The sequence below is a fragment of the Phaeodactylibacter sp. genome, assembly GCF_040219495.1.
In the GTDB taxonomy this organism is placed as follows: domain Bacteria; phylum Bacteroidota; class Bacteroidia; order Chitinophagales; family Saprospiraceae; genus Phaeodactylibacter.
In genome coordinates this window covers 1-57,671 of the sequence record NZ_JAVJSK010000010.1, presented here as the reverse complement: position 1 = coordinate 57,671, position 57,671 = coordinate 1, and the positions used below count along the sequence as shown (strand labels likewise).

General features: G+C 51.5%; 40 protein-coding genes (1 of these 40 running past the window's edge). 20 read left to right on the top strand and 20 right to left on the bottom strand.

The annotated features are described in order from the left end of the window. Window positions 1–1,938: part of a GEVED domain-containing protein coding region (locus tag RIC19_RS25740; protein ID WP_502930815.1), annotated on the bottom strand (this coding region is incomplete at its 3' end). 8,986 nt of the annotated region lie to the left of the window's left edge; the window shows 1,938 of its 10,924 annotated nt. A gap of 1,246 nt (window positions 1,939–3,184) precedes the next feature. Then, window positions 3,185–4,681: a hypothetical protein gene (locus RIC19_RS02000; RefSeq protein ID WP_350176303.1), complete on the bottom strand. Its 1,497-nt coding sequence runs from the start codon at window positions 4,679–4,681 to the stop codon at window positions 3,185–3,187. A 1,139-nt stretch (window positions 4,682–5,820) separates the two neighbouring features. Here RIC19_RS02000 and RIC19_RS01995 point away from each other — a divergent pair. Then, window positions 5,821–6,435, top strand: coding sequence for a response regulator (locus tag RIC19_RS01995; RefSeq protein WP_350176301.1), 615 nt, complete (start codon window positions 5,821–5,823; stop codon window positions 6,433–6,435). Next, a complete protein-coding gene (locus RIC19_RS01990; protein ID WP_350176299.1) occupies window positions 6,435–8,822 on the top strand; it encodes an ATP-binding protein in 2,388 nt (795 codons plus the stop codon). The genes RIC19_RS01995 and RIC19_RS01990 overlap by 1 nt, the downstream gene beginning before the upstream one ends. 197 nt (window positions 8,823–9,019) lie before the next feature. Here the strand turns inward: RIC19_RS01990 and RIC19_RS01985 are convergent, their stop codons facing one another. Next, a complete protein-coding gene (locus RIC19_RS01985) occupies window positions 9,020–9,832 on the bottom strand; it encodes a DUF4349 domain-containing protein (RefSeq protein WP_350176297.1) in 813 nt (270 codons plus the stop codon). A 173-nt stretch (window positions 9,833–10,005) separates the two neighbouring features. Between RIC19_RS01985 and miaB the strand changes: the two genes are divergently transcribed. The 3 genes from miaB (at window position 10,006) to RIC19_RS01970 (ending at window position 13,733) form a co-directional block, all read left to right on the top strand. After that, a complete protein-coding gene (miaB, locus tag RIC19_RS01980; protein WP_350176295.1) occupies window positions 10,006–11,448 on the top strand; it encodes a tRNA (N6-isopentenyl adenosine(37)-C2)-methylthiotransferase MiaB in 1,443 nt (480 codons plus the stop codon). A 34-nt stretch (window positions 11,449–11,482) separates the two neighbouring features. Further along, window positions 11,483–12,790 (top strand): sigma-54 interaction domain-containing protein, encoded by a 1,308-nt coding sequence (locus RIC19_RS01975; protein ID WP_350176293.1) that lies wholly within the window; start codon window positions 11,483–11,485, stop codon window positions 12,788–12,790. 163 nt (window positions 12,791–12,953) lie between these two features. Next, complete coding sequence (locus RIC19_RS01970; RefSeq protein WP_350176291.1) at window positions 12,954–13,733, top strand: ComEA family DNA-binding protein; 780 nt, start codon at window positions 12,954–12,956, stop codon at window positions 13,731–13,733. Window positions 13,734–14,347: 614 nt separating this feature from the next. Here RIC19_RS01970 and RIC19_RS01965 read toward each other — a convergent pair. Beyond that, window positions 14,348–14,545, bottom strand: a complete 198-nt coding sequence (locus RIC19_RS01965; protein WP_350176289.1) for a hypothetical protein — start codon at window positions 14,543–14,545, stop codon at window positions 14,348–14,350. Between the two features lie 136 nt (window positions 14,546–14,681). Here RIC19_RS01965 and RIC19_RS01960 point away from each other — a divergent pair, with 136 nt between their 5' ends. Then, window positions 14,682–16,127, top strand: coding sequence for a pyridoxal phosphate-dependent decarboxylase family protein (locus RIC19_RS01960; RefSeq protein WP_350176287.1), 1,446 nt, complete (start codon window positions 14,682–14,684; stop codon window positions 16,125–16,127). Here the strand turns inward: RIC19_RS01960 and RIC19_RS01955 are convergent. After that, on the bottom strand, window positions 16,111–18,519 hold the full coding sequence (locus RIC19_RS01955; RefSeq protein ID WP_350176285.1) for a DUF3536 domain-containing protein: 2,409 nt from the start codon (window positions 18,517–18,519) through the stop codon (window positions 16,111–16,113). The genes RIC19_RS01960 and RIC19_RS01955 overlap by 17 nt on opposite strands. A 282-nt stretch (window positions 18,520–18,801) precedes the next feature. Between RIC19_RS01955 and RIC19_RS01950 the strand changes: the two genes are divergently transcribed. After that, window positions 18,802–19,263 carry a hypothetical protein gene (locus tag RIC19_RS01950; RefSeq protein WP_350176283.1) on the top strand — a complete coding sequence of 154 codons (462 nt, stop codon included), beginning with the start codon at window positions 18,802–18,804 and terminating at the stop codon, window positions 19,261–19,263. Window positions 19,264–19,533: 270 nt separating this feature from the next. Here RIC19_RS01950 and RIC19_RS01945 read toward each other — a convergent pair whose 3' ends face one another. The 4 genes from RIC19_RS01945 to hpf form a co-directional block, all read right to left on the bottom strand. Further along, window positions 19,534–20,484: an aldo/keto reductase gene (locus tag RIC19_RS01945; protein ID WP_350176281.1), complete on the bottom strand. Its 951-nt coding sequence runs from the start codon at window positions 20,482–20,484 to the stop codon at window positions 19,534–19,536. Window positions 20,485–20,606: 122 nt separating this feature from the next. Next, window positions 20,607–21,425, bottom strand: coding sequence for a sterol desaturase family protein (locus RIC19_RS01940; protein ID WP_350176279.1), 819 nt, complete (start codon window positions 21,423–21,425; stop codon window positions 20,607–20,609). A gap of 137 nt (window positions 21,426–21,562) precedes the next feature. Continuing rightward, window positions 21,563–22,969: an MBL fold metallo-hydrolase gene (locus RIC19_RS01935; RefSeq protein ID WP_350176277.1), complete on the bottom strand. Its 1,407-nt coding sequence runs from the start codon at window positions 22,967–22,969 to the stop codon at window positions 21,563–21,565. Between the two features lie 534 nt (window positions 22,970–23,503). Beyond that, window positions 23,504–23,809 carry a ribosome hibernation-promoting factor, HPF/YfiA family gene (hpf, locus tag RIC19_RS01930; RefSeq protein ID WP_350176275.1) on the bottom strand — a complete coding sequence of 102 codons (306 nt, stop codon included), beginning with the start codon at window positions 23,807–23,809 and terminating at the stop codon, window positions 23,504–23,506. Between the two features lie 224 nt (window positions 23,810–24,033). On the opposite strand from hpf, the gene RIC19_RS01925 reads away from it, so the two are divergent. Next, window positions 24,034–25,239 (top strand): hypothetical protein, encoded by a 1,206-nt coding sequence (locus RIC19_RS01925; protein WP_350176273.1) that lies wholly within the window; start codon window positions 24,034–24,036, stop codon window positions 25,237–25,239. A gap of 394 nt (window positions 25,240–25,633) precedes the next feature. Here the strand turns inward: RIC19_RS01925 and RIC19_RS01920 are convergent, their stop codons facing one another. Next, the gene (locus RIC19_RS01920; RefSeq protein ID WP_350176272.1) at window positions 25,634–27,430 is read right to left on the bottom strand and encodes a serine hydrolase; all 1,797 of its coding nucleotides are present in this window, start codon (window positions 27,428–27,430) and stop codon (window positions 25,634–25,636) included. A 170-nt stretch (window positions 27,431–27,600) separates the two neighbouring features. Continuing rightward, complete coding sequence (gene rplS / locus RIC19_RS01915) at window positions 27,601–27,954, bottom strand: 50S ribosomal protein L19 (RefSeq protein WP_282774071.1); 354 nt, start codon at window positions 27,952–27,954, stop codon at window positions 27,601–27,603. A 224-nt stretch (window positions 27,955–28,178) separates the two neighbouring features. On the opposite strand from rplS, the gene RIC19_RS01910 reads away from it, so the two are divergent. Together RIC19_RS01910 and RIC19_RS01905 are read left to right on the top strand one after the other, a co-directional pair. Next, complete coding sequence (locus RIC19_RS01910; protein WP_350176270.1) at window positions 28,179–28,505, top strand: 2Fe-2S iron-sulfur cluster-binding protein; 327 nt, start codon at window positions 28,179–28,181, stop codon at window positions 28,503–28,505. A 56-nt stretch (window positions 28,506–28,561) separates the two neighbouring features. After that, window positions 28,562–31,126 (top strand): PKD domain-containing protein, encoded by a 2,565-nt coding sequence (locus tag RIC19_RS01905; RefSeq protein ID WP_350176268.1) that lies wholly within the window; start codon window positions 28,562–28,564, stop codon window positions 31,124–31,126. A 439-nt stretch (window positions 31,127–31,565) separates the two neighbouring features. Here RIC19_RS01905 and RIC19_RS01900 read toward each other — a convergent pair whose 3' ends face one another. Together RIC19_RS01900 and RIC19_RS01895 are read right to left on the bottom strand one after the other, a co-directional pair. Continuing rightward, window positions 31,566–32,699, bottom strand: coding sequence for a glycerate kinase (locus tag RIC19_RS01900; protein WP_350176266.1), 1,134 nt, complete (start codon window positions 32,697–32,699; stop codon window positions 31,566–31,568). Window positions 32,700–33,085: 386 nt separating this feature from the next. Further along, on the bottom strand, window positions 33,086–33,703 hold the full coding sequence (locus RIC19_RS01895) for a MarR family winged helix-turn-helix transcriptional regulator (RefSeq protein ID WP_350176264.1): 618 nt from the start codon (window positions 33,701–33,703) through the stop codon (window positions 33,086–33,088). Between the two features lie 102 nt (window positions 33,704–33,805). On the opposite strand from RIC19_RS01895, the gene RIC19_RS01890 reads away from it, so the two are divergent. The 3 genes from RIC19_RS01890 (at window position 33,806) to RIC19_RS01880 (ending at window position 37,372) form a co-directional block, all read left to right on the top strand. Beyond that, window positions 33,806–36,220: a TonB-dependent receptor gene (locus RIC19_RS01890; protein ID WP_350176262.1), complete on the top strand. Its 2,415-nt coding sequence runs from the start codon at window positions 33,806–33,808 to the stop codon at window positions 36,218–36,220. A 61-nt stretch (window positions 36,221–36,281) separates the two neighbouring features. Then, window positions 36,282–36,917, top strand: a complete 636-nt coding sequence (locus tag RIC19_RS01885) for a Crp/Fnr family transcriptional regulator (protein WP_350176260.1) — start codon at window positions 36,282–36,284, stop codon at window positions 36,915–36,917. A 251-nt stretch (window positions 36,918–37,168) separates the two neighbouring features. Next, window positions 37,169–37,372, top strand: coding sequence for a YgaP family membrane protein (locus tag RIC19_RS01880; protein ID WP_350176258.1), 204 nt, complete (start codon window positions 37,169–37,171; stop codon window positions 37,370–37,372). A gap of 104 nt (window positions 37,373–37,476) precedes the next feature. Here RIC19_RS01880 and RIC19_RS01875 read toward each other — a convergent pair whose 3' ends face one another. The 3 genes from RIC19_RS01875 to RIC19_RS01865 all read right to left on the bottom strand — a co-directional run bounded on the left by RIC19_RS01875 (window position 37,477) and on the right by RIC19_RS01865 (window position 40,715). After that, complete coding sequence (locus RIC19_RS01875) at window positions 37,477–37,944, bottom strand: DUF4199 domain-containing protein (RefSeq protein WP_350176256.1); 468 nt, start codon at window positions 37,942–37,944, stop codon at window positions 37,477–37,479. A 68-nt stretch (window positions 37,945–38,012) separates the two neighbouring features. Further along, window positions 38,013–38,609 carry a DUF6992 family protein gene (locus tag RIC19_RS01870; RefSeq protein ID WP_350176254.1) on the bottom strand — a complete coding sequence of 199 codons (597 nt, stop codon included), beginning with the start codon at window positions 38,607–38,609 and terminating at the stop codon, window positions 38,013–38,015. A 99-nt stretch (window positions 38,610–38,708) separates the two neighbouring features. After that, window positions 38,709–40,715 carry a beta-galactosidase gene (locus RIC19_RS01865; RefSeq protein WP_502930816.1) on the bottom strand — a complete coding sequence of 669 codons (2,007 nt, stop codon included), beginning with the start codon at window positions 40,713–40,715 and terminating at the stop codon, window positions 38,709–38,711. 274 nt (window positions 40,716–40,989) lie between these two features. Between RIC19_RS01865 and glgP the strand changes: the two genes are divergently transcribed. The 6 genes from glgP to RIC19_RS01835 all read left to right on the top strand — a co-directional run bounded on the left by glgP (window position 40,990) and on the right by RIC19_RS01835 (window position 48,183). After that, window positions 40,990–43,554 carry an alpha-glucan family phosphorylase gene (gene glgP, locus RIC19_RS01860; protein ID WP_350176250.1) on the top strand — a complete coding sequence of 855 codons (2,565 nt, stop codon included), beginning with the start codon at window positions 40,990–40,992 and terminating at the stop codon, window positions 43,552–43,554. Window positions 43,555–43,797: 243 nt separating this feature from the next. After that, window positions 43,798–44,184: a T9SS type A sorting domain-containing protein gene (locus RIC19_RS01855; protein WP_350176248.1), complete on the top strand. Its 387-nt coding sequence runs from the start codon at window positions 43,798–43,800 to the stop codon at window positions 44,182–44,184. A 192-nt stretch (window positions 44,185–44,376) separates the two neighbouring features. Continuing rightward, window positions 44,377–45,780, top strand: coding sequence for a T9SS type A sorting domain-containing protein (locus RIC19_RS01850; protein ID WP_350176246.1), 1,404 nt, complete (start codon window positions 44,377–44,379; stop codon window positions 45,778–45,780). Window positions 45,781–45,828: 48 nt separating this feature from the next. Then, window positions 45,829–46,071: a hypothetical protein gene (locus RIC19_RS01845; RefSeq protein ID WP_350176244.1), complete on the top strand. Its 243-nt coding sequence runs from the start codon at window positions 45,829–45,831 to the stop codon at window positions 46,069–46,071. A gap of 609 nt (window positions 46,072–46,680) precedes the next feature. Then, window positions 46,681–47,226 (top strand): RNA polymerase sigma factor, encoded by a 546-nt coding sequence (locus tag RIC19_RS01840; protein WP_282775299.1) that lies wholly within the window; start codon window positions 46,681–46,683, stop codon window positions 47,224–47,226. Between the two features lie 21 nt (window positions 47,227–47,247). Next, the gene (locus RIC19_RS01835; protein WP_350176242.1) at window positions 47,248–48,183 is read left to right on the top strand and encodes a hypothetical protein; all 936 of its coding nucleotides are present in this window, start codon (window positions 47,248–47,250) and stop codon (window positions 48,181–48,183) included. 3 nt (window positions 48,184–48,186) lie between these two features. Here RIC19_RS01835 and RIC19_RS01830 read toward each other — a convergent pair whose 3' ends face one another. Then, a complete protein-coding gene (locus RIC19_RS01830) occupies window positions 48,187–51,060 on the bottom strand; it encodes a CHAT domain-containing protein (RefSeq protein ID WP_350176240.1) in 2,874 nt (957 codons plus the stop codon). Between the two features lie 26 nt (window positions 51,061–51,086). Then, a complete protein-coding gene (locus tag RIC19_RS01825) occupies window positions 51,087–52,811 on the bottom strand; it encodes a hypothetical protein (protein WP_350176238.1) in 1,725 nt (574 codons plus the stop codon). Between the two features lie 939 nt (window positions 52,812–53,750). On the opposite strand from RIC19_RS01825, the gene RIC19_RS01820 reads away from it, so the two are divergent. Beyond that, on the top strand, window positions 53,751–55,256 hold the full coding sequence (locus tag RIC19_RS01820; protein ID WP_350176236.1) for a hypothetical protein: 1,506 nt from the start codon (window positions 53,751–53,753) through the stop codon (window positions 55,254–55,256). Here RIC19_RS01820 and RIC19_RS01815 read toward each other — a convergent pair. Continuing rightward, on the bottom strand, window positions 55,253–55,708 hold the full coding sequence (locus RIC19_RS01815; protein WP_350176234.1) for a hypothetical protein: 456 nt from the start codon (window positions 55,706–55,708) through the stop codon (window positions 55,253–55,255). The genes RIC19_RS01820 and RIC19_RS01815 overlap by 4 nt on opposite strands. A 200-nt stretch (window positions 55,709–55,908) precedes the next feature. After that, window positions 55,909–57,303 (bottom strand): hypothetical protein, encoded by a 1,395-nt coding sequence (locus RIC19_RS01810; protein ID WP_350176232.1) that lies wholly within the window; start codon window positions 57,301–57,303, stop codon window positions 55,909–55,911. Window positions 57,304–57,671: the final 368 nt, after the last annotated feature.

The window sequence follows — 57,671 nt, the reverse complement described above, 5'->3', positions numbered from 1 at the left end:
CGTAGCGGTGAAGTTCATATCACTGCCGTCTATGCAGACGTCCGCAGGGTCGTTCAGCGTTACCGTGGGCAGGGCGTTAATAGTCACGCTTACAGTTTCAATTGCTGAACAGGTAACAGCAGAGGCATCAGTCACAGTAACCGAGTAACTACCTGCTGCCGCAACAGTAGCCATATTAATTATTGGATTTTCATCAGTAGAAGTGAAACCATTTGGCCCGCTCCAATTAAAGGTATAACTGGCAGCTCCGGAAGGGTTAGCCATCAAATTCAGGGCATCGCCTACACATGGTGTGTTTGCAGAAGGAGCCGCAGCCACAGCGCAGGAACAATCAATAGTAGCGGTAGTGACCGTCACATCCTCCCGGCAACCATTCCCCATATTGAAAAGGCGAATGACATAAGTCTGATTATGCTGCAGCCCGGTGATGGTCACACTACCGCCGGATACTGCAAACAGCTGTGGATTACTGGTGGCATCCGAATTGTAATTAGGCCCGTCATAGCCGCCGGTAGCACCGGGATTACTGACCCCGACAATATCGGAGTTCACGATCATAGGTATGGTGACGGTTGCGTCGTTATTAGGCACATTTACGGCCTGACAGGTTCCTGCGCTTGTAGTCGGGGTGCCGCTCTGAGGCGGGTCCGTGGTACAAATTTCCACAGTTACATTAAATGCGCCGCACTGATTATTTGTCCCTGTACCGTTTGATGTCAGGGTGTAGGTGGCACAGCCTGTACCGGTAACCGTGATCGAATTATCACAGCTTTCGTAATCAAATACACCATTGGCATCCGCAGTTTCCGCCCAGGTTCCCTCGGCGATGATGCCCTCACAATCGAGGACTTCCTGCAGGAAGATCGTTTCATTGTTTACGCCATCGTAGCAAATGGTATTGTTGATATTTTGAGTGGCCGGAGTGGCACAGCATTCTGTGACTACCCCAATGGCTTTAGGCCTGCCATTCATGGGGTTACCGTAATTGAGGGCGGAAAGCTCCGTAAGGTCTGTTTCGAATACGGAAATACAGTTCACTTTCGAGCTCACATACACCCGGTCTGAAGCCGCACTGTAGGTTACTCCCCGTGCACCACTGAAGCCAGGAACACCATTATTTACATTTCCGACCAGTGGATCAGCCGGGGCGGTCACAGAGCCCAGTACAGCACCCGTAGGGCTATACTTCACCAACACCGGCTGATCATGGGTACCGGAGATGGTCTGCCGCTCAATTACATAAAAATTACCCGCAGCATCCCGAGTGATGCCCATGCCATTTTCATCGCCATCACCGCTGCCGGTGGCTGGCTCCGAGAGGTTGAAAAGCAGGGTGCCGCTGTGGGCCGGCGTACCAAATCCGGTGGTGTAAAAGCTCAGGTCCAGCGGACCTGTGTAAACACTGCCTGGATTACTCCGCTGTACGGCGTACCAGTTGTTATTGTCCACATAAAAGCCCCAGACCACCGGGCCGCTGCCGCTCACTGCATCCGAGCCCGGATACAATTCCATGCGCCCAAGGCTACTGCCGGTGCAAAGGTCAATAGCATATACGTAACGATGCTGATTGTTATGGATATACAACACATTATCTTTGAAACCATAATTGACCGTCCGCAGGGCCGTACCGGCATCGAAGCCTCCCGGCCCTCCGTTGCTCAGCCATGGGCTCAGGGTAATATTGCCAAATGGGTCAAACTGGTAGATGTCTCCCTGGGATGAGGTAGCGATGTACAGGTTACCATTCAAATCCTGCGCAATACCGTGCGGATCGGTAAACTGAGGGGACTGAGCCAGCCCCTCAAACCAGGGGGCACCGATTTCAGTAACAGAGCCACTAGTCTCGTCCACGGCAAATTTATGGATGAACTCAAGATCTGTATCGTTGAGGTAGAGGTAGTCGGTGCAGTTGCAGCTTTGTCCATAGAGCGTAGACAAAGTTTGTCCCAAAAAAAACAGGACAAAGAATAATTTCAGGAGCGGTTTTGCAAATGCAGCCCGATAGTAAAAGCAGGAGTTGAGACTGGGAGCTAATCCCTTTGAAGAATTTGTGCGTGCTACTTTCATGAGTTCCAAGTTCAAGTGTTGTTATCCCTTATGATTTGCTGGTATGCAATAAAACCATCGGCAAGACCGAATTGCTCCGAGGTAGAGAATAGACTCAACTTTGATACGGAAAATGGTATTTTACACATACACATAGCAAAAGTGCGTTATGTTTCCCGAATCAACCGGGACACTTTTGCCCATCTACCCACCCCCTGAGCGGAGGACCACTAAATACAGGGCAGTTGTACGGTTATAAATATGATTTATAAGCCATTCCTGGCCATGCTATTGTTGCTTTTCAACCTGACCTCAACAGGGACTGTGAAGAAGGCATTCTGATGGACTATACGATAGAGACCTTTTTGCAATGTCATCAAAATCCCTAAAGGGCCCACTTTGTAATCAACGGGTTCGGGCAGGGAAAAATGTGAATTGCAGAAATATCTGGCCTGTGCACATGGTGAGAGGCTACCGATCAAAAAATGAAGATTCAATACAAGTCCGCTGTCGTAATGCAACAGGGCAATACCAGGTTGGCACCCAGATTTCCCAGGTGAAGGCGATCTGTGATTCAAATCTTCAAACCTACAAATTCCCTGCCCTGAGCAGTTAGCACTGGGGGCACCAAAGACCACTTTGCTCATTGTTGTGAAAGAGGCAACCTGAGGGGGGCCGGAGCCAACTTGGCGCAAGGCAGCCTGATGGCTAAGCGTGCCCAATTTATTTGTTAGGAGCATTGATATTTATTTAAGACCCAGCACCGCCTGGCACCGGGCCTCTGTCCATAAAATCTCTTCAGGCTTTTGGCGAAATGATATCCACGTTGATCACGCCATCATTCTGAAGGAATAGAAACTGTCCGTAGAGGGTAAAACTGGAAACGTTCATAGTTGACTCAATTGAATGGATTAAATATTTAGACTGTTCTGATATCGAAAGAAATTTGCCTTGGAGGGATACAGGCTGTATATTCGGATCTTGAAAAGACCAGATTTCGCATTAAACAACTCTTCATATATCAATATTACAAACATATAAAAGACAGTCTGGCAACACACAGACAGTTTTCGGGATTTACCCACCCCCGTTTTTTACACCATCAGGAAAAGCGGAGGGCAGCAGCCGGCCGGCCGGTTTACAAATGACCGATCAATAATTCCCAAAGGGTTTCATAGGGGACTATTTCGATTTCAAAAGGCTGACTGGCCAGCGGTATAGGCATTTGCTGAAGGCACTGCCAGTCTTTAGCGGCCTTTTCGAGTACGATAGCTTTGTCAAAAGCATTCTTCGGTAGGTATAGCAGCAACTTCATAAACAGGTTGCTTCGCTGTAGGTCCTCCGCCTGATTCAGGTAGCGGGTACGGTACTTGTGCAAAGCGTCCACCCGGTCAATCAACTCATCCCGGCCTCCGTCTATAGTTTTAAGCAAAATCTCAAGTAGCAGAATAGGAATGTTCATCCCTTTTTTATCCTTGGAGAACACCTCTATGCCGTTGAGAAAGCGGGCAGGCCGAAAATCAGTGACCCACTTTTCTGACAAGGCACCTACACTTTGTAAAAAGTACAGGTAAGCCTCTGCTATACGCCAGGACTCCTGAATATTTTGGGGCATGCTTTCAAAATTGCGGTGCCCGACTGCGCTTGTGATGACAACTGCTGCCTCTTCATAATGCTGATTGTGCATGTGGAGCAGTGTCAGGACTTCCTGTATTTTGAACCAGTTAAAATCGCCCTCCGTGACGTATTTCCCGCAGTAGGCAGCGGCCTCAAAAGCTGGCTCAGGCTGCTGCAACTGCAGAAAACAGATCAGCTTTTGGTACGAAAAAACCTGAAGGGGGACAGTTGCACTAAAAGGCTTCGCTTCAAAAAACTGAATGGCCCGCTCGCAGACTTCAAGCGCCTGCTTATAATCATTCACTACTGTAAATTGGCTAACCTCCAGCAACCGGCCGCACAAGTGAAGCTGATAGGTATCATATTTTTCGAGTGCAGGCTTCACGGTAAGGTAGCTTTCAACAGCCTGCTCCTGCAACTCCCGCTTCGTGGCTTTCTCGTTGACAAATTCAACAGACAGCGATAAATACAGCTCCTCCGCAAGGCTTTCCTCCATCCATTTCTGCTGTACCAGTTTGTATTCCTGATTGTAGGCTTTGTACTTCCTGGCATCGCCTTCTATTGTGCTGTAGTAGACCCTCAGGGTATGCAGCAGATCTAGCTGAAGTTCTGTGAATTCAAATTTCCGGCTGATTTTCGCCAGTTTCAGCATTATGGAAAGCGCTGCTGTACGTGCCTGTTTCCCCAGTAGAATCTTAGCAGCTGCCCACTCCCTGTAAGCTTCGAAATATGCATTTTTCCGGTCTTTATAACCCGAGCGCTTAAGGTCAATCAAGAACAGAGCATTGATCAACCTGCTTTTAAGGCTGCCCCTCAGCTTTTGATAGCCGGAGTAGCTTTTTTCCTTACCGTACAGTTGTTCGGCGGCAGCATCGTCATCTTCCACAGATTTCTCCTGCAGCATATCATACAGCTGCTGAATCATAGAGTCTGACTTGCCTTCGGAAGCATTGAAGAGCTCAACCGACCGTAGCTTATGAGGTGTTACGATTTGTGCAATTTCAAAAAGGTCTTTCATGAGTTATTTTGTGCAATCATTCCGAACTAAACCCCCTTGTTCCCAGACATATCATACAACTTTGAGAGTTGTTGTCTGTACAACACCGAGACCAAGCAACATCCAGGTAGCTGAATGCCTTGAGAAAATGGTTTTCCGGTAAATAATGACACCACGGATTGATCACAGGCACAGCCTGAGCATCCGGTCATCATCTTCCGAAGTCCTCTTTAAGGTTGGGAGCTTGCATTTTACCCATACTTGTGCAGAGTAAAAATGTGTTGATTAAATGTGCGGTAAATGTGCAGTTATCAAACAAGGCATATGGGGAAATGCCTGTAACCTAATTAATAATAGAATGCCTGCCATTGTCAAGCTTGAAATATAATCGGAGCGTTTTGGGCTATTGTTTTTCAAGTATAAAAATAGGTATTCTTTTTCATTGTCCTTAATTTTCAATAGTTAAAATACGCCTTAATTCTTTATAACAGCACGCCACAAAGCAAAACCAGATTCTTCGTAACTCACTGACATTCTGCAACAAGCCTTGTACGGCATACCCCGTGTTCAACTGAAAACAATCTGCAATTCACTACACTTTAGGGTAGTTGCTTTAGTGCGACGCCCACAGGGCTCAATACAAAAAAGCTACTAACAGCCAGTAAATCAGGCTATTCCCATAGGAAATAAGTTCTGTCATCCAGTCCACCGTACTCAACTCCTAAACAATGTATCCGGTATTCTGTGTAATAGTACAACCTGGCCGAAATATTTGATTAGGTTTTTCACACCTAACCCCTCAGCCATGCCCGGCTATCAGCTATCAGATAGTTGCAGCTCAAATCATTTAGAGCGTGTTGGGACTTTAGTAATCGGTCTTCAAACTACACTTTTTTGCTTACACTTCGTCCCGAAAATCCTCATTTAGCTAAAGCTAAACTCCGGTTTTCGTGCCTCGTCTAACCAAAAAATTGTTAGTTTTCGACTAGAAGACAAAAGTCCCAACACGCTCTTAGAACCATATTGAAGTACTCAATTTTCAACCAAAAGTAGTGGACTATACAATATCTCATTCGGTTTTGTTAAGAAAATCTGTTTTCTTGCAGGAGAGAAAGTCATACGGGTCTCCATATGTGGCTCCACTCTAATGAACAAAAATAATGATTAAGATAGCCCTTATAGAAGATGATGCTGCCTACCTCTACAGCCTTAGGCACAGGATACAGCTACAACCAGATATCCGTTGCCTGATAACGGCATCCTCAGTCAAATCCTTTTGGGAAAAGCTGCCCCGTTTGGCATCTATTGATATTGTTTTTATTGATATAGACATGCCCGAAATGAGTGGCATAGAAGCGTTACCTGGCCTTCGGAAACGATTCCCGGAAGCAAAATTAGTCATGCTCACACAGTGTGAAGACCGGCAAGCCTTATTCCAGGCTTTCTCCAACGGTGCCGATGGTTATATTCTGAAGGATTTTCCGGTACGGGAATTCCCGGATTTAATAGAGGTCATCCGGGACGGGGGCGCCCTGATTTCGCCCAAAATGGCCAGATGGCTGATCGCCTACTTCCAGCCCGCTCCCAGGCCTGAATCTCCGCTCACGCCGAGGGAAGAGCAGCTGCTGCAATTCTTTGCAGACGGGCACAGCTACGAGGAGACGGCTTCCCTGATGGGCATTACCGTAAACGGGGTCAAGTATCATGTCAAAAAGGTATATGCCAAACTGAATGTGGATAACAGGATTGACGCGATCAAGAAAATGCAGGGATAATGTGTGCACCCAAAGGCAATGAATATGACAGGTTTGGTAGTATCTTCCGATTACTACTGCTGCCTGCCTGCTTCAGCCTGTTGTGCCGGGGAGTCTCCGCCCAAACTGCCACAGATACGCCGCGCTGGGAAGAAACATCGTTTGAAGCATTGCTGGATTCGCTTAATACTGCAGACGGGCCCGAAGGCCGGCAACGCATTATACAGGCAGGCCTCACCAAAGCTAAAGCAACCGCAAACGTGCTGTGGGAGGCAGAATTCTCCTACCGGCTGGCTGGGCTGTATGGGCAGCAGGGGCAATACCAAGCTGTAAAGAAAATGGGGGAGCGCCCCATTAAGCTCGCCAAACAAGAAGGCGCCCATCATCTGGCGCTTCAGCTCTACAACCTCTATGCAGGATATGGCTTTTATTCTCTGCAGACCTTCGAACCTGCAATCGGGCTCTACACGGAGGCGCTGCAATACGCCATGGAGCACCGGCAGGTTTTGGGCGACAGCCTTTATATCAGAATGGCGATACAGATTTACCCGCCACTTTCAGAGTGCTATTTTAGAACTGGCCAGTACAACAGGCACCTCGAAACCCTTAAAGCTTTCCAAAAACTGGCCCTTGAGTCTGAAAACCCCATTGCCATGGCTACAGCAGCTATTGCCGTTGGGGCTTCTGCACTAAAGTTCAACAACTACTCCCGAGCCAAAGAGGTCCTGCTGGAAGGATATGAGTCTATCAAAACCACTAACTATACCACCCTTAAATTCAATTTTTACATTACCCTTTTTGACATCTACCGGACAGAAGAACAATTAGATTCTGCCCTGCTCTATGCACAATTGCACCACGACCTGGCGATTCAAAAAGACTTTCCATTTGATCAGTTCACTTCTCTTTACCGGTTGGCGGAAATTGACATCAACCGGCAGGATTACAAACTGGCCCTCGAAAAGTTGGAACAGTGCCTCGCTTTTTTTAGCAACGAAAAAGCTCCCATCTATATCGGCAATATTCATTTGCTGAAGTCTAAGGTACTAAGCCAGCTTGGGCGTGGCAACGAAGCCCTTTCTGAAATCAAGCTGGCCAAAGGTTATACTAATACGATTGGAGATCTCTATTTCCTCAAAGACTTGCTCCAACAGGAAGCGAAGCTGTACTATCAAACCGGTGACATCACTATGGCTTATGAGGCTTTACGGCTCTACAACGAGGCTACCGACAGCCTCCGGCAAAAGGAGCTCTCCAAAGAAATAGAGGGTATGCAGGTAAGCTTGCAGCTTCAGGCTCAGCGGCTCAAAACTCAGGAACAACAAACTGAGCTGCTGCAAAAGGAGAACCAGCTCTTGCTCTCAGAGCAGAAAAGCCGCCAGCTGACCTGGATTTTGTTGGCCTTGTTCCTGTTTTTTGTTACCCTCCTGATTGGGCTGCTGCTGGAACGCAGGAAGTCCCTGAAGGCAGCCCGGCGCCTAAGCGAACAGACCAATCAGCAGCTTGATGAACTGCTGGCCGCCATGCGCAACCATGCCAGCCTGCTTTCCCGGGAACTCCCCGGCCACCCTGATGCAGTTATCATACCCAGCCGCTCTGAACACAATACACCAGAGCCGGAAGAGGCACCACAAAACCCCGGAAGCAAACTGCTACAGCTTAAGTCTTTTGTCAACCGGGAGCAGGAACTACTTACCAGAATCCGCAACCTTGCTCAGGAGAAAGAAGAAACCCTGAAGTCCTTCAACTATATCGTAGGGCATGATCTGAAAATCCCTCTAAGGGCTGCCCTCAATATTGTCTCTATCCTGGAAGAGGAGAGGACCGTTGCAGAGCAGGAAGAACTCCGCCCCCACTTCCACTATCTCCAGAGCAGCCTTGAGCAACTCGCCAAAATGCTGGATGATATGATTCAATATGCTCAGGCCGACCGCCTGGCCCTCCAACCCAAACCCATACCGCCTGCAGGCGTCATTCGAGCCATCTGGCACCAACTTGAGCACGCTGTGCCGGATTTGCCGGAGGGCATCAGATTGCAGCTCCCTGATCACTTACCGGAGGTGTATGCCGACCCACCACTTTTCCGCCTGGTGATCACCAACTTGCTTACCAACGCAATCAAGGCCACTGCACGTACGCCCGATCCTGTCATCCGGGTCACTGCACAACCCAAGGGGCGTTTTCTAAAGCTTGAGGTATCGGATAATGGCATGGGTATCGCTTTGCCTAATCAGCAGCGGATGTTCTCTCTTTTCAAGTCTGTTCACAACCGGCAGGAGTTTCCCGGGACGGGTGCCGGACTGGCTATTGTGAAACGTATTATGGAACGGCATGAAGGCAGTGTTTCAGTAGAAAGCATGGGCGAAGGGCGTGGTACCACTTTCACCCTCCGCTTTCCTTTACCATAAACCACACCCTATCAAAAATCAGCCCCGCCGCTGACCCCTGTCAACGCTCCCGGCCGCTATTCCGCTTACCTTGAAGTTAATTCATCACCAAAATCGACAATCATGACAGGCGGAACTTTTTCTTTGATGCTACTCTTCGCGGTTATCTTGTTCATCATCCCAGTCATGATGGGATTCTCAGGCCACAACCGCCTGGGTTAACGCTTAGCCCGGCGGCGGCGCCACCACCAAATGCCCAGGCCCAATACGATGACAATTGGCCAGGCCGTAACCGTGCCCAGTACCAGGTTTTTCAGCAGCCCCCAGCCATCTGCAAAAGCCGATGCGATTTTGCTACCGAAACTGCGGTGGGCGATGCCCTCTGAGCGGGTTTCGTAAAGCGTCAGGTATAAGGTGCTGCGGTCAACCTGCTGGCTGAGGTACCTGAACTGTGCCTCCATGGATTCCACCTCTTCGATCACTTGCCGGAGGTTATTCTCCACGGCCAGCACCTCGTTTACATTCTTAGCCTGAGCCAGCAACTCCTGGTAACGGGCTATTACCGCACGCTTGGAGGACAGGCGGGTTTCCAGGTCTACATATCTCCGGGTTACGTCCTCCGAATTGACAGAACGGGAGCTGACCTGCAAAGCCAGCCCTTCCAGGGCATTGAGCATGGAGTCCAAACGAGCGGGCGCTAACCGGATCACCAGCCGGTTCTCCAACCGCTGCCCGTACTGCTGTTCTTCCTCAGCCGTAATCTCTGCCTCATATGCTTCCACAATAGCTTTCGTCTCCTTTAGTGCAGCCTCGTAGCTGGCCACCTCCATCTGAAGGTGCGCGGTACGGATGACTTTCTTTTCCGGTACGGATTCGCCGGGCTCACCACTTGCTTTCGCCTCAGTGGTTTGGTCGGGCATGGCTTCCTCACTGGCGTAGGAATAATCAGACGAACCAGATTTTCCGTCACAGGCCATAGCCGAAAAAGCCAGGATCAATAGCGGGATGAGTATGCGAATATTCATTTTCATAGGTATTTCGGGTTTGATTGCCAAGCGTAAGGATGCCATTCCGGACGAACTTGGTGCGCACAGGGTTGTTAAGGCTTTCCCGGCGGGACAAATTACAAAATCTACCTGCCAAATTGTCACATAGCCGGTGAATTTGTTTTACCTTTGCCGACTACTTTGAAAACGGGACAATAATGTACGATGATAATCCAACCTTGGCCGGCCTGACCAAGACCATAGACGAACAGCGACAGGGCGAAGCTTTTTTCCAGGAGCAGGCAGCAACTGCCAATCCGGAGGAAGCCCGGCATTTCTACATTGAGAGCTACGGCTGCCAGATGAACTTTAGCGACAGCGAAATCGTTGCTTCCATCCTGGCGCAGGAAGGCTATCAGGCTACCCGGAATATGGAGATTGCCGACCTCATTCTCATCAATACCTGCTCTATCCGCGAGAAGGCAGAGGATACGGTGCGCAAGCGCCTCCGGATATTCGACAAAGTCAAGAAGAAACGCCGTGGCACACTCGTGGGCGTACTGGGCTGTATGGCCGAGCGCCTGAAAGCTCAACTGCTGGATGAAGAAAAACTGGTGGACCTCGTCATTGGCCCTGATGCTTACCGCGACCTGCCGAAGCTTATCGCCACAGCTGAAGATGGGGACAAAGGCATCAACGTTTTCCTCTCCCGTGAGGAAACCTACGCGGACATCAACCCTATGCGCCTCGACTCCAATGGCGTATCGGCTTTCATTTCTATCATGCGGGGGTGCGACAATATGTGCTCTTTCTGCGTGGTGCCTTTTACACGGGGCAGGGAGCGGAGCCGCAATGCCTTCAGCATCGTAGCCGAAGCTACCGATTTGTACGAACAAGGCTATCGGGAAGTAACCCTGCTCGGTCAAAACGTGGATTCTTATAAATGGGAAAACCCTGAAACCGGCAAGGCGCTGACCTTTGCCCAGCTTTTAGAATTGACGGCACAGGTGCACCCGGACCTCCGCATCCGTTTCAGCACTTCCCACCCCAAAGACATTACGGACGAGGTGCTGTACACCATGAAGCAGTATGAGAACATCTGCAATTATATCCACCTGCCTGTGCAGTCCGGTAATAGCCGTATCCTTGACCTGATGAACCGGACCTACGACCGGGAGTGGTACACTAACAAAGTGCGCCGCATCTACGAAATCATGCCCGACTGTGCTATCTCTTCGGATATCATTACCGGGTTCTGCAGCGAAACTGAAGCGGAACATCAGGATACACTCAGCATGATTGAGTTGGCCAATTACAGCATGTCCTACATGTTTTATTACTCTGAACGCCCGGGCACACTCGCTGCGCGGAAGTACGAGGACGATGTCCCGCTTGAAGTAAAAAAACGCCGCCTGCAGGAAATCATCCATTTGCAGGCTCAGGTATCCTTTGCGCACAACAAACAAGACATTGGGAAAACCTTCAAAGTGTTGATTGAAGGCGATTCCAAGCGCTCAGACCAGCAATTCAAAGGGCGGAACTCGCAGAATAAAATGATTGTGTTCGATAAGCGCGAAGGCCTGGCACCCGGCGACTATTGCTATGTGAAAGTCTCGGATGCCACTAGTGCCACGCTTATCGGCGAAATCGCTGACGCTTAGACCTATTTTACATACCGAAAACCAACTACCCCAAATGGACGTCAACCTCCAATCCATCAAACGACGCTTTGGCATCATTGGGCGGTCTCCCCTACTCGACCGTGCACTGAGCACCGCTATCCGTGTATCCGGTACCGACCTTTCGGTACTGATTACCGGAGAGAGCGGTGTGGGTAAGGAGGTGTTTTCCAAAATCATACACGCGCTCAGCACACACAAACACAACAATTTTATTGCCATCAACTGCGGGGCCATCCCCGAGGGTACTATCAACTCAGAGCTCTTCGGGCACGAGAAGGGTTCTTTTACCGGGGCTACAAGTGAGCGCAAGGGCTACTTCGAAACCTACGATGGGGGCACTATCTTCCTGGACGAGATTGGGGAAATGCCCATGGACACGCAGTCTTTTCTGCTCCGCGTCCTGGAAACCGGCGAATTCATCCGTGTGGGAGCCTCCAAAGTCCAAAAGACCGATGTGCGCATCATCGCCGCCACGAACGTCTCCTTGCTCGAAGCTGTCAAGAAGGGCAAATTCCGGGAAGACCTCTACTACCGCCTCAACACAGTGCCCATCAGTGTGCCGCCTTTGCGGGAGCGCCGGGAGGATATCTACATGCTCTTCCGGAAATTCGCTACTGACTTTGCCGAAAAATACCGGACTGCTTCTATTCAGCTCGACGACAAAGCCCGCCTGATGCTGGAAAACTACAGCTGGCCCGGCAATATCCGGGAGCTGAAGAATGTGGCGGAGCAAGCCTCGGTTATGGCAGAAGAAAAACTCCTGGATGCGGAGCATTTGCTGCAGTACGCCCCCCAAATCAACCGCCGCAATCTTCCTATGATTGCCGATCAGAAAAGTACCGGCGGAGATGGGGTCAGTATGCAGGAGCGGGAAATTTTTTACAAACTCATGCTCGACATGAAAAATGACCTCAATGACCTGAAAACCCTGGTCTTTGAGCTCATCCGCAATAACGACCTGCGCGTACCTGATGCCAGTGATATCCGGGGGCTGCAAGCGCCTTCTTCCAGTTTCCCCGGGCATAGCTCCTCCGAAAAGCAGGATGTCAAAGATTTTTTGCACGACTACCACGACGAGGATTACCAGCACGAGGACCTGCCCGATAGTGTTAAGCCCATCATTCTCAACCACGACGATCCGGATCAGCAGCCTTATGCTCAAACAGAAGAACTGGAAGAAAACCTGTCCCTGGAAGACAATGAAAAAGAGCTGATCTACAAAGCCCTGCGCAAGCACAATGGCCGGCGCAAAGAGGCCGCTACAGATCTGGGCATTTCCGAACGTACGCTCTACCGTAAGATCAAGCAATACGGGCTATAGCCGCCTGAACAGCGCAACAGTATACCCTGGGAGTGCTACTTATCACCTCCCGTTTGCATGCCCTTTTCCACGTGCCCCCTGCTTTAATTTTATGTAAAGTTTTCCGAAAAAGCCGTTCATTTCCTGCAGACCTGCTATCTTTTGCATTCAAAAGGGTATAGTTATGGATATCAGAAATGACCTACTCCCAGCCATGGAGCGCCGACTGCTCGGTTTCCTCAATCGTATCGATAATGCCACTGCGCTATCAGAGGCTATTCGTGACCGCAATCAGAACAGCGGTACCGGTATTGGCGAAAAGGTGGCGGAGCGCATCCTCAAAGCACGAAATGACCTGCCTGGGCGTCATTTTCAGAACCTCAAACAAGTAGAAGCGGTACCCGGACTAGGCAAAGACAAAATACTGGACCTTATGCACGCTTTCAAAAAGCCTGCCGCACAGGCCTTCCGCAGCAGCATGTACAACGGTGTCATTCTCAACAACTGGGAGCTGGAGTATTTCACCTCTATTTTTGAAAACGAGGCAGCTTTCCAGGAAATCATCGATTCTAAATCCAGTCTGGCCGAATTCGTTGGTGATCAGGTAGAGCAGATTTCTCTGGAACGGTACAGTAACAGCAAAGCGGCAGAGCTGGCCGGCGAACTGGTGGAGCGCTGCTACGATGAGTACTTTCCCGATTCACACTTTGGTGCCTACGCTTTGGCGCTTTGGTTCTATCAGTTTGATGCTGATAACTGGTTCTCCTTCGAGCGCGTCTTGAAGGAAACAGAGAAATACCTGAACTTCTACCCGGAATGGGAGGACCGGCTGGAGCTTCATTTGTACAAAGGCTTCGATAACACCGGAGTACTTGTTGATCCGGTGACTCAGGTGGATTTGCCAGTTGTAATTAACCGGGGGGAGCGGGCTATTACGATATGGACTTGCCAGTTGAATGATTAAGCATAGCTTTGGTAAGGTACGCTGATGACGCTGATCTTGGCAATCCGGTGCCGCCATACAAGCATGCCCCCCTCGCAATCAGCGAAAATCCGCGCAATCAGTCTAATCAGTGTTCCCTACCGCCACACACGAAAAAGGTACGCTGATGACGCTGATCTTGGCAATCCGGTGCCGCCATACAAGCATGCCCCCCTCGCAATCTGCGAAAATCCGTGCAATCAGTCCAATCCGTGTTCCCTACCGCCACACACGAAAAAGGTACGCTGATGACGCTGATCTTGGCAATCCGGTGCCGCCATGCAAGCATACCCCCCTCGCAATCAGCGAAAATCCGCGCAATCAGTCCAATCCGTGTTCCCTACCGCCACACACGAAAAAGGTACGCTGATGACGCTGATCTTGGCAATCCGGTGCCGCCATACAAGCATACCCCTGCTCGCAATCAGCGAAAATCCGTGCAATCAGTCTAATCCGTGTTCCCTACCGCCACACACGAAAAAGGTACGCTGATGACGCTGATCTTGGCAATCCGGTGCCGCCATACAAGCATGCCCCTGCTCGCAATCAGTGAAAATCCGTGCAATCAGTCTAGTCCGTATTCCTACCCAATAAAACTAAGGCCGGCTAACCACCTCCCCAAACTCCCGGTCCAATACCCTCACTCCCCCTCCAGCGGTAGTCACCACCAGTTGCTGCCCGTTAGGGCTCCACACGGCAATCCAGATGATGGTTTCAAAAGTGTACTCCGGCAAGGGCGTTTTGCAAGTAAAAAGGCTGGCGGATAAGATGGCTAAGGTAAGGTAGTTTTTCATGTCGGATGATTTTAGGTAAAAATAGCCTACTGCCCCCTGTCAGGCGGATAAAAAATTACGATTATCCTACCATTAACACTGCCGCGTAGCGCGCTTTTCCGTATACTAGTGCTTTCTAAAATCGGCTTTTAAAAACATGATCGACCGCAAAGACTTCCACCGCCATGCACCTGATATTACCAACTGGATACAGCAGTACTTCGACCAATTGGAACAATTGCCCGTAAAGTCGCAGGTAGCACCAGGTGCTATTTATAAGCAAATCCCGGAACAAATGCCTGAATCCGGGGAGCCGTTGGAGAGTATCCTGCAAGATATGGACCGCATCATCCTGCCCGGTATGACCCACTGGCAACACCCCAATTTCCACGCCTACTTCCCCGCCAACAGCTCAGTGGAGTCGGTATACGCCGAAATGATGACCGCTGCCATGGGCGCACAGTGTATGATTTGGGAAACTTCCCCGGCTGCCGCGGAACTGGAAGAGCGTATGATGGAATGGCTGCAGCAAGCGATGGGCATCCCACAAGATTGGGAAGGGGTCATTCAGGATACGGCTTCTTCCGCGACCCTGGTGGCTATTCTGACGGCCCGGGAAAAGGTGACCAACTTCGAAGCCAATGAAAATGGTGTGCCGCCCAATCTGCGCGTTTATTGCTCCACACAAACCCACTCCTCGATTGAAAAGGCAGTAAAAATAGCTGGTATCGGTCGTAAAAACCTGGTCAAAATTCCTGTGGACGAGCAAATGCGGATGCGGGCGGATGCGCTTGAGGCACAGATTCAGCAAGATGTGGAATCAGGCTACCTGCCTTGCTGTGTCGTCACTGCGGTAGGCACTACCGGCACCGTTGCCGTAGACCCCATCCCGGAGATCAGCGCTATCTGCGCCCGGCATAACGTATGGCACCACATTGATGCGGCCTATGCTGGTTCTGCCCTCATCCTGCCTGAGTATCAATGGATGATTGAGGGGATGGAACAGGCCGACAGTTTTGTTTTCAATCCACACAAATGGCTGTTTACCAATTTCGACTGCACAGCTTATTATGTAAAAGATGCCGATATGCTGGTGCATACCTTTGATATCCTGCCGGAGTACCTCAAGACCCGCACCCGAGGGCAAGTCAACGACTACCGGGACTGGGGTATTCCACTCGGTCGGCGATTCCGGGCACTAAAACTATGGTTTGTCCTGCGTAGTTTTGGGCTGAAGGGTATGCAGGAGCGCCTACGGAAACATATTGCACTCAATACCCAGTTTGCAGAATGGGTCGAACAGTCCGAGGACTTCGAGTTACTTCTTCCTCCCTTTCTCAACTTCACCTGCTTCCGCTTCCGGCCGGATGACCGCCCGGAAGAAACCCTCAACGCCCTTAACCAGGCATTGGTGGAAAAGGTGAATCAGCGGGGCAAACTATTCCTAACGCACACCAAAATTGAGGACCAGTACGTTTTGCGCATGGTCATCGGGCAAACCTACGTTGAAGAACGGCATGTGGAAGCCGCCCAGGCGGAGCTGCAAACCGTAGCCCGTTTGAGCGGCGTTCAGTTTCAACCGCCGCTCAAACCACCATACTAAACAGCTCTCCTAATGCCATAAAAGCACCACGCCATTCTTCGTCCTTGAAAGTCCGGACACCGGATTCATACTCCTTGAGCAGGGAAAAGTACAGGTTTTGGCTCTGCCAATATTCCATAGAGATCTCGAGCTGACTGATGGTTTGCAGTACGGCCACCAAGGTTTTCAGCTGCTCCAGGCTCCATTCGCCGGTTTGCATTTGCTGCAATTCGCGGAAAACCCGTTCCTCAACAACAAGCTTAAAGGCTTGCTCATTAGTAAGGGGTACATCCCAGCGGCGGAATTCTGCATAAATTCGGCGCAACTCCCGGCGGTTAAGAGTGCCATTCTCGAAAATCTCCAACAGATCGTGATTCAACACAAAGGCTACTGCGCTGCGGTAATACTCCGGCACCGGGATATCACTCACCGACATGCCCATCATCAGCTGATAGTTGTCTTCGTAAATGTCGCGCAGGGCCTTTTCCACCTGCTCTTGGCTATCCTCAGTGATTTGCCTCAGGATTTTCCGTTTCTCATCGGTGAAAAGTTCCCAGATAGAAAATTTCTCCTGCCCAAAGTAAGTTTGCATCTGCCCGATCACCTCGCCCAGGTTAGTACTCCGGAATGCTTCCTTGGCAGCCTCTGCCATCTGATCAAAATCCGCCCGGCTCATGTCCAAAGAGATATTTCCGATGATATTCTGCTGCCCCAGATAAAGCACGGCAAAGCTGAAGTGCTTGCGGGACAAGGTAGTTTTGGACTGCACCGTAGTCCGGCCCAGCGCAAGGCGGTATTTACCTGCCGATAGGCGGTAGAACACCTCACTGTCTGCCATGTAGTTGAAAAACTCCAGGTGTTCCGGGTACTCCTCGAAGATCGAAGAAGCGGCGTAGTGCATGCCTACCCTTATCAGGTCTACCCGCGCTGGTGCTACGTATTTGCGGTAGCTCTCCGCCGCGTTTTCATACACATTGCTGGGAATCTGCTCCAGGCGGGCAACGAATGCATCGTGCAGATCTGTATCGGACACCTGAAATGCATAGTGGATCGCCCGGTTGGCATACTGCAGGATTTGGTTAGTCTCGATACCCGAAACCTCATCAAAAAACCAGCCGCAACTCGTAAACATAAGCATAGCATGGCGTTGCAGCTCCATGAGGCGGAGTAATTGGATAAGCTCAGCTTCATCCAGGTCTTTTTTGGCATGCGTACGCACGAAAACATCTACCGTCGCCGGATTGCGGTCAAGAAGGACCTGAATGTAATCACTGCGTGCCGCCCAGGCATCCTTCATCAACTTCCCGGCTGCTTTTTCATAGATCGGGACCAGCTGATCGCGTAGCCAATCGAGGGCTTCCCGCAGGGGCGCGCGCCAGTCCTGTGTCCAGGTCGGCCGGCCGCCGGTGTTACAACCGCAGTTCGACCGCCAGCGTTCCACGCCGTGCACACAGCTCCAAGAGCTATTTTCGTGGATCTGCACCTCGTAGGTGGGTGCGTGGAGCTCCAGGTATTGCCCGTAATTGATGACCGTGGCGATGCCTTGTTCTTCAATGGAGCGCAGGCAGGCTGCCAGGGCCATCTCCCCATGCAGGTGGTGGTGGCCATAGCTTTCCCCGTCGGTGGCGATGTGCGCCAGTTGGGGCTCCTCACTATCAGTGAAGGCTTCCTGAAAACGGTTGGCGAAAGCCATGCCGTTGTTGAGCAGCCCCTCAAATGCTACGCCCTGCGCAATGCCGCCATGGTAGAAAAACAGCGTGATGGTTTTACCGGAAGGCAACTGACAAAGGTAAGGTCGGCGGGTGTCCACCGCTGCGTGCCCCTGCTCCTCCCAGTCTGTTGCGCCTATTTTCCGAATGGCTTTGGCCTGACGGGGGGCCAGCACGGTAAACGTGATGCCTTGTTCAGCCAAAACTTCCAGGGTCTCCGTGTCTACGGCTGTTTCCGCCAGCCACATCCCTTCCGGCATACGATTAAAGCGGTGCTTAAAATCAGCGATGCCCCAGGCGATTTGAGTCTCCTTATCGCGGCGGTTGCAAAGTGGCAAAATGAGATGGCTATGTGCCTGTGCCATCGCAGAGCCATGCCCACCGAAGAGCTCCTGACTCTGCCGGTCGGCCATCAGTATCCGGGCGTAGGTCTTGGGGTCTGCTTTTTCCATCCAGGACAGCAGCGTAGGCCCAAAGTTGAAGCTGATCCGGGCGTAGTTGTTGACGATGTCGATGATACGCTGTTGCCCGTTGAGTACCCGGGCAGTCGCATTCGGCGCATAACACTCAAAGTTAATGCGCTCGTTCCAGTCGTGAAAGGGGGCTGCAGAGTCCTGCACTTCTACTGTCTCCAGCCAGGGATTTTCCCGGGGTGGCTGATAAAAGTGGCCGTGAATGCAAGCGTATCGTTTGGGTGCGGTCATTGTAATTCTTTGGATTGATCCTGACGAAGGTAACAACTTAGTGTAACACCTACAATAAAGAAATCAGTATGGTGTTTATGTACCCATCAGGCTTGATGCGTTGGATCAGTGTAGTGGGAGAAATGAGCTATTTTCAACCCCTGGCTCCCGGTAGTTATCAGGAATGAAAGGGCCGCCTCAGACTTCCAAGACCGGCAGGCAAGCGCCTTTTTAACCCCGCAATGATTCCCGGCGCATCAAGTCTATTGCCTATATTTGACCCTAAAATTACCTATGCGCTATATGACCTCTTGTCTTGTCTTGATTTTGAGTGCCTGCTCAAACGACCCACCCCCACAAAAAGCGCCGCTGACCGATTTTACAGTAAGCTGGGACAGCACAACTGCAGTTGTAACCGATCAGGTCACAGGGATCATAAAAGCCCAGCAAGAAGCGCAACTCCTGCTGAACGTCCTTGATACCATTCAGGAAGCGCCCTACCCGGAACTCAAGGCCCGGATCGAACAGGAATTGAAGGGCCTGGGGGCGGCTTCTGAAGCTTCTTTTGCTTTTGTCAACCGCTGGCAGGAAGGCGCTACCCGGCTCAATCAGTTAAAAGAAGAGCAGGTGGGTACTGTTTCCGAACAGGATTTAATGCCATTACGGGAACTGGAACAGGAAGGGCAACAACAAGCCAAAGCCTGGGCTGCTCAGCTTGATACTGTACAAGTCCTTTTTCGGGAAGCCAAAATACTGTTGGACTAGCCTAAAAACGTAGCCTATTTCAAGCTTCGAAGCCTCAGAGCATGTTGGCTTAGAGCGTGTTGGGACTTTTGCCTTCTAGTCGAAAACTAATTTTTTTTGGTTAGACGAGGTACGAAAACCGGAGTTTAGCCTGAGTTAGATAGCCCGTCCCGCAGTTTGCAGGAAGGATTTTCGGGGCAAAGCATAAGCAAAAAAGTATCCCGGTGCACCGCATAGGCTGATTACTAAAGTCCCAACACGCTCCTAATCTTTTCGCTCCGGTAAGCTGTGCTAGCCCCAAAGCCCGGCCATAGTGTACGGGCTGCCTTCCATCGCCCAAAAGCTCCCGTCTACAAATCGGTATTCGGGCCCAATCTGGGCGATAAACTGCATATCTTCCACACTTAGCTCTACCCCGGAGGATTCCAGGTTTTCCTTTATTCTGCCCGCATTGGTGGATTTAGGAATCACCGCAGTGCCCCGGTGCAACGCCCAGCTGATCAATACCTGCCCGGGTGTGCAATCCCGCTTATCAGCAACCCGCTTTACGGCAGGGTGCTCAAGCAGCAAAGGCTCATCGTCTTTTTTGATGGCAGAAGACCGGTCTTTGGAGCCCAGGGGAGAATAGGCAGTCAGGTGCACGCCCAACTCCTTGCAGCCTTTCCGCAGGTCTTCCTGTGGCAGGAAGGGGTGCAGCTCCACCTGATTCATTTCAGGCTTTATCCGGCTGTTGCCTACCAGATGCCGGACCCGTTCCAGATTAAAGTTAGACACCCCGATATGACGAGCAAGACCTTCGTCCACAGCGGCTTCCATGCCCTGCCAGGTCTCCGTTAGCGGCACTTCGTCCAGGCTTAGAAAATCGTCACTGCCTTTGGGGAACATAACGCCCGGGCTGAGCGCAACCGGCCAGTGGATCAGGAAAAGATCAAGGTACTCGAGTTTGAGGTCACTGAGTGTCTTTTTCAAGGCAGGGATGACATCGGCTTTGCGGTGGGCATCATTCCACAGCTTGGAGGTCACCCAAAGTTCGGACCGTTTCAGTACGCCTTGCTGAATAGCCTCCTGTATGGCATTCCCAACCTCAGCTTCATTGCCATAGATCGGGGCGCAATCAATGTGCCGGTAGCCGGTTTTCAGGGCTGTCAGTACCGCATCGTAAACCTCGCCGGGCTTAGATTTCCAGGTGCCCAGTCCAATCATGGGCATTTTGTCGTTGTGGGAAAAGTTAAGTGTCTTCATACTATCCCGAACTGCAAATACACGGTAAATGTTTGGCTACACCTCCCGGCATTTGATCAATGAAGACCAGCAGTTTGCAGACCGATTACAAAAGCCCTCCACACGCCCTTATCAAGCGTGCGCTAATAATCCGTCTTTATCGTCTTATCGAAGGGCACTCTAAACTGATAACCCACGTTTTCGTCCAGGTCATCGCTTAGTACATCTACACCGTAGCGCACCTTGCGGGGGTCATCATAAACCAGCGTTCCGAACAGGCGGTCCCAAAGCGAAAAGATATTGCCATAGTTGGAGTCCGTCCACGGCCGCTCAAAGTGGTGGTGGAACTTATGCATATTGGGCGTAATGAAAACCAGGCTGAGCGGCTTGTCCAGCCAGACAGGCACCGTGATATTAGCGTGGGTGAGGTAAGTGAACAGGATCGTCGCAATCCGGTAAAACAGGTAATACGCCAGAGGGATACCAAAAACGACAACGCCAAACAGCGCAAAAACCTCCCGGATCACATAATCACCGGGATGATGCCGGGTGCCCGTGGTGGCATCCACTTTGGTATCGCTGTGGTGGACCAGGTGGAACTTCCACATCCACTTCACTTTGTGCAAAAGGTAATGCGCCAGGTACTGAGCGACCAGGTCCAGGAGCATCACAGCCAGGAGGAGCTCTGCCCAGGCCGGCAGATCGAGCCAGTACAACAAGCCGAACTCATACTGCGCACCCCAGATAAATACGCCTGCTGTGGCTATGGTAAACAACAGGTTAATTACCAATGACGTACTCAGGAAGATGAGGTTAACGCCAGCGTGTTTCCATTTTTTATAGTTAAGGGTCACTAAGGGCACTGCCCCTTCCAGTACCCAACTGACAGACAAACAGGCAAAAACCCAGGCCAGCTTTTGCCAGGCGGGCATCGTTTCAAAAAATGTAAGAAAGGCTTCCATAGTTTACCAGTTTTAATTAGGAACAAAAATAATAAAACCGACAATTATATGGATAATAAAAATGTCAAAGGCCCGGCACAAAAGAATTGTACCGGGCCGCAGCTAATTCACAATAAAACAATCTTAAAAAGCTTGTCTTACAGTTCTGTTATTTGCTCTTCAAACTCTGTCATCGGCAGATCTGTCTCCACCAGCGCCTTAAAACCGCCCTTGATGTTGACCATATCGTTGTAGCCGCGAGACTTGAGTATGGAAATGGTGATCATGGAGCGGTAACCGCCTGCACAATGCAGGAAGTAACGCTTGTCACGGTTCACTTCGCTCATATTGCTATTGATGAAATCGAGCGGGAAGTTCTGCGCGCCAATCACGTGCTGTGCATTATACTCGCTCGCTTTGCGTACATCCAGTACATTCACACCTTCCTGGCCGAAGTGCGCTGCAAAGTCCTCAGCGGTCACCTCTTCAATGGCGTCTACCTCTTCTCCTGCTTTGACCCAGGCTTCAAAGCCTCCCTTGAGGTACCCGATTGGATTGTCGTAGCCAACCCGGGCCAGGCGGGTCACCACCTCTTTCTCCCGGCCTTCGTCGGCAACAAAAAGGATAGGAATCTTCAGGTCTGTAATCAATGCACCTACCCACATCGCGAAGTTGTCGTCGATACCGATAAAGATCGCGCCCGGAATAAAGCCATTGGCAAACTCGTCCTGATGACGGGCATCAATGAGCAGTGCTTCTTCCTCTGCCCAGGCCGCTTTGAAAGCACGTACGCTCAGTGCGGCAAGGCCTTTTTCGAGCACCTCATCGATAGAGTCGTAGCCCATCTTGTTCATGACCGCATTCTTGGGGAAGTACTGCGGAGGAGCCACCAAACCATCGGTCACTTCCTTCACAAACGCCTCGCGGGTCATGGGCTGCAGGGCATAGTTGGTCTTCTTCTGATCGCCGAGGTAGCCCCAGGTCTCTGAGCTCATCTTCTTACCACAGGCAGAACCTGCACCGTGGCCAGGGTACACAATGACTTCATCAGAGAGTGGAAGAATTTTGTGGTGCAAGCTATCGAAAAGATGCCCGGCCAGGTCTTCGCGGGTCAGGTCGGTCTTGACCGCCAGGTCAGGACGGCCGACATCGCCCAGGAAGAGGGTATCCCCTGTGAAAATTGCGTGCTCCTTGCCTTCCTCATCGTATAGCAGGAAGGTGGATGATTCCATCGTATGGCCAGGAGTATGCAGGACTTTAATGATAACATCACCAACTTTCAGTTCTTCGCCATCAGTAGCGATATGGGCTTCAAAATTGGGTTGGGCAGTAGGGCCAAATACGATCGTTGCGCCGGTTTTATTGGCCAGATCAAGGTGGCCGGAAACAAAATCCGCATGGAAGTGCGTCTCCAGAACGTACTTAATGCGTGCACCATCAGCTTCTGCGCGCTCAATATAAGGATCCGTTTCGCGCAAAGGGTCGATAATTACGGCTTCGCCATTGCTCTCAATGTAGTAAGCTGCTTCGGCCAGGCATCCGGTATATATTTGTTCTACTTTCATGGATAAAAAATTTATAAGGTTTGGACTGAAGTAAAAGACTATTTTGTTAAAACATGAAGATTGTTTCATGATTCAGGGCAAACAAAAGCGGCCCTTGTCAACTGCTCAGGGGCAGCGGTTGTGGTGCTTGCAAATCATCTTCAAAGGAGTTGTTTCGTGATTACAAGGGCAAATATAAAGGGGATTGGCAGGCTGAATTTGTGATCTAGGTCAAATAACGGGGTGACTTTTGTCACAATAGCGGTGATAAATGTCACCTCTTTTCGGGGCGGGCAAAAAAATCGCCGTGCAGCGGAGGTAAGATGGTGACAATAGAATGCTGCTGCCCGGCGTAGACGGCAGAGGCTTGGAGTTATATAGAAGAGCTCCTTAGGCGGAACTCGAAAGTATGGCAGCCTCTGCACCAGTGCTATCCACAAAAAAGAGGAATAGCGACTCAATAGACTTGATACGTTACGTCTGTGTAATGGGAAGAAGAGAGCCCTTTTGACCCTGCAATGATTCCCGGTGCATCAAGTCTGATAAATCAATAAATCAATGATGATTAGTTGTTTGTTCTTTATGCCTCAACAGTTGCCGCTTCACTTTATCGGCGGCACTGGCTACGGCCTTCTCGAACAAATCGCTGTGCTCTTCGGCAAAAAAAGTATGCCCGGGCACCGTTAAACGTAATTCTACAATCTGTTCTTCAGCGTGGCGGTGGCGCTTTTCCCCAATTTTGAGGTACACCTCCGCTTCGATAATCTGATCTGAATAATTGGCTAATTTGCTGACTTTCTCCTCAATGACGCCGTCCAGGTATTCGTTTACCTGAAAGGTGGAATGCACTTGTACTTTCATAAGTTCAATTTTCTAGTTCGGTTAGGTTGGTTGCTTCGGGCAGCGTTCAGAGCTGCGCGTCTTCCGTTTTTTGAGTTTCTGGTGGATTCCGTTTTAATGAATGAATACCTCCAAGTTAGCGCTGGGGCAAAAGAACCGCATTGACAAAGATCAGTTGCAGTAGTTGATCCTTATCACTACCTTTATAGCGAGCTGATAGTCAGGTTCTACAGAATAATATAACTATGAGATGGCTAATAATTGCCGGCTGGCTCCTCGCCTCAGGGGCGGCTTTTGCACAAAATCTGGGCGGCCAATGGGACGGATACCTTTCTCAGGATGGTAAAACCGACACCTTTGTCTACCGGATCCAACTCCAGCAATCCGGCAGCTCCCTGAATGGCGAGGCGTACTCTGCTACTGGAAATGGCAGGCATTCCGCCCGCTTCCTCCTCACGGGCTACTGGAATGGTCAACAGCTTATTCTGCAGGAAGTCGAGCAGACCGAACCGGCCTCCCCAAAATGGTGCACCAAATACGCCACGCTAAACCTGGAAGAACAGGGTGGCATCCCTACCCTTTCGGGCCCCTGGCGCGCTGATGGCTGCACGCCCGGACAGATGTTCCTCAAACGGCCGGTCAAATCCGTTACGGATACGGTGGCCCAGGAAATAGAGCCCACCATTGCCGGTAAGTGGTCCGGTACCCTTTCACAGTCCGACCGGGACTACGGGTTTTATTTTGAAATCGATCTGGGGCCCCGCGGATTGGGAGGGTCTTACATTGTCTCAGAAGGTAACGGGGGCAGTGCTCACATGGACTTGGAATACCGCTACGATGCCCCAAACAACCAACTGCATTTTCAGGAAGGCGCCGTGGTGAAAAAAGAGGACCCGGCCTGGCCCTGGTGCATCAAATCTGGCGACCTCGCCTACCGGCGCGAAGGTAGCCGGCTCGTTCTCGAAGGTACCTGGGCTGGCTATATCGAAGGGTATGATATGGAATCGGGGCCCTGTGCCAGCGGTGCCCTCTACCTCGAAAAACCGGTGCTTACCGAGGAGATTGTGCAAACCCGGCAGGCCATTGCCGAACCCTATCAGATGGAAAACCAGCGACAGATCAAAGTGCAGCGGGTGCTCGAAGTCAGCAGCCCGAATATCCGAATCAAAATCTGGGACAACGGTACCGTGGATGGCGACGTCGCCACCCTCTTCCTCAACGGTGAGCGCATTCTCAATAAGTACAGGGTGTCCAAACGCCGTATCGGCATTCCGGTCACCTTATCCCAAACCGACAACTTCCTGGTACTCCATGCTGACGACCTGGGCGATATCCGCCCCAACACCGTAGCCGTCTCCGTAGACGATGGCGAGCGGGAACAAGTCATTATCGTCAGCTCCAACCTTGAAGAAAGCGGTGCCGTCATGATCAAGCAGTTCAGGGTTGATTAGACCGTGTTGGGATTTTGGTCTTCCAGTCGAAAACTAGCGCTCTGTCAAGTATGCAATAAAAAGTGGAGCCAAACCAGTAAGCACGGTGCGACTTCGGAGAAGCTACACCTTTTTAACCTTCGCCACACCACAGGAGGTCGACTTCGTAGAAGTCGCATGTCATCTCCAGCCAGAGGAGATGCCCTTTCTGCTCATCTCCGGCCACTCAGCTTTTCATACTTGACAAAGCATTAGCGCATTTTTTTTGATTAGACAAGGCACAGAAACTCGAGTTCAGCCAAGGTTAAATAGCCTGTCCCGCAGTTTGCGGGAAGGATTTCCGTAACAAAGTACAACCCAAAATGGTCCCGCCCCTTTGCAGGACAGACCGATTACTGAAACTCCAACAATCCCCTTAGTCCTCTTTTTGCTTCTCCCCGCTGAACTGCCCGTTGGGCTGTATCAGGGTGACCTGGTAAACCGCTCCTGCCGAGTTTTGCTGAAAAAGCGCCGTATATCCCTCCAGCCCTTTGAGCCCAAACTTGTATCCGCTTTCGTAGACCAGCGTGTAGACAGGCTGGCCGGGCACCTCCATTTTCAGGGTTTCTCCTTCCAGTTTCACTGTAATCGGCTGAACGCCCATTATTAAATAAGTGCCGGTGTAAGACCTGAGTTCTTCAACTGAAAAGGTCTTTGGTTCGGGCTTCCGCTCCAGGGTGAGCGCAGGGAGCGTAGGTTCCAGCTTCACTTTAGCCTGGTGAACGGCCCCTTCCATATCTGTCAGGAATTGCACCTTCGTTTCGCCAAACAGGGGGTCTTTATTGTAGAATACATCATAGTGGTAATGGCCCAGCGGTAGCGCTTCCGGTACCGCTACCATCTTCAGGTACAAACTATCGCCCTGAAGGCTTATCTTGATCTCGTCGTACCCGGGATGGCTAAAGGTCCCCGTGTAGGCTTGCAGATCATGAGATGGTGTGGTCCCTTCCTGCCGCACGACATCCTCTTCTACTGTCATTTCTGCCTCTTCCTGCTTTTCCCGCAACTTCAGGGCTTCGCCATTCCAGTCGCGGATTTCAGTACCGGTCAGGAGGTCTAACACGTAGTTGCGCAGGATACCGGGTACGGGGTTGCCGTTCAGGTTGGTCAGGATCACCAGTCCGATGGAATCTGCCGGCAGCAGGGCGACATCTGCGGAGAAGCCATCAATATTGCCGCCGTGAGCAACGAGCTGATGCCCCTTGTGGTTACTCAGGAACCAACCCAGGCCGTAGGCAACCGGTGCATTGCCGTTGTCAAAACGCAGGGCACCCACCCATCCGTTCGGTACGGTCACCGCAGGTGCCATGGCTTCCGCAATGGAGCTGCCCTCAGCGATTTGTTCGCCCATATAATGGCCACCATTGAGCAGGGCAAGCACCCAGGCGGCCATTTCCTTCGGTGAGGCATTGATCGACCCCGCAGGACCTATGGCATTGATATTCCGGTAGGGCATCAGCTCCACCTTGCCTTCTGCGGTTTTCTGATAAGGCAGGGCGGCATCCTTGTCATTAGCCATTTGGTCCACCTCAAAGTTGGCCCGGTCCATGCCCAGCGGCTTGAAAATCCGCTTTTGGACTTCCTCTTCCCAGGTGGAATTGGCGACTTCACCGACCAGGTGCCCTGCTGTCATGAACATCAGGTTTTGATATTGGAAAACTTCCCGGAACCCCGCACTCGGCTCCAGGTACCTCAGGCGCTCCATAAGCTCAGAACGGCTAGCAGCAGAGCCATACCACGACAGGTCATGCCGGGGTAGCCCGGAACGGTGGCAGAGCAGGTCACGGACGGTGAGGTGTTGTGTCACATAATCATCATACATCCGGAATTCCGGGAGATAGTCGAGGACCGGAGCATCGAGGTCGATTAACCCTTCCTCCGCTTGCTGCAGAACAGAGAGCCCCGTAAAAGCCTTGGAGGAAGAGCCGATGGCAAAGAGGGTATTGGGTGTCACCGGTGACGCACTCTCGAGGTCCCGCTGCCCGTAGCCCTGCACGTAGACGATCTTATCATTTTGTACGATACCGAGCCCGATACCCGGCACTTTCCAGTCTTCCAGTAGTTGATTGGCAAAGGCGTCGATCTGCCCGATCTGCTGCTCGGGCAACTGCCCCCATACACTATGCCCGGCGATGAACGCCAGTAAGAGTAGAAATCCCTGCTTGATACGCATGCTTTTCGTTTTGGTTGAACCGCCAAAGTAGCCGAAAAGACAAACCGTACCGCATTTTATAGAAGAGCGCTTTAATAATTTCGATGAGCAGCCCCGTACACAAAAAATCCGGTCAACCACTGCCTGAGCGATTGACCGGATAATATGGAGCCAGCATAATGCTAAAAAAATTACTTCACACGTGCACGCTCCTTGATACGAGCTTTCTTGCCCACAAGGTCGCGCAGGTAGTACAGCTTGGCTCGGCGTACCTTACCACGCTTTAGTATCTTAATATCTACAATATTAGGAGAAACGATCGGGAAGATACGCTCTACACCAATACCGCTTGAGGTTTTCCGAACGGTAAACATCAGGTTGCTGCCATGGCCTTTGATCTTGATCACGTCACCACGGAAATCCTGAATACGTTCTTTATCGCCCTCTACGATCTTGTAGCTTACCACAATATTGTCACCGGGGCGGAAAGTTGGAAAGTCTTTCTTTGCCAACAGCTGATCTTCTACAAACTTAATAGCATCCATCGTACTGATATTTGAGTATTGTCAGGGTCTTTCAATTAGACGTGCAAAGGTAAATTAATATTCCGAAATTCCTAAGCTTTCGACAGAATAAAAACCACCTGCTTTGCCTGATAGCGGCAAGAGACCCCGCAGCAAAAAACAATCCTCGTGGAATATCTTCCTGCAGCTGTTGACAACCCCGGCTGATCCACTATATTTGCGCTGCTAAAAACAGCTACAGAATTATGGATATAAAAATCACCGTTGTAGACCGGCAGGGAAAAGCGCATGAACTCGATGCACCTACGGATATGAACATGAACCTCATGGAGCTCTGCAAAGCTTATGAGCTGCCGGTAAAAGGCACCTGCGGTGGTATGGCACTCTGCTCTACCTGTCATGTTTATGTACAAAGCGACCACGAGCTGCCCGAAATGAGCGAAGATGAAGAGGACATGCTGGATCAGGCTTTCTTTGTGGAAGACAACTCCCGCCTCGGTTGCCAACTCCGCCTCACTCCCGAAATAGACGGGCTGAAGGCGCAACTGGCTCCCGAAGACGAAGAAGCCTAGTTTAAGTCCTGGGAATTGGCTATCTTGTCTTAAACGACAGACATAATTCCCAAACCATGAAGACGCTAACCTGCCTTGTGCTTTCCCTATTTCTCCTATCAGGTTTATTGGCTCAGACCGATACCCTTAGCGGCGTCATTAACCACTACAGTCCGGTATCTGCTATTGACACCTGCACCGCCCGTGTGACCGTGGGCAACGCCACAAACTTTCAGCAAGGTGACACCATCTTGATTGTGCAAATGCAGGGTGCGGCCATCTCTGTTGCCGACAATTCCCAATTTGGATCCCTAACGGGGCTGGGTGCTGCAGGTACCTGGGAGCAGGCCGTCATTCAGGAGGTTCAGGACAATGACCTGCTGCTCGCTCAGTCTTTACTCAACACCTATAATATAGCCGGGAATGTACAAGTTGTGAGTATCCCCTACTTCCAACAAGCAATAATCACCGGTTCGGTCACCGCCCAAGCCTGGGATGGACAAACCGGGGGGATCCTCGCCTTCCGGGCCGGTACGCTTACCCTAAATGGGGGGCTTACGGCAACCGGAAAGGGGTTCCGGGGCGGGAGTGCTGCCCTGGACTACGATGGCAGCTGTACCTGGCTGATCAATTATGAGGGCTACCGCTTTGCCGCCGGTAGCATTCGTGGCGGACTCAAGGGAGAAGGGATAGGTGGCATCCCAACGGCCTGGCCCCGGGGCAGAGGCGCGGCAGCCAACGGGGGCGGGGGCGGCAACGACCATAATGCCGGTGGTGGCGGTGGAGCATTGCTCACTGCCGGAGGCCGGGGCGGTGAAAACGACAATCCTGACTTCTTCGGCTGCAAAGGCTTTGGGGAAGGGGCAGCAGGCTGGGCCCTGCCCAATAACGACCGGCTTTTCATGGGCGGGGGCGGGGGGGCTGGCCATGGCAACAATAATGTAGCTACAGACGGTGGAAATGGCGGAGGCATCATTTTACTGGAAGCCGACCAAATCATTAGCAATAACGGGTTTATCGTAGCAGATGGGATGCATGCCCTAAACACCGGAGGCGATGGCGCAGGCGGTGGCGGTGCAGGTGGCATGATCCTGGTGAACGCCAACAATATCCTGGGTGCAATTACGCCCTTTTCAGCGATGGGCGGTAATGGCGGCAGCGCCAACAACAACAATCAGGATCAGTGTTTCGGACCTGGCGGCGGCGGCAGCGGCGGCTACATCCGTATTCCCGATGGTTTTGATACTGATATTTTGCTGCAGGGTGGCGAACCGGGGCTGTCCCTCAACTCTTCGGCCTGCCCGGAATCGCCCAATGGAGGGACAGCAGGTTCCAACGGGCTGATCGAAGGGCCTCCGGTTATTCCGTACAGTACGGCACCAACAGCACAGCCCCCGGTGGCCTCTACCGATCAGGATACCCTTACGGCTTGTGCAGACCAACTTACCCTGAGCGCTCTGCCGGGTGGCCCGTTCAGTAGTCTAAGCTGGGAGTTTGACGACGGAAGCGGCTTTGTGCCAGTGCCAGACAATGCCGTCTACGATGGTACTGACACGCCCAATCTGCTCATAAATAATCCGGCAGCAGCGGCTGGCTTTAGTTTCCGCCTGTCCGTTTCCTCCAACTGTTTCCCACCTGTTTACAGTCCGTTGATTGAAGTAACGCCCGGAGCTCCTCCCGTAGCCGACTTTTTCTTTGAGGTGAATGGGCTTACGGTCAGCTTTGGGCAAACCAGTACAAACGGCATAAGTTACAACTGGGATTTTGGGGACGGCAATACAGCTACTGCCCCTTCTCCCGACCACACTTACGCCACTGCTGGCCATTACACCGTCACCCTTACCGCAGCCAATGCCTGTGGGGACGACACCATTGAAAAGACCATTATTGTAGGAAGTGCACCGGTAGCGGACTTTAGCGTAAGCGGCAGCAGCAGTGGCTGTGCCCCCAGGAGCATCGGCTTCGTCAACCAATCGACAGGCACTTTTGACAGCCTGCTTTGGGACTTTCCCGGAGGTACGCCTGCTTCCTCCACACAGCCTAATCCAACGATTACTTATGAAACGCCGGGCACCTACGATGTAAGCCTCACCCTATTCAGCAGCTTTGGCCCGCAGCAAACTACAGTAGAAGACCAGGTGCTCATCTACACGCGACCAACAGCGGCTTTCGTCTATGAAGCAGATGGCTTTACGGTTACCTTTACCAACCTTTCTGCCGATGCCACCTTTTATTCCTGGAACTTCGGGGACGGCTCGACGAGTATGGATGCCGCACCCGTACATACCTTCCCCGGGCCTGGCAGCTACGAAGTGACACTCAACGCTTCCAACCCCAATTGCTCAAGAGCCATTACGGAATCGATCTTTTTACAACCCTCGGGTACGCGGGTTACGGAACCCAGGCAACGGGTGCAGCTATTCCCAAACCCGGCTGCTGACCAAACCTGTCTGTTGGCTTTGCCCTCCCTGCCCTACCCTATAGCCTGGCAGTGCTTCAATGCCACCGGGCAGCTTGCGGCCTCCGGGCAGCTGAGCCCGCCGGAAAACTGCATTGACCTGCGAGGTTTGCCTGGCAGTACCTACTATATAAAAGTGTGGAGCCGGGAAGGGATGTTTGTTTTACCCGTGGTTGTGCTCTGATTTTGGAGATGCTATGTTAACCAGCCCGGCCCCTGCTCCGTTAGAGGCAACCGGAGCACTGCCCCACGCCGTCAGGTGCGGAATGAATGTAATAGACTTGATGCGCCGGGTCAGTGCAGTGGGAAAAATGAGCTATTTTAACCCTGTAATGATCCCCACGCATCAAGTCTAATCTAAAGTCATGCGAACGCCCTTTGGCAGGAACGCGCAGCTAACCCATTCCTTACCGTACCTGGCAGCCGGTTGGAGAAGCACTCAATTCATTAAACTGAGACACATTCCGCACCTACGGCGCGGGTAAAATCTGACAGATTAAAGGTTACCCACATATAGTCCCTGGCGGGACTTCAGGGGTTGGTGTTTTATGCTTTTGTAATCTGGCGGCTGGCTGGAGCGTATCAAGCTAAACAATTTATATTTGATCCTCGACAAAGCATCTCTAAAGCTTTGCCACGATCAACTGCGCAACGTGAAAAGCCGTGTCCTCCAAGCGTTCGGCGGTTTCCTTTAGTGCCGTTTCCAAACTAACCGGCCGGTTCTGAATAGAGAAGGCCGCCTGCAGCCCGATAGAACGGATCGCACCGGGCGCAGCCTGAAGAGCACCGCAGAGTGCTACGACAGGCACGCCCTTCTGACGGGCACGGGTTGTAATCCCGCTGATGAGTTTGCCGCGGAGCGTTTGTTCGTCCAGCCGGCCCTCACCGGTGATGACCAAATCTGCCTGATCAAGGGCGGCTCCAAAGCCTGCCACATCCATGATAGTTTCAATGCCGGGCCTGAGAGTTGCGCCCAGGTACGTCAGGCATCCCGCTCCCATGCCGCCCGCTGCACCACTACCTGGAATTGCAGCAACGGCTTTACCGGCAAGGGCCTCCATCTTAGGCGCAATATTTCTCAGACCCGCATCCAACTGTTCCACTGCAGCCTGATCAGCCCCCTTCTGAGGTGCAAAAATATGAGCGGCGCCCTCTTCGCCAAAAAGCGGGTTGTCTACGTCACAGAGGGTAATGATTTCAATGTTCCGGGGATCAAATAGCAGCATGCTATCGTCAATGCGGTCTACTTTGCTCAGACTGCCGCCAACGGGCTCCAACTCCTGCCCGTGCTCGTCCAGAAAACGGTAACCCAGTGCCGCTGCCATGCCCATGCCGGCATCATTGGTGGCGCTACCCCCAAGGCCCAGGATGATCTTTTCCGCACCCCGGCTCATCGCAGCGATAATTAAAGCGCCCGTACCCATCGTAGACGTTTGCAGTGGGTTGCGTTCTTCTGGCTTCAGTAATTGCAAACCAGAAGCGGACGCCATTTCAATAAAGGCGGTCTTCCCGTCGCCGGATAAGCCAAATTCGGCCATTATGGGTTGGAAAAGCGGATTGGTGGCCCGATCCTGCACCATTTGCCCACCGGTATGATGGGCCAGGATAGCCGCAGTGCCTTCTCCTCCATCCGCCAGGGGCATTTGTACGACCTCCAGGGTGTCATCTGCCGCCCGTAGACCCGAAGCAATGGCTTCACATACAGCTTCGGCACTGAGGGCGTCTTTAAAGGTATCACTGGCAATGAGGATTCGCATAAAGAGGTTATTTAGCTCAAAAAATAAAACAATTCTTAGAGTGTGTTGGGACTTTAGTAATCGGTTTGCTTATATACTCCCCTCTGAATCCAAGCGAGTTTGTGTTAGAGCTTGTTTTTTTGTGCATGCATAGTTTGCTTTTTAGTGAAAATAGTAAAAAACTAATTCGTGGGTCGCCTCAGTAGCACGAAGTGCGTGTTTGGAGGCACGCTTAAGACTATATTTGGAGCTTGCTCCTATTGCAAACCAGGGACTTATGAACCTCGCAGAAATGCAGGGCAAGCTCTGGCGCCCCCTTTTTTAGCCAGAACCATAAATCTTTGATTTTCATGACGAACCCGCGCCAAACATAGGAAGCCATTTCACAGACAGACTTCTCAAGAAGCCTACAGCTGAAGTAAGCGGCTCAACTTCTCCTCATCACCAGCCTCGAATATCGGCTGATGGAACTTATGCAATTTCTGAAGCAGGCTAAGCAGTTGGCGCTTTTCGGCCGCAGTCAGGTCGCCCGTCACCACCTGCCCCATGGGCATAATGAGGGCGTTGGCTTCTTCCACCACCTGCCGGCCTTGCTCACTCAGGCGTACGAGTTTGGCGCGCCGGTCTTCCGGATTGGGTAATTCTTCGATATACCCCTGCTTGTTCAGGCGTTTGAGCACTTCGGTGCCGGTAGATTTTTCAAGGATATTTTTTTGGATGAGTGCCGATTTGGTCAGTGGTTCCTCCTGCTCCAGCGTTGCCAGGAAGGCCCAGTCGGTAAACGAATACAAATCCAGCTGCCGGAAAACCCTACGGGCGTAGTAGGCAGCGTAATTGGTCATAAAACCAAAAAACATAGAGATCAGCCCATCCGTATTGGGCGGAAGTGTATTACTTTTGTGAGGGCTAATGCCCTGTTGCACCAGCCATTCTCCAAAAGCAACCGGCGACAAAGCGCCTCCGCCCTGCTCCTGCTGATAGGCTTCCAACCAATCGATGACCTGCTTAGCATTTTCGGCCGTCATAAAAGTTTTATTTAGCACTAAAAAAGTACAATACCGAATAAACCCTTTTACAAACAGAATGTTCTGGAGGCATAAAAATCATCACCACGACAAAACCATCTGATGAAAGTTCAATACATTTTCAGTTCATTGCTTGTTTTGATGCTAGGCACCACTTTATCTGCCCAATCGGGCATCATCAAAGGGAAGGTCACCGATGCGCTTAACAATGAGCCGATCCCCTTTGCTACCGTCATTATCCTGGGCACTGATATTGGTGCGACCACCGATGTCGATGGCAATTATGAAATCACCGGGCTGGAACCAAAGCTTTATGATATCAGAGCTTCCTACCTGGGCTACAGCAACAAAACGGAGTACGAAGTGCAGATCACCAACTCCAAACCCGCTATAGTCAACCTGGCAATGAGCGAGTCTGTACAAGACCTGCAGGAAGTTGTCGTCAAAGCTTCCCCTTTTACAAAAACGGAAGAGAGCCCTCTGTCTTTGCGCACGATCGGCGTGGCGGAGATTCAGCGTAACCCGGGCGGCAACCGGGATATTTCGCGGGTCATCCAAACCCTTCCCGGGGTAACTGCGCCGGCTGGCTTCCGCAACGACCTTATCATACGGGGCGGTGCGCCCAATGAAAACCGCTTTTACCTGGACGATGTGGAAGTCCCTACCATCAATCACTTTGCGACGCAGGGCGCTTCCGGTGGCCCCGTGGGGCTGATCAACGTCAACTTCATCCGGGAGGTGGAGTTTTATAGCGGCGCCTTCCCTGCCAACCGGGGCAATACCCTGAGCTCAGTGCTGGAATTCAAGCAGCGCGATGGCCGGGACGACCGAATCGGCGGCACTTTCCTGTTGAGTGCCACCGATGTTGGTGTGACATTGGAAGGACCGGTCGGAGATAAGACGACTTTCCTGGCTTCCGTACGGCGTTCCTACCTGCAGTTTCTTTTTGACGTGATCGGGCTGCCCTTTTTGCCGACCTACAACGACTTTCAGGTCAAGGTGAAGCATAAGTTTAATAAGAAGAACGAGCTGACCTTTATTGGACTGGGGGCACTCGATCAGTTCCAGCTCAACCTGGACGCCAACGAGACCGAAGAGCAACAGTTCCTGCTCAATCAGCTGCCCGTATCCCCACAGTGGAATTACACCAACGGCCTGGTATACAAACGCTATGCGGACAATGGCTTCTGGACCTTCGTCCTCAGCCGGAACATGCTCAACAACGAGAGCGAGAAATACCTCAACAACGATGACAGCAGCGAGGATAACCTCACCCTGCGTTATAAGTCGCAGGAAATCGAGAACAAACTCCGCGTGGAGCATGACATCCGCATTGGCGATTTCAAACTCAACTACGGCCTGGGCTATCAATATGTGAAGTATAACGTCAATACGTTCAACCGCATTTTCACGAGCGCCGGGGCACAGACCATTGACTTTGCTTCCAATTTTGACCTCAACCGCTATGCCCTATTTGCACAGGGCAGCCAGAAGTTTTTGAACGAGCGGTTGATCCTTTCGCTGGGCTTCCGCATGGACGCCAATGACTACAGCTCGGAAATGAGCAATCTGGCGGAGCAGTTTTCACCCCGCTTTTCCGCTTCTTATGCCCTTACCGAGCGCCTGTCGTTCAACTTCAACACCGGCATTTACTACCAACTGCCGCCTTATACCGTATTGGGCTATCAGGAAGACGGGACGTTTGTGAATAGAGAGAATGGGGTCAGGTATATCCGCAACGACCATATCGTGGCTGGTTTTGAATTCAATACCGCTTCCAATTCTAAAATTTCCATTGAGGGGTATTACAAATACTACTACAACTACCCTTTCCTCCTGCGCGACAGCATCACGCTGGCTAACCTGGGCGGCGACTTCGGCGTACTCGGCAATGAGCCGGTGGTGCCCCGCTCAGAAGGCCGCAGCTACGGTTTGGAATTCCTCTTTCAGCAGCGTTTGTTCCAGGGCTTCTACGGCATTGCCTCCTACACCCTGGGCTGGAGCGAGTTTGAGGACAAAAACGGGGACTTCATTCCTTCTTCCTGGGATGCACGCCACATTGCGAACGTCGTTATTGGCAAGCGTTTTGGAAAAAACTGGGAAGTTGGCGTCAACTGGCGCTTTCAGACCGGTCTGCCCTTTACACCATTCGACCGGCAGGCCTCTGCTCTCGTGCTCAACTGGGATGCTAACGGCCGGGGAGTCCGTAATTTTGACTTGCTCAACACCCGCCGGGCAGATCTGGTCAGCGCCATCGATATCCGGATCGACAAAAAGTGGTTCTTCGACAAGTGGAGCCTGAACCTGTTCCTGGATATTGAGAACGTCACCGGCAACGGCGTAGGCAATGATCAGCTCATCCTCGATCGCCCGCTGGATGAGAACGGGCAGCCAATCGGCGGAGGTGTTATCGTCAACCCGGATGCGCCTCTCAATGAGCAACAGTTCCGGCTAAAGACCATTAACGATGCTGCGGGCACGGTGGTGCCGAGTATCGGGCTGCAGATTGAAATATAAGGTAACCGGTAACCGGTTGTCAGGCGAGTTTAGTAACTTCGAAACCTGACAACCGGTTTTGATGAAAGAAAAGCCTGACAAAGACTACCTCCTCCGCAAATTGCGCTTCCTGCCGCTGCCTTTGCAGGAGGCACTCATTCTTAATGGCCAGCTAAAGCAGTTTCCGGCAGGCACTACCCTGCTCCGGGAAGGGCAGTATGTGAGTGCGATCCCTCTGGTACTGGAGGGCCGCCTAAAAGTCTACGCTGAGGTAGAAGCCAAAAGACTCCTGTTATACTATATCAGGCCTGAGGAAAGCTGCGTGATGTCATTCAGTGCAGTGCTGGAAGACCGCCCGAGCAGTATTGTCGCTGAGGTAGAAGAAGATGTTACAGTGCTGCTTTTGCCCCGTGAGCAGATTCATGAATGGTTGCGCCACTACCCCATGCTGAACCATTTGTTCTTCCGGCAGTACCAGCGCCGGTATACGGAACTGTTGCAGAACATCGAACAGGTGCTCTTTCACCGTCTTCCCGACCGCCTGCTTGCCTACCTTAACGACCGCAAGCGCCTCACCGGCCATGCGAAGCTAACCCTTACCCACCGCCAAATCGCGGAAGACCTGGGCTCTGCCAGAGAGGTCATTACCCGGACGCTAAAAAAACTGGAAACCGAGGGCAGTGTGCGCTTGCTGGAAGAAGGTATTGAAATTCTTTAGGAGCTTGTTGGGATTTTGCTTTTAGAGCGAACGCCCCCAAAAGCAAAATCCTAACAAGCGCTAAGTTTTTACCCGGGTGGTGACTGCGGTCACCAGTATCGTCCTCAACCCGCCCTTATCTTTGAATCAACAAAAACATAGCGACCATGAGCGCCAAAAAAATTGCAAAGCTGATCGCAGCCTGCCTGGCTTGCCTGCTTCTAATCTGGGGCATGGTCGCATTGATTCAACTTATTCAAACCTAATACGTCATGAAAAAGAACATGGGAAATACCGACAAAATGGTCCGCGTCATTATTGCGATCATCATTGCAGCCTTGTACTTCACCAACACCATTACAGGCACACTGGGTATTGTACTGCTGGTGCTTGCCGGGGTGTTTGTACTGACCAGTGTTATTAGCTTTTGCCCGCTCTATGCACCGTTTGGGCTGAGTACCTTTAAGAAAGCTTAGTGCATGTTTTGGAGCAACCTTTGCGTTGCAAATTACCTCTAAATACAACCTAATAAAAAAGCCGCTTTGGGTAACTCCAAAGCGGCTTTTTTGGTTTAACTCAACTATTCCGCGTATTCCGTACTGATTTCCGAATGATTCTGTTCGAGGTTCATATCAATTACCCGGACTGCAATGTAAGAGCCAATCAGGCTTACAGCTATACCCTCTGTGAAAACAAACAGGCTTGCCGTAAACGGATTAAAATACTTACCAATCGGGATGGTATCCTGTATATAGTTCATGAAGGTAGTATCACCGATCAGGTAAAACATGACGAATGCGGTAAAAGGCAGGACGCCAATAATTGAGGCATACATACCGGTTATCACCCCGGATACATAATTATTAATGGTTTCCGGATTCTCCCTTCGATAGCGGCGTATGGCAAGGTAAAGCAGCCCGATGTGGGCGACTCCATTGAGGATCCTGAGATTGTAGTTTTGAACCTGAATAACCTCATGCATAAATAGGAATAACCCTATAAAACTGGCTAAAAGTAAGAGACCGTACTTGATTGCTATTTTTTTCATAACGTGATGCTTGATTTCTTATACAACTGGAAATCAAGTACCTATGTTTACAAATCTCCGTTACAACTTTAAAATTGGTAGCGGAACCCTACCCCGTTCCCGGTAAAGGAGAGCCCTTGCAGCAAGGGTTGCAGGTCATCATTCCCATTGGCCTGCCAAAGGTAAGCGGCCAGGTCAAAAACAAACAGAAACCCACCCTGAAGGATGATGGATTTCCCGAATCCACGCAGCCGCTCTGGCTTGTCTTCGGTGTTTTTGGAACGCTCCATAAGATAGGCACCGCCCAGCATATAGCCCACATCAAGCCCGGCATTGAACAGGAAGATTTTCTGTACGCTATGCTGTTCATTGATGCTCTCGTATAAGCCAAACGCAGAAGGATCTGCTTTGGTGGCGGCGATATACCCGGCAGTGGCCAGCCCGAGGTTGACCAGGTTCCAGCCCGCGTTCATCCCATGAAAATACCGGCTTTCGCCTGACCGCTGACTCGCCAGGGTTGCCCCGAGGGCAATATTCCCAATTGCCCAGCCGCCCAGCACCATCATACTGGTCTTTTGCTTTTGCAACCGGTTTTGGTTAAAATCCAAAAGTGCGTTGGTCTGCGCATAGCCCAGCATCAGAAAATTGAAGAAAGTAAAAGTGAGGAGGATCCGCTTGGTTGGCATAGCTTCGGTTTTTGATGTAAGAAATCCTCCCGGGCGGGGAATGTTCATCAAAACTTCAGATAATACTGCCTGCAGTGGGATCCTGCAGGCAGTACTTTCTTAGTCTTCCCGAAGAATGGCCACACCCCAGGGCTCCAGCGGAAGTAGGGTCTGGCCATTGTACTTTTTGCCCGTCAGCAGATCCGTGCTGCGCATGACTGCCTCTGCGGTCGTTTGAGGCTCGGGGCTGTAGTTGAAAACGTAGTGCAGGACGGCTCCCTGCCCGTTTACGCCTTTGCGGATGATAACAGGGAAGTGTGTATTTGGGCGCTCTACTCCTGCCTCGTCCACTGCGTCAGCGATCAGTTTTTGCATAATCGCAGGGTAGGGCCACGCTCCGATGTAGGTGGCCTGCCCTTTGCCATACCGGTTTTGAGTAATGCAGGCGTACCTGCCCCAGTGAGGATGATCGTAGCGCCCCAGCACCTCCGCTCCTTCGGGGGTTAGCAGTTCCGCCCAGATGGAGACATAGTTTTCCGCTTCCCCCACCCCGAACGGGTCGTTCTTTAACGGCAGGCGGTCAATACCTGTGAACTGCTGATAGGAAAACCCTAAAGTTTCCCTAAGCATTGCGGGCTGCCGCTCCATGTGCACCTGTACGTGCTCATCCGTGAACCCGCTTTTGAAACCATAGAGGATATGCCCGCCGTTTTCCACGTAAGCATTAAGCTTTTCGAGCTCAGCATCAGAAGCGGTGTAGAGCGGAGGCACAAGCAACAGTTTGTACCGGCTCAGGTCATCCACGGTATGGTCAGCGAAATCCGCCTCTACATTCATTTTGTAAAGGGTTTCGTACCAGTTGCGCACGATATCGTTATAGTCCATCTGTTTGCTGAAGGCAAATTCCTTAAGGGAAGTAAGCGCTTCATTGCTGAAGTAGATGGCGACTTCATTGTCTTTTTTAAGATTCACCAGGGCCGGGCTGAGCTCTTCAAGTTCGGCTGCGACCTCCTTTGCTTCGAGATAAGTGGGGTTGGGCTCCATATCGTGAGAGAGCAGCCCTTTCCAGTAAGTCTCTGCACTGTTATGAATGGAGTGCCAGTGCCAGTACATCACCGCGTTGGCTCCATTGGCGAGGTGGCTGTAGGCTTGAGTGCGGAGTTGCCCTGGGTACAGCAACTCCTGATTGGAAGGACCCAGGATGCTCTGCGCGGAGGTTTCCATCACCAGGTAGTTGTCCTGCTTCATAGAGCGGGCCAGGTCACCTCCAAAAGCAATCATAACTCCGTCGAGGCGGTCACCGGTGCCATGGTAGATATCGATACCGGCAATATCCATAGCCCGGGCGGCTTCAAAGTGGTCTACGCTAGCCTGTATGGCATAGCTGCCGCTGCGCCAGTCCATATCGAAGTTTTGCGTCACGAACTGATGCGGCTGCTTGTATTCGTTGACAATATCCACCTGCCAGGCCAGATATTCCGTCACGAGCAGGCGGCGGAATTTTTCGAACTCATTGCGCAGGCTGCCGTTGATGGTACCGATGGTGGAAGGCATGTCCGCCCAGTCAAAAACAGAGTTGCTCCAGTAGTGCAGCCCAAAGGCTTTGTTCATGGCTTCCGGCTCACCGAATTTAGCCTTCAGGTATGCCACAAACTGCGCCTGAACATTGGCGCCTTCCGCACCGTAGTGTTTGGTCTCATTATCGACCTGAAAGCCGATCACCGCCGGGTGGCGGGCCGTAGTTCCCATTTGCCTGCGAATAATACGCTCGGCATGGAACCGGAAAGCCGGGTTGGAAATATCCATAATCTGCCGGGCGCCATAGGGGCGTTGCCCGTTTTTGTTGGTGAGCAAAATGTCAGGATGTTTTTTAGCCAGCCAGGAAGGTATAGCGTAAGTGGGCGTACCAATAATGACCTTTAGCCCATAGGCATGCAGCGTGTCAAGGATGCGGGTAAGGTAATCCGTTTTGAACACACCGTCCTGCGGCTCCTGATAAGCCCAGGTCGATTCTCCAATGCGCACCACATTGATCCCGCAGTCTTTCATCATTGCAGCATCTTCCAACAGGCGGTCGGTAGGCAGGTATTCGTAATAATAAGCCACCCCATAGAGGATTTCGTCCATTTTGCCAGGGGTAAAAGCAGGTTGTGCCCACACAGAGGCACTAACAGCGCTAAATAGCATCAAAAAAAGGGAAAGTCGCAGTAATTGCACCATGTTTTAGTGGTTTTGAGCCTGTTTTCACCTGTCAATATAGCGGACTGGCATACAGGTGAGCACAGGATGCGCCTTCACTTTATGAGAACCGCAGCCCGGCTTAGTGTACTTTTTACAAGAATATCTGTACTTTCCGCTCAATTCGGGTTATTTTTGTCGCCACATTAAAAACCACATCTATATGATTGGGCAATTGAAAGACAATAAAATACAACTCAAGCGCATCTTTATCGAGTCTAAACTCCCGGATGCCCTGCAACCCCTTAAGGTGCTTGCCAACAACATTTGGTGGTCCTGGAATAAGGAAGCCATTGCGTTGTTTGAGTACATCGATAAATCGAAATACATCGATCTGCGTTATAACCCCGTAGCTCTGCTCGAGCAGCTATCGCCCCAAAGAGCGGAGGAGTTGGTCAATGACGATGCCTTCCTGCAGCGTCTGCAGGGGGTCATGCAGGAATTTGAGGCTTATATGGCGGTAACGCCTGAAACGGGCAGCCCCAAAATCGCCTACTTCAGCATGGAGTACGGCTTGCACATCTCCCTGCGCCTGTATTCTGGCGGACTGGGCGTGCTGGCCGGCGACTACCTTAAGGAGGCCTCCGATGACAACTCCAACCTGATTGCGGTGGGCTTGCTGTACCGCTACGGCTACTTCCAGCAAGCTATCTCTCTCAACGGCGATCAGATTAATAATTTCCCTCCTCAGAAATTCACGAAGCTCCCCATACAGCCGGTGCGGGACGAACAGGGCGAATGGGTAAAGATCAGCATCGGGCTGAAAGGCCGTATGGTGTACGCCAAAATCTGGGAATTGAAGGTTGGCCGTATTTCCCTGTACCTGCTTGATACCGATATTGACGAGAACGAATGGCACGACCGCTCGCTGACCCATCAGCTGTACGGCGGAGATAATGAGCACCGCCTGAGACAGGAAATCCTGCTCGGCATCGGTGGCGTCCGGGCCCTGGAGGCTTTAGGCCATACTGACGCCGACATCTTCCACTGTAACGAAGGCCACGCCGCGTTCCTCAATCTGGAGCGCCTGAAAAACTACATACAGCAAGACAGACTCACTTACGAGGCGGCACTGGAAACGGTACGCTCTTCTTCCCTCTTCACCACCCACACACCGGTACCTGCCGGCCACGACTACTTCCACGAAGACCTGCTGCGGGAGTACCTCTACAACTACGCCGCAGAGCTCGGCATCGACTGGCAGCGGTTTGTGGCCCTGGGCAAAATTGACCCGCACAACCACGATGAGCTGTTCTCTATGAGCCACCTGGCCATCCGCCTTTCACAGGAGGTCAATGGCGTGAGCCAACTCCACGGTGCCGTGTCTCAGAAAATGTTTAAGGTGCTTTATCCTGGTTACCATCCGGAAGAACTGCACCTCGGCTACGTGACCAACTCTGTCCACTACCCGACCTGGATTGCGAAAGAATGGAATGACCTTTACCTGGAAAACTTCGGCAACGGCTTCCTCCGCGATCAGTCTAATAAAGAGTACTGGCGTAAAATCCACAATGTGCCTTCTGAGCAAATCATGGGCATCCGCCGCAAGCTCAAGACCCGCCTGCTCGACTATGTGCGGGAGACTTTGCAGGAAGACCTCACTCGCCGGGGCGAAAACCCACGCAGCATTTTCGAGTTCATCAATGCTATTCAGGACGACGCGCTGGTGATTGGTTTTGCACGCCGCTTCGCTACCTACAAGCGGGCCCATCTGTTGTTTACCAACCTTGACCGGCTCACGAGCATCGTTGGCAACAGTGACCGCCCTATTATTTTCCTCTTTTCAGGTAAGGCCCACCCGGCAGACGGTGGAGGGCAAGACCTGATCAAGCACATCGTCAATGTGTCTAAGCGCCCGGAATTCCGGGGCAAGGTGATCTTCCTGGAAAACTACAACATGGAGATGGCCAAATTGCTGGTACAGGGCGTGGATATTTGGCTCAACACCCCCACCCGGCCGAAGGAGGCTTCCGGTACAAGTGGTATGAAAGCCGCCCTCAATGGCGTGATGAATTTTAGTGTGCTTGACGGCTGGTGGGCAGAAGGCTACCGCCCGGATGCCGGCTGGGCACTACCACTGGAGCGGACGTATGACAATCAGGACCTGCAGAATGAACTGGACGCGGAGTCGATTTACAATATACTGGAGTTTGGTATCCTGCCTACCTACTACGACAGGGACGAGAACGGTGTTTCCGAAAAGTGGGTCGGCTATATCCGCCAAATCATTGCCGAAGTCGCTCCTGACTTCACCATGAAGCGAATGCTCGACCACTACTACGAGCGCTTTTACCACAAACTGGCCAAGCGGGGCCGCAGCCTCCGCGCCAATGGCTACAAGGGTGCCCGGGAAATTGCTCAGTGGAAACATACTATGGAGCAGCGCTGGGACCGTATTGAACTGGCTCAGGCCGACACTTTCGACAGCGACAACCGGGCCCTGCAGGTTGGCGAACAATTCTATGCCGACCTCAAGCTTTACCTCAATGGAGTGCCCGCAGAGGATATCGGGGTCGAAGTCGTTTTCTTCAACCGCGTGGACGAAGAAGTCCTCAATCTGAAGTTTAAGGAAGAGCTGCAGCTCAAAGGAGTCCGCGACGGCGTAGCTACCTACCACTGCGAGCTGGATCCAAAACTGGCAGGTGTATATGAGTACGGCTTCCGGGCTTTCCCTAAGTCAGACCAACTGGCGCACCGTCAGGACCTGCCGCTGGTGAAGTGGTTGTAGAATAGTATTTTATTAATGCAGCGGCCGTGCCACTCTTGTAGTTGTGGCACGGCCGTTTTTTTTTGTATTGACTTCTACAGCCTGAGTTTTGATGCTGCCCCAACTCCTTTAAAAGCATTGTCCTTTTACCTTTAATTGAAGGTTTTTATTACTTTTTGCCCGGCACTAATCTATTACAGATCGAATTAGTAACTTGAAAATCAATTAAGATCAGGCTACATTGCCTTGAACAATAGCTATGAGATGGAAAATAATCCATACATGGGCGATGCCGTCTTCCGGGCCCGCAGCCTTTACCATTTGGTCGATCCTACATATCGATTTAACAATTCTGCCCTTTGCCAACCAAATGCGGTGATGCAGGCCCCAAAAGCAACACCACCACTTGACTTCAAACTGTTCCCTAACCCCACCTCGGGTCTCACAGTACTAGAGTTTAGCAACTCAATCGCTGGCAGTGTCAGCGTTACTCTTTATAGTTTGCAGGGTCAGCCGATACTACAGCAAAGAGCAGGAGAAGGCGCACAGCATATCCTGCTGGAAACAGCGGCTCTGCCCGGTGGGACTTACTTCTGCAGGGTGACAGGAGTTGACGGAATAACGGGCGTGAAGAAGTTGGTGAAGTTGTAAGACCAAGTTTGAGGGCTATCTAGGAAACATACTGGATAGCCCTTGCTAAATAATGAATAAAACATGAAATATTGGCTATACATTATTTGTCTCCTATCTGTATTATTTGACTTACACCCAGTATACGGGCAAAAACATGATTTTGTTTGGTTATTAGGATACAATAGCGATGCTCAGGCAGGAATTGAAGGAATGAAATTAAAATTTCATTTTTCTCCACCAGAAATCGAACAAGTACCGATCGGTTGTCAACTCTACATCAGTAGTGCCATGATTTCCGATCAGGATGGTCAGTTGGAACTTTATACCGATGGGTGCGATATTTACAACACAGCGCACGAAATAATTGAAAATGGGGATAGCATTAATCCTGGCCATGTGCATCAGTTACAATGTGAAGAAGTGGGAAATGGCTACACCGCCGGCCGCCAAAGCAGTTTAATCCTGCCCATGCCCGGCAGCGACAGCCTCTACTACCTTTTCCACAAGCGGATCATTTATCAGGAGGAACCGGTCTTTGATGTCATCACCGACCGTATCCTTTATTCTGTGGTGGATATGAGTGCCAATCATGGGCTGGGCCGGGTACTGGAGAAAAATGTTGCCCTTTTTGAGGAGCCTACCGTAGGGGGGCAATTGACGGCAGTAAAGCACGCCAACGGGGAAGATTGGTGGGTTGTGAACGCTTTGGATCAATCTCCAGAATATGCTTTTTTTCTACTCGATAATACGGGCGCTGCATTTTCTCATATAGATTCAATGGGTCCGCCAGCTTCCTACAGTGGATCAAGAGGCGGTCAGGCCAACTTCTCCCCCGATGGCCGATACTACGCCCGCTACAGTGCCGACGGGCTCTTCCTCATGGAATTCGACCGGCAGGCCGGGGCGCTGAGTGCGTTTCAGTATATCCCCATACCGGACGTGCATGCACGGGGCGGAGTAGCCTTCTCCCCCAGCTCCGAGCTGTGCTACGTCAGCGCCTTTGATACCATTATGCAGTTTGACCTCATGGCACCGGATATTGAAGCTTCAGGTATTGTCGTTGCGGTGTATGATGGCTTTCTGGATAATTATGCTATTACCTTTGGAAACCTTCAACTTGGGCCAGACTGTAAAATTTATAGTAATGTATTTGCTACCGTGCCTTATCTTCATGTCATACATCAGCCCAATGAAAGAGGCACTGCCTGTCAGGTAGAGCAGAGGGGGCTACAACTGCCTCACCGGCTCGCTAGTACACTCCCCCACTTCCCCAACTACCGCCTCGGCCCCCTAATCCCCGGCGAGGCGCCGCCTCCGCCCTGCGAGACGGTGGTGAGTACGCCTGCTGTGCTGCTACAGGCCGGGCCGGGCTTTAGCCTCTACCCCAACCCTAGCTCCGGGCTTACGACGGTGGAGTTCAGTACCCCGCTTTCCGGCAGGGCCAGCGTCACCCTCTACAGCCTGCAGGGTCAGCCGGTGCTGCAACAAACGGCAGAAGAAGGCGCACAGCACATTTTGCTGGAAACAGCAGCTTTGCCCAGTGGAACTTACTTTTGCAGGGTGATGGGAGCTAATGGAGTGATGGGCGTGAAGAAGTTAGTGAAATTGGAATAGAAAAGGCACCAATTTACCGATGCGGCGAGACCAAAGTGCTCGCTATATTTGAGCCCTCTTCTATTTTTGGCACTTATGGATTTACCGTTGAATCAGCCAGAAAAGTACAATGATAGCAGGGTAAAAAAGGTAGCCGGACTTGAAAAATTTACCTTTGCTTTTTGGGATAAGCAGGCAGGCATTAAGTCAAACGAAGAAATTGGGAAAATTGCCGGCTACCATGTTGCGTATATGACTACCGCCCTGCCCTTGCCAAATTTGGGAAATGCAAAAGCAGAAACAGTAGTTTAGGGAATGCTCGTTTATGTGGCTAATAAAGCCACTGGTGGATTGAGAATAAGGTTGGGAAGACCAAATCCTCAGGCACCAACGTGCACGACCAGCCTGCCACCGGCCGGGGCCGATGGTCAGATTAGGTCGTCTTGTAGTTAGTTGCTCTTCCGGACTTGGGGGGAAGTCGGCAACTGATCCCGGAAATAGATCAGTTGTTCAGGTCTTAGACTCCCCTTGATTTTGATTTGCTGCCTAAAGAAAAGAAAAAAAATCAAATATTCTTTTATTTAATTTGAATTAACCGGCAGAGGAGGCATTCGCCTCCCCGCCGATTAATGCGTCATGGGATTATACAGGTTTTAGGTATCGTTCATTGCTTTATCCGCTCAGGTTTTTAAACGTTACGGATTGGGGGAAAAATTTGGAAAAGTTTTTTTGTGGTTCACACAGAGGCTGCGGAGGGGGGCACGCGGAGAACGCAAAGCAAAATCAACAGCCCCTTTGCGCCCTCTGCATGAAACCTTCCCCCACTTTTTAAACCGGTAAATCCCATCCCGGGCAGGGACTTCCGGGAAAAACCAGTAAATTTCGGGTGAAGACGTAACATGCTTTCAAAAAATACGATCAATGAGTGAAAGCTACTCAGAAGACAATGCGCTGCTGGAGCAATTGCGCAGCGGTGACCAAAATGCCTGGCGGAACCTTTACGAAGAGGTCCGCTCCCCCTTCCGGTTGTACTTTATCCGGTACGGGACGGCACCGGAGGTTGCCACAGAGATGTTCCAGGAAGCCATGGTCATTCTCAACCGGAATATACGGACCGGGAAGCTTCAGGCGCCGCTGAAAAGTGCCCTTCGTACCTATATCATAGGGATCGGCCGGGTGCTGCTGATGCGCAAAGGGACAGACACGCAGCAATGGGAAGGAGAGATTCCGGAAATCCCCATCCTTCCCGAGGTGGAAGACCAACAGGAACGCAAGGCCAAAGCTCAGCTTGCCCGGCAATTGCTGGACCGCCTGGGCTCGCCCTGCCGCGAACTGCTGGAGCTGTTTTACCTCAAAAACTATGTCATGGAAGCCATCGCCAGGGAGCTGGACTTGCCGTCTCCCGGAGCTGCCAGACGCCGCAAACACGATTGCCTCCGCAAAATGCGGGAGCTGATGACTGCTTGATGCCACTTTAATTCATTGATCATGGACGCAGAAAATTGGACTACAGAACAGATTGAAGCTTACCTCCGGCAGGCGCTGCCCGCCCCGGAACAGGCGAAGCTCAAAGCCGACCTGGAGCAGGACGAACAGCTGCGTGCTGAAGTGGCTGCCTACCAACGGGTGCTGGAAGGGCTGGACGCCTTGCAGGAAGAAAACTTCCGGGCCCAACTGGACAGCTGGTCGGCCGAAACGGCTACCAATGACCAAACAGCGCTTATTGCCTGGTACCTGGAGGGGCAGCTGAAGCCTGAGGGGCAACAAATGATGGAGGCCCGAATGGCGGCAGACCCGGCTTTCTGGGAAGAAGTAATGGCTTATCAGCAGCTCATCGGCGGCATGGAGGCAGCGCAGGATGAAGATTTCCGCAGCAAATTGGAGGAATGGGAGGCTGGAATGGCTCAGCAGGCAAATTCCGGAAAGGCACTGAAGGTCGTCAGCCGCCGGCCCATGTGGCAGTATGCAGCGGCAGCGGTCGGGGCATTGCTCATCGCTTTCTCTACCTTTAGCCTTTACCTGAAGGCCAACTACAGCGGGCCCGCACTAAGCCGTGTTTACTATGAGTCGCCCATTTCCGAGCGCACGATGGGCGGAGAAAATGCCGAAAGTACACCCCTGCAAGAAAGAATGGACTTTGCGCACCGCCAACTGATTGGGAAAGAATACAATGCCGCATTTATGGCATTTGACAGCCTGATGCGGGAAATCCCTCGCTCTAACCTGGATGATTTCAACAAAACCCTGCTGCTGGAACAGGCGGGCTGGAACCGCCTCCTGGCTGCCACGGCTATGGATAACCCGCCCATTGACCTCATTGCGGAGGCACGGCGAATTCGTACAACACCCGGCCATGAGTACGCCGGTAAAGCGGAACAATTGCTGAATGATTTGGAGTCGCGCTGGTACCGGTGGGCGAATTAGTGGCTATAGCTGAAAACGCCAATACACCACGCCCAGCAGCAGTCCACTAATCACCACACTCCACAGCAGCAGGCGGGAGCCCCCACCGGAAGCAGGCAACTTCCCTGGTTTGCCCACCGCATGAAAAGCCGCCCAGTAAACCGGGTGTGCTCCCAATTTTCCACCGGAAGCCACCTGCCCAAGCTTAGCCGAACGTAGGGCTGCAGAGCGGGCATCGCCACCTTTGAGCCCGGTATAGAACGCTTCTATCACGCTGGAACTTGCATCGTCATTAATGGCCCAAAGGGAGGAAACTACGCTATTGGCACCAGCAGCGAGGAAGCTCCTGGCCAGGTTGATCACCCCCTCCCCATCGTACCACTTGCCCACGAAAGTCTCACAACCATTCAGGACCACCAGCTCCGCCTGCAGGGGCAGCAAATAAATATCCTTTACGAAAAGGGAATCATATCCGCCCTTTCCATCCGAGAACACGATAAAGGAAAAATCACCCGTTTCAGTATTCGCTTGCGCGTGGGTGGAAAAGTGCAGCAGCCCGGCCTCTTTGACCACTACCGACAGTTGCTCCCGAGTGGCTTCCTGATCCAGGTAAGCACGGCCACTAAACAAAGAAGCTACTGCTGCAGCCTGTGGTTCATTATAGGCTAGCGCGCCAAATCCACCGCGACCGTCAAAAGCGGGAGCAAAAGCCACAAGGCCCTTCCCGTTGGCGGCTCGCTGCTGCACCGCCCGCTGGAACGTGGCCGAATAGGCATAACCAATTTCATAATCATTAATCAGGTAAGGCATACTGCGGAAATCACAATGCCCGGCCGGCTCCGTCAAGAGGGCATCAAAAGGCAGCAGCCCCAGCACTCCACCGGGCACAATCAATAACTGCTCCGGGAGCTGCATCTGCGCTTCAATGGGCGACAGCAGGACCTCATACAGCTCATAGCCCACCTGCCGGTACACTTCACAAAGCGCCTGCCGGTCTGAGCTGCCAAACTGGAACTGCTCAATGGCTGTTCTCCATTGACTCCCTTTTTCTGCCAAAGGGAACGCTTTGTCCAAATCAATGACTTCGAGGCTGTTCGGCGTAACCACAAATGCACACCTGAAATGGGCACCCATAAAGTATTCCACCAATGCCTGTCCCGGCTGCAAAAGCTCCCGCTTGACCTGAGCCAGCGTAGCCACCTCCAAATTATACTTCTCCTGATAATAGTGCGGAAAGTGCTGCTCCAGGCTATCGATCCAGGCGGCGTAGGCCTGCCGTTGGTGAAGCAGGGCTTCTTCCGCCGCTTCCAGGGCACCGGTGGCTTCTTCTTCCAACTGCAACCGGAACCACTGTTCTTCGTAATCCGCCAGTGTCTGCTGAAGCTCGCGCTCACGTTGCAGGACTTCTGCCGGTAAATCGGCCTGCCGTTCAGCGGTCGCTTTTTGCATAGCTTCCCGCAACAACAAACTCCTGCTCCTTTCGGCCAGCTCAAAAGCGACTTCTTTGTAAGCTGACTGTTGGGTCTGCTCCCAAAGTTCCAGGGCCGCCATTACCCCGAGTTCTGTCCGCGCCCTGATGCCCTGCACACTCGACAGCTTGGCTGATTCGCCCTGGTACCGCCGGCGCAGCATCTGCTCCACCTCAAACACCAGGTCGCAAGCCGACAAAATTTGCTGGAGCTTGACCTGCCCGCCTTCCTGCTCATACCACTGCCAGAGGCTATTGGCCCAACCTGTCAACGCCTCAGAGAAGGTGTTCTCGGCGTACAGCATTTCCACTGTGGGCATCTCCTGCCAGTCGGTACAGGAATAACCGGGCAGGAGTGCCTGTATAGCCTCCTGTTGACATTGGACCGCAGACAAGTAGTCTCCTTTCTGCCGCAGCATTTCGCCTTTATCGACCAGCAACTTCGCCAAAGAGCGCCGGTAGCGGATGTGGCCTGCTGCACTCAGAATAGTTGCTCCTTTTCCAAAATCATCAGCTGAGGTGCTCCACCTTCTGAGGGCTGCAGTAATACTTCCCCGGACCTGCCAAAGCGTGCCTTCCCACTCCCGCAGGTAAGCCGGTGGGACTTGTGTTACCTGTGGCAACGCCCTAAAGGCTTCATCAATCGCACTCAATGCCTGCTCATTTTGCCCCATTGCACCAAGCACTCTGGCCCGTGCGCTGTGCAATAACACCAGATCTTTTGGAGACAGCCCGCCCAGGTGGAGCGCCTCGTTGATGTGCCCGAGTGAAGCTTCCCGCTGCCCGGCCAGTTCTTCAGCAATAGACAGATCGTTCAAAACCTTCACTAAAGCGCCCGTGCGTGCTGAGGATTTAAAGTACCGGTAGGAAGTGCTGAGCAGACCGATAGCTGTTTGAAAATCGCCAAAGCGACTGTAAAGATTAGCCAGCGGCCGGTATATATAATTGACCGTGTAGTAATCATCCGCATCAAAGTGCTGCTGAAAAAGCCGGTAGGCCGCTTCGTACTCGGCCAGCGCCCTCGGGTAGTCATCCTGATAGTGCAAATGGATGTACCCCAGGTTGACATGAAGCCAGATCAGGGCATCCCATTCTTCAGGCGTTACCGGGCTGCGCCCGAAATCTGCCCGGAGCCCCCGCTGCATGACAGCTACCGCTTGCGGTACTGCATCGGCCCAGGTGCTCTGCCGGAGCGCTTTGCCCGCTTCCTTGTACAGTTTTAGCCAGCCTTCCAGGTCACCGGAAGCCCGGTAGGCATCATCAGCTGCAGCCAGCATCGTAAAGAAACACCCGCGATCGCCAGCTTCCACGGCAGAGAGGGCTTCGGTCAGATAGCCTTGCCCCAGCGTATCAGTACCGACTGATGCCCGGGTGGTAAATGCGGAAAGCAGGGCCAGCACAAGCAGCAGCCCTTTGAGTATAGTTTTCATAGGCAATAGGGTTGTTCTAAGGTGATTTACCCCAGCAGGTCTTCATGGTAAAAGGCCAGCAGGATGGCTCCGGCAACAATCACCAGAAGCAAAAGGAACAGCCATAGAGGCATTCCTAAAACCGTGATGCCCTGCTGCGGCTTTACCTCGCAGGTCTTGCAGCTCAGCGCCAGGGCCATTGATTCGTCCTGCGCTCCGTCCACCGCCGTCACAGTTCCCATAGGCGTACAAACTTCGCTATTATAGGTGCCGGGTGGTGCGTTCTCATCCCTGAATGCAATGCAGGCTTGTACCCCGGGCAAGTCGCTGACAGCTGTACCCGGTCGGGTATAAGCCAGAAAAGAAAAATAGCCGGAGCGGGCTGCCAGGCTTTGGCTTTCAGCAGTGCCGGCCAGTCTCAGGTTGGGGAAGGTAACGATAAAGGTATTTGTACTGCTGTCTCTTTCCAGCTCGACGGTCTCTATTCCGGCTGTTGCCGAAAACAGTTCGTCCGGAATACTTGCCAGATCTACCATTTCAGGTAGCGGGACCCGCACCTTCACAGACCGGGTGGCTCCAGCCCCTTCGTTCTCAAAGGATACTTTGATCAGCAGCTTTTGGGCAGCCAGGGTCGTGTCCGGGCAGGGGCAGCCCCAGAGCGCTATAACATTGGGGTCATACGAACGGCGGACCTTCTGTTCAGTATCGGTGTAAGCCGCAGGTTGCAATTCTCCAAGCGTTAAAGTGCCGGAAGGGTCGCCTGATGTGGACAAGGGCACCCCCTGCTCCAGCAAATTGGCAAGATCCAGTTTACTGATGCCTTCTGCTGCTGCGTTGCTCAACTGTGGGAAGTTGAAGTTGCCAGGCTCCAGCAACAAAACTGCGGCGTAATGAGCCGCTCCTGACCCGCCTTCAGGGATAGAGTCGTAGTGTACATTTTTATTCAAGACGGGGAGAAAGAAGTGTTTTTCCTCCCCAGGCTGAAGATTGGATAACCTGAAGGCCCGCAGGGTTTTGAAATCGTTACCGGAGCTCGTCCCGGACAAGTCTACCGCATCGAAAAACCCGGACTTTAACGGGTCAGGCAAATCAGATACTTCAGCACCCTGCTCAATAAATGCTTCAATCGCCCGCTCTGAAAAGGTTGTTTTCCCAATAAGGCTGCTGCCTTTCTTCAGGCGTTCAGCGGCTTTGATCTGCAGCTGGCTTTCGTGGAACAGCAGTAAATAGCCGTTATAAGGAGCCGCAGCCGTGACAACACCATCGGAAGGATTGCGGACAGAGACCGTCAGGACCGTACGACCATCCGGTATAAGTACCGGGTGGTCGGGGGTAATGACGATAAGCGACGTATCCGGTACGACCTCACTTTTGTCAGGCGTTCCTGCTAAGACGGTAGGGCCCGCTCCGGATACAATCTTGGGAGGCGGATCCCCGTCCTCATCACTGTAAATGGCTTTTGAAAAAACGACCACCTCTGCTGTATTCCCACTAAGGATCGCCCCGTCAAAGTTGTGAGATTGCTGGAATACGGTACCCGCGACATCTGCAGTATAAAATTGGCCATCGTTGAAAATGAGGAAAAGTTGCCGGTAAGGTGCAGGCACGTCTGTCCCTTCAAAGGAAGACAGGGTATCGAAGTTGAGGGTTAGGACAGCGGGGGCATCAGCGTCCTTTAAATTGCCTGTAATCTGGGCATTGGCCGCGGTGCAGCTGAATAGCACCAATACAGCCATCCAGCTCAGGGCGGAAAGGAAGGATTTCAAGTTCATAGTTGCTCGGTTTTTAGGTGCCGGCAAATGCCGGGATAAAAAGGAACGGAGACCAGCGTCCTGCTCAGATTAAGAGCTTTTGGGATTTTGCTTTTGGTGGTGTTCGCACCAAAAGCAAAACCCCAACAAGCTCTCAGGACTGTAGACCATCAGCACCCGCGATCCTCTAAAATACAACTTTTTTGAAACCGCCGGGCAGACCTAGCACTTATCCCTCCGGTTTAAAGCGTGCTAGGACTTCCCTGCGGTTGTTCATTTGGTTTTCAGTTGCTTGCCGGGGGCTTCCGTCAGACTATCCTGCGCTCCTCTTTTTTGTTTCTTCCACGTTTTCCTTCAAAATTTGTCACAGGCAGGAAAAAAAGAACTGGGCAGTGGTTTAACCCCCTACCCAGCCCGGAATAATAGCAACTATCTACTTATCTCCAATTAGGTTCTGCCCACCGTTGTGGGCTCGCCCTTCTGAAAATAAAACACCCTAAATTCTTGAACTGCCAGCGTTGTGGCAGATGATTATTTTATTGTTCATAGCTTTTGGCAGAGCGGCACCGGTTGTCCCGAAGGACGCCCGGCCGCACATTTGCTCTACAAAAATTTTCTCATAGTAAGTTTCTAACCTTAGTAGCGTCCCGCGTTTCAAATAACGTTGTTGACTAATTACAGTTACAAATGTAGGGGGATAACGCGCCCATCTCAAACCACCAACTTCACGAACCTTAAATTCCTAAACCAATATTAATCGCTATATTTACATTCAAACCACTCTTATTGAAAACATAAAATACTGATTTACAACAGTAAAAAAGAATTCTAACAAAATACGTAAAATTCAATTTCTAAGGCTATCAAAAAAACCAGCATTTATTTAAAAATGTACACTTTCGCCTATTAAAAGGTGTTTTTCAACCATAGAACGGTACTAAAAATACATAAAACGGGGACATGAAGCACAAAAATGACCTTTTCGACCTGATACAGTCGATGTCGAAGTCAGAAAAGCGGTATTTCTCGCTGGAGTCCCGGAAGAGCGGGCGCAATAACAGTCAGTACCTGGACCTCTTCAAGGCGATCAATCGTATGGAGACCTACGAGGAGGAAAAGCTGCATCGGAAATTTGGCAGCAGCCTGCCTACCGACAAGCATTACCTGTATAATGCGATCCTGAAGAGCATGCGGGACTACAACAGCTCCAAATCCAAAGCTGCCCGGATCAAGGAAATGCTGCTCGATGCCAAATACCTCTACCAAAGGGGGCTGTATCATCAGAGTGAGGAGCGGCTAAGCCAGGCAAAGGCGCTTGCCAAAGACCTGGATGATCAGCTTGCGTTGCTGGAAATCAGCCGGGAGCAGCTAAACTTTGTCTGGACCATGAAGCAGCGCGACTACGGCGCACAAATTGAAGCTTTACTGGCAGATAAAGACAAGTATATCCGCCATATCAATGAGGAGCTGCGTTACCTTTCCCTGGCTTACAAAATACAAGTGGCCAAAGAGCAACGGCAACCCGCCGACCGCAAAGCCAGCAGCGCAGCATTTGCCCAACAGCTTCAGGCGCAGTCTTCTCCCCTGCCCTCAACGGCACACGCACAGCGCCGCTTCCTGCAGAGCCATGCGCTGCTCAATGACCTCATTGGCGATATTGAGCAGGCCAATACCTACTATGCAAAAATGGTGACGTGGTGGGACGAATACCCGGACATCAAGGACGAGGAGTACAATCGCTATCTGGCCGATGCGTTCAATTTACTGCATGCTTCCTACTCCCAGAAAAAGTACGATCAATTCGAACAGCTCCTGGCCAAAATACAGCAGGAAGAGGCCGGCAGTTACCACGATCAGGTGCTGGTCTTTAAGCAACTGACCAATTACCAGCTGCTTTACCATATCAACCTGGGTATAGAGGAAGGCTATGAAGCCCTGCTGCACCGGGTGGAAGAAGGCATGACGACTTACAAACTCAACCCGGTCAGTCAGTTGATCATTGCCTTTAATGTAACGGTGCTACTCCTCATCCTGGAACGGCATGAGGAGTGCCGCTCGTGGGCAGATAAGGTCCTCAACCACTACAACCGAAAGGTGGAAAGCGAGCAGTTCCGGCTGGCCACTCTGCTGATCCGCCTCATGGTAGCCTTCAGTTTAGACGATATCGATGGATTTGATTCGACCCTGCGGGCTTTTCAGCGTAGTATACGGCAGCAAAAGGCAACTACACCAACGCTTTTCTTCCGGACTTGCGGCAAGCATCTGAAAAAAATACAGGATCAGCCCTCTGGCAGCCGGAGGGAAACCGTTCAGCAGTTCGCAGACTTCCTGGAGCAATACAAAGCCGCCCCTCCGGAACGGGTCCCCCTCGGCCTGGATGACCTGATGCTGAATTGGGTGGAAAGCAGAATAAAAAATTCACCTTTAAAAGTGGTTTTAAGGGCAAAAACCAATGCCAAGGACTAACGGTCCGGCGACGCTTCGTCAGCAAGGATCATACTCTTCACGACGATAGCGTTGTTTCTGCGCTGTACGTTGAGCACCCGCCCTTCCAGCTCAAAAAACGCGATTTCGGGCTTATAGTCGTACTCTTGGTTGCTGCTGCGCACTTCTACCTCGGTGGCCCCAATAAACGAAAGCACCCGGCGCTTCCGGTGGTAGGCCGCCGACCATACGGTCTTTTCGGTAGACAATTTCACTTCTCTTCTGGAGCCACTGAATCCAATCTGACTACCGTCTGCCAGCTCAATGCGCTCCGGTACAGCAGGCACTTCAAAATCAGTAACGACTGTGAGCTGCCCTTTGAGCACGCCAATGAGAATGCCTTTTTTGGTATCCAGTGAGAAGGGGATGGCCCGGTCATTATCAATCAAATAGAGGGTATCCATCTCGGTGGAGAAGGTAATGTTGTTGATCATAGTATAGACGTTTTGCTTGATGATCGTTAAGGTACCCGCTCCGTTGGATTGTCCAAACAGCAGCTGAAACAGCCAGTTAAAAAGACGGCGAAGGGGTTCCATTGTCAATTATGTGAGTCGTTGCCAAAAATAACAAAAAAGCCCTTTGCCAAAAAGCAAAGGGCTACAGAGTTGAATTCAGAGCCTCTTAATATTGATTACTAAGAGGTCTTTTTCCGTTTGCGGCGGGTCTTAAACATTTCCACCACTTCTTTATCTTTCAGAAAACCGAGGTCCTGGAAGGTAGTGGCCACAAATTTCTTGATGTCCTGGTAATCCTTGCCGCGCTTATCGGTATAGTGCTTCAGCAACTTGCCGACATACTCGAGGCTAAGCTCTTTGAGCTGCTGATTGAACTGCTGATTGGCGAAGATATTCATGTACACCGGGTACAGCTTAGAGATTTCGAACAGCTCCGGGTAATCTGTTATTTCTAGGTTACTGATCAGTCGTTCGAAGTAGCCGAAAATCGTTTGCCGCAGGCATTCGTTAATATCGCTGAGGCCTTGATACTGCACGTAGAAGGCTTTGATCGACTCCTGTGCTTCATCGGTGGTATAGCCTTTGCTGTGGACTTCATCCAGCAGATCATAGTACTTGGACAGGTCATCCTTGATTTTGTGGTCCATAACAGCTGACATCCGCTTATCCGCATCCGGGCCGATGATCACATCGTCCTTGAGGTGAAGCTCGAGGAGGTACTCCAGGTATTGCTCCTGAAAGCGTTCCATGCTCTTGCGCACGTCATTGAAATGCTTGCACAAGTGGTCATGATCTCCCCCCTCCAGGTCGAAGAAAGAAGCATAAAGGACCATCACTTCCAGGTGCTCCCGGTGGCCTTTGAAGACTTTATTTTCCACAAAGCTGCGCAGGTGCGGGATAATGCTGCTGTTGTCATACTTTCCTTCCACCCGGTAAAGCAGGAATCGCTTCAGTGGAGAGTAAAGCGTTTTTAGGTCCGGCAAAGCCTCGGGGAACGCTGCGGACATAAAGTTCTCGCTGCGGAACTGCCGCTGATAACGCTGATAGCCCTTGATACGCTCTTCGATAATACGGTAGCGGTCCAGCTTTTGCCCCTGCAGGAAGTAGCGGACCCGCTTGTTGTCGATTTCATTAATCAGGTTGGTCACCCAAATATCGCTGCTCAGGGCAAAGCCCATTTGGATAGACTGCCCGATCCGCTTGCGCAGCAGGTCAAAGTTGGCAGAGTTACAGATGGCCAGGAGTACTTCCTTAAAATGCTCCTGCGTGCGGGTGTACTTCATCTTCGCCTCGTCTACCTCGCCCCGCAACACGGTAAAACCGAGGATTTTGGGAAGATAGAGCCCTTCAAATTCGGGCTGCAGCAGTAGGGTTTCGAGTTCGACCAACTGTAGTGGGTGGGCACCAGCCACTTCTTCATAAACCATTGCGATGCGGGGCTCAAACAATTCTTTGAGCTGCATATATTGTTCTTCTTCTTCCTCTTCGAGATAAGCCTGCAGCTCTTCGGACTCCTGAATCTCACTACCCAGTGCTTCCAGTTTGGTTTTATACGTTTCGGCTAACGCTTGCATGAATGTATATTTTAAAAACAAACCTGATAGTGCAAATTAATGCACTACCAGGTCAGATTATTATAGAATTAAAGTATTGTCTCGGTTGATAAAGCACAAATATAGCTTAATGCCTGATAAAGCACAAAGCTTTGGTGCTAATATTACAACTATAATCTGACAACTTAAGATTTCGCTTAACACCACGCAGTAGACGCGAAGCGAAATTTTTGGATTGTCAGACTATAAGAGCGTGTTGGGATTTTACACTTCGGGCTACTCTTGCCAAATTTTGTCCTGCTCTTCGTTGTTCTTCGGTCACGTAGCTAAGGCTATGTTCCCTCATCACGCCTTGATCAGAACAAAATTTTGCTGCGTTCGCTCCAAAA

Coding starts and splice junctions, on each gene's coding strand:
- miaB (WP_350176295.1), top strand. CDS start 10,006: ATGTACGATGATAATCCAACCTTGGCCGGCCTGACCAAGACCATAGAC.
- RIC19_RS01825 (WP_350176238.1), bottom strand. CDS start 52,811: ATGAACTTGAAATCCTTCCTTTCCGCCCTGAGCTGGATGGCTGTATTG.
- RIC19_RS01960 (WP_350176287.1), top strand. CDS start 14,682: ATGATCGACCGCAAAGACTTCCACCGCCATGCACCTGATATTACCAAC.
- RIC19_RS01935 (WP_350176277.1), bottom strand. CDS start 22,969: ATGAAAGTAGAACAAATATATACCGGATGCCTGGCCGAAGCAGCTTAC.
- RIC19_RS01945 (WP_350176281.1), bottom strand. CDS start 20,484: ATGAAGACACTTAACTTTTCCCACAACGACAAAATGCCCATGATTGGA.
- RIC19_RS01985 (WP_350176297.1), bottom strand. CDS start 9,832: ATGAAAATGAATATTCGCATACTCATCCCGCTATTGATCCTGGCTTTT.
- RIC19_RS01815 (WP_350176234.1), bottom strand. CDS start 55,708: ATGATCAACAACATTACCTTCTCCACCGAGATGGATACCCTCTATTTG.
- RIC19_RS01995 (WP_350176301.1), top strand. CDS start 5,821: ATGATTAAGATAGCCCTTATAGAAGATGATGCTGCCTACCTCTACAGC.
- RIC19_RS01905 (WP_350176268.1), top strand. CDS start 28,562: ATGAAGACGCTAACCTGCCTTGTGCTTTCCCTATTTCTCCTATCAGGT.
- RIC19_RS01950 (WP_350176283.1), top strand. CDS start 18,802: ATGACCTCTTGTCTTGTCTTGATTTTGAGTGCCTGCTCAAACGACCCA.
- RIC19_RS01940 (WP_350176279.1), bottom strand. CDS start 21,425: ATGGAAGCCTTTCTTACATTTTTTGAAACGATGCCCGCCTGGCAAAAG.
- RIC19_RS01900 (WP_350176266.1), bottom strand. CDS start 32,699: ATGCGAATCCTCATTGCCAGTGATACCTTTAAAGACGCCCTCAGTGCC.
- RIC19_RS01965 (WP_350176289.1), bottom strand. CDS start 14,545: ATGAAAAACTACCTTACCTTAGCCATCTTATCCGCCAGCCTTTTTACT.
- rplS (WP_282774071.1), bottom strand. CDS start 27,954: ATGGATGCTATTAAGTTTGTAGAAGATCAGCTGTTGGCAAAGAAAGAC.
- RIC19_RS01865 (WP_502930816.1), bottom strand. CDS start 40,715: ATGGACGAAATCCTCTATGGGGTGGCTTATTATTACGAATACCTGCCT.
- hpf (WP_350176275.1), bottom strand. CDS start 23,809: ATGAAAGTACAAGTGCATTCCACCTTTCAGGTAAACGAATACCTGGAC.
- RIC19_RS01925 (WP_350176273.1), top strand. CDS start 24,034: ATGAGATGGCTAATAATTGCCGGCTGGCTCCTCGCCTCAGGGGCGGCT.
- RIC19_RS01975 (WP_350176293.1), top strand. CDS start 11,483: ATGGACGTCAACCTCCAATCCATCAAACGACGCTTTGGCATCATTGGG.
- RIC19_RS01895 (WP_350176264.1), bottom strand. CDS start 33,703: ATGACGGCCGAAAATGCTAAGCAGGTCATCGATTGGTTGGAAGCCTAT.
- RIC19_RS01910 (WP_350176270.1), top strand. CDS start 28,179: ATGGATATAAAAATCACCGTTGTAGACCGGCAGGGAAAAGCGCATGAA.
- RIC19_RS01840 (WP_282775299.1), top strand. CDS start 46,681: ATGAGTGAAAGCTACTCAGAAGACAATGCGCTGCTGGAGCAATTGCGC.
- glgP (WP_350176250.1), top strand. CDS start 40,990: ATGATTGGGCAATTGAAAGACAATAAAATACAACTCAAGCGCATCTTT.
- RIC19_RS01850 (WP_350176246.1), top strand. CDS start 44,377: ATGAAATTAAAATTTCATTTTTCTCCACCAGAAATCGAACAAGTACCG.
- RIC19_RS01955 (WP_350176285.1), bottom strand. CDS start 18,519: ATGACCGCACCCAAACGATACGCTTGCATTCACGGCCACTTTTATCAG.
- RIC19_RS01835 (WP_350176242.1), top strand. CDS start 47,248: ATGGACGCAGAAAATTGGACTACAGAACAGATTGAAGCTTACCTCCGG.
- RIC19_RS01880 (WP_350176258.1), top strand. CDS start 37,169: ATGAAAAAGAACATGGGAAATACCGACAAAATGGTCCGCGTCATTATT.
- RIC19_RS01970 (WP_350176291.1), top strand. CDS start 12,954: ATGGATATCAGAAATGACCTACTCCCAGCCATGGAGCGCCGACTGCTC.
- RIC19_RS02000 (WP_350176303.1), bottom strand. CDS start 4,681: ATGAAAGACCTTTTTGAAATTGCACAAATCGTAACACCTCATAAGCTA.
- RIC19_RS01885 (WP_350176260.1), top strand. CDS start 36,282: ATGAAAGAAAAGCCTGACAAAGACTACCTCCTCCGCAAATTGCGCTTC.
- RIC19_RS01890 (WP_350176262.1), top strand. CDS start 33,806: ATGAAAGTTCAATACATTTTCAGTTCATTGCTTGTTTTGATGCTAGGC.
- RIC19_RS01810 (WP_350176232.1), bottom strand. CDS start 57,303: ATGCAAGCGTTAGCCGAAACGTATAAAACCAAACTGGAAGCACTGGGT.
- RIC19_RS01875 (WP_350176256.1), bottom strand. CDS start 37,944: ATGAAAAAAATAGCAATCAAGTACGGTCTCTTACTTTTAGCCAGTTTT.
- RIC19_RS01920 (WP_350176272.1), bottom strand. CDS start 27,430: ATGCGTATCAAGCAGGGATTTCTACTCTTACTGGCGTTCATCGCCGGG.
- RIC19_RS01990 (WP_350176299.1), top strand. CDS start 6,435: ATGTGTGCACCCAAAGGCAATGAATATGACAGGTTTGGTAGTATCTTC.
- RIC19_RS01855 (WP_350176248.1), top strand. CDS start 43,798: ATGGAAAATAATCCATACATGGGCGATGCCGTCTTCCGGGCCCGCAGC.
- RIC19_RS01830 (WP_350176240.1), bottom strand. CDS start 51,060: ATGAAAACTATACTCAAAGGGCTGCTGCTTGTGCTGGCCCTGCTTTCC.
- RIC19_RS01870 (WP_350176254.1), bottom strand. CDS start 38,609: ATGCCAACCAAGCGGATCCTCCTCACTTTTACTTTCTTCAATTTTCTG.
- RIC19_RS01820 (WP_350176236.1), top strand. CDS start 53,751: ATGAAGCACAAAAATGACCTTTTCGACCTGATACAGTCGATGTCGAAG.